The sequence below is a fragment of the Lentzea sp. NPDC054927 genome (assembly GCF_053610285.1).
Genome location: NZ_JBSGXZ010000031.1, coordinates 1 through 57,671, shown reverse-complemented (window position 1 = coordinate 57,671; position 57,671 = coordinate 1). Strand labels below are relative to the sequence as shown.

General features: G+C 65.4%; 38 protein-coding genes (1 of these 38 running past the window's edge). 28 read left to right on the top strand and 10 right to left on the bottom strand.

Features of this window, described 5'->3' with window-relative positions; all coding sequences use genetic code 11:
* The 3 genes in view from ACWGE0_RS31590 to ACWGE0_RS31580 are tightly spaced (at most 23 nt apart) and all read left to right on the top strand, a layout consistent with a single transcriptional unit that may run on beyond the window.
* A protein-coding gene (locus ACWGE0_RS31590) for a type IV secretory system conjugative DNA transfer family protein (RefSeq protein ID WP_452264563.1) crosses the window boundary here: on the top strand, nucleotides 1-651 show its 3' portion. 1,851 nt of this gene lie to the left of the window's left edge; 651 of the gene's 2,502 nt are visible here — the last part of the coding sequence; its start codon lies beyond the left edge, outside the window; its stop codon occupies nucleotides 649-651.
* A gap of 23 nt (nucleotides 652-674) precedes the next feature.
* Nucleotides 675-1,727: a replication-relaxation family protein gene (locus tag ACWGE0_RS31585; RefSeq protein ID WP_452264562.1), complete on the top strand. Its 1,053-nt coding sequence runs from the start codon at nucleotides 675-677 to the stop codon at nucleotides 1,725-1,727.
* Nucleotides 1,728-1,732: 5 nt separating this feature from the next.
* Entirely contained in the window at nucleotides 1,733-2,704 is a 972-nt protein-coding gene (locus ACWGE0_RS31580; RefSeq protein WP_452264561.1) for a C40 family peptidase, read from the top strand.
* Between the two features lie 236 nt (nucleotides 2,705-2,940).
* Here ACWGE0_RS31580 and ACWGE0_RS31575 read toward each other — a convergent pair whose 3' ends face one another.
* The 3 genes from ACWGE0_RS31575 to ACWGE0_RS31565 form a co-directional block, all read right to left on the bottom strand.
* The gene (locus tag ACWGE0_RS31575; protein ID WP_452264560.1) at nucleotides 2,941-3,900 is read right to left on the bottom strand and encodes a hypothetical protein; all 960 of its coding nucleotides are present in this window, start codon (nucleotides 3,898-3,900) and stop codon (nucleotides 2,941-2,943) included.
* A 23-nt stretch (nucleotides 3,901-3,923) separates the two neighbouring features.
* Nucleotides 3,924-4,076 carry a hypothetical protein gene (locus ACWGE0_RS31570; RefSeq protein ID WP_452264559.1) on the bottom strand — a complete coding sequence of 51 codons (153 nt, stop codon included), beginning with the start codon at nucleotides 4,074-4,076 and terminating at the stop codon, nucleotides 3,924-3,926.
* Nucleotides 4,077-4,408: 332 nt separating this feature from the next.
* On the bottom strand, nucleotides 4,409-5,590 hold the full coding sequence (locus ACWGE0_RS31565) for a hypothetical protein (protein ID WP_452264558.1): 1,182 nt from the start codon (nucleotides 5,588-5,590) through the stop codon (nucleotides 4,409-4,411).
* 82 nt (nucleotides 5,591-5,672) lie between these two features.
* On the opposite strand from ACWGE0_RS31565, the gene ACWGE0_RS31560 reads away from it, so the two are divergent.
* On the top strand, nucleotides 5,673-6,440 hold the full coding sequence (locus ACWGE0_RS31560) for a helix-turn-helix domain-containing protein (RefSeq protein ID WP_452264557.1): 768 nt from the start codon (nucleotides 5,673-5,675) through the stop codon (nucleotides 6,438-6,440).
* A 560-nt stretch (nucleotides 6,441-7,000) separates the two neighbouring features.
* The gene (locus ACWGE0_RS31555; protein WP_452264556.1) at nucleotides 7,001-7,351 is read left to right on the top strand and encodes a hypothetical protein; all 351 of its coding nucleotides are present in this window, start codon (nucleotides 7,001-7,003) and stop codon (nucleotides 7,349-7,351) included.
* A 101-nt stretch (nucleotides 7,352-7,452) separates the two neighbouring features.
* Here the strand turns inward: ACWGE0_RS31555 and ACWGE0_RS31550 are convergent, their stop codons facing one another.
* From ACWGE0_RS31550 to ACWGE0_RS31530, 5 genes are all read right to left on the bottom strand, one after another.
* Nucleotides 7,453-8,826 carry a DUF4241 domain-containing protein gene (locus ACWGE0_RS31550; protein WP_452264555.1) on the bottom strand — a complete coding sequence of 458 codons (1,374 nt, stop codon included), beginning with the start codon at nucleotides 8,824-8,826 and terminating at the stop codon, nucleotides 7,453-7,455.
* Nucleotides 8,827-8,841: 15 nt separating this feature from the next.
* The gene (locus ACWGE0_RS31545; protein WP_452264554.1) at nucleotides 8,842-9,048 is read right to left on the bottom strand and encodes a hypothetical protein; all 207 of its coding nucleotides are present in this window, start codon (nucleotides 9,046-9,048) and stop codon (nucleotides 8,842-8,844) included.
* Nucleotides 9,049-9,338: 290 nt separating this feature from the next.
* Nucleotides 9,339-10,115 carry a hypothetical protein gene (locus ACWGE0_RS31540; protein ID WP_452264553.1) on the bottom strand — a complete coding sequence of 259 codons (777 nt, stop codon included), beginning with the start codon at nucleotides 10,113-10,115 and terminating at the stop codon, nucleotides 9,339-9,341.
* Nucleotides 10,082-11,335 carry a glycosyltransferase gene (locus ACWGE0_RS31535; protein ID WP_452264552.1) on the bottom strand — a complete coding sequence of 418 codons (1,254 nt, stop codon included), beginning with the start codon at nucleotides 11,333-11,335 and terminating at the stop codon, nucleotides 10,082-10,084. Before ACWGE0_RS31535 ends, ACWGE0_RS31540 begins: the two co-directional genes overlap by 34 nt.
* Nucleotides 11,332-12,012: a PIG-L deacetylase family protein gene (locus ACWGE0_RS31530; RefSeq protein WP_452264551.1), complete on the bottom strand. Its 681-nt coding sequence runs from the start codon at nucleotides 12,010-12,012 to the stop codon at nucleotides 11,332-11,334. Before ACWGE0_RS31530 ends, ACWGE0_RS31535 begins: the two co-directional genes overlap by 4 nt.
* Before the next feature lie 268 nt (nucleotides 12,013-12,280).
* On the opposite strand from ACWGE0_RS31530, the gene ACWGE0_RS31525 reads away from it, so the two are divergent.
* Nucleotides 12,281-14,731, top strand: a complete 2,451-nt coding sequence (locus ACWGE0_RS31525; protein WP_452264550.1) for a sensor histidine kinase — start codon at nucleotides 12,281-12,283, stop codon at nucleotides 14,729-14,731.
* Nucleotides 14,728-15,375, top strand: coding sequence for a LuxR C-terminal-related transcriptional regulator (locus ACWGE0_RS31520; protein ID WP_452264549.1), 648 nt, complete (start codon nucleotides 14,728-14,730; stop codon nucleotides 15,373-15,375). Before ACWGE0_RS31525 ends, ACWGE0_RS31520 begins: the two co-directional genes overlap by 4 nt.
* 213 nt (nucleotides 15,376-15,588) lie before the next feature.
* Here the strand turns inward: ACWGE0_RS31520 and ACWGE0_RS31515 are convergent, their stop codons facing one another.
* Nucleotides 15,589-16,377 (bottom strand): hypothetical protein, encoded by a 789-nt coding sequence (locus ACWGE0_RS31515; protein WP_452264548.1) that lies wholly within the window; start codon nucleotides 16,375-16,377, stop codon nucleotides 15,589-15,591.
* Nucleotides 16,378-16,864: 487 nt separating this feature from the next.
* Between ACWGE0_RS31515 and ACWGE0_RS31510 the strand changes: the two genes are divergently transcribed.
* From ACWGE0_RS31510 to ACWGE0_RS31425, 18 genes are all read left to right on the top strand, one after another.
* A complete protein-coding gene (locus tag ACWGE0_RS31510; protein ID WP_452264547.1) occupies nucleotides 16,865-17,383 on the top strand; it encodes a WXG100 family type VII secretion target in 519 nt (172 codons plus the stop codon).
* On the top strand, nucleotides 17,380-18,174 hold the full coding sequence (locus ACWGE0_RS31505; RefSeq protein WP_452264546.1) for a hypothetical protein: 795 nt from the start codon (nucleotides 17,380-17,382) through the stop codon (nucleotides 18,172-18,174). The genes ACWGE0_RS31510 and ACWGE0_RS31505 overlap by 4 nt, the downstream gene beginning before the upstream one ends.
* Nucleotides 18,175-18,272: 98 nt before the next feature.
* Nucleotides 18,273-19,589 carry a lipase family protein gene (locus ACWGE0_RS31500; RefSeq protein ID WP_452264545.1) on the top strand — a complete coding sequence of 439 codons (1,317 nt, stop codon included), beginning with the start codon at nucleotides 18,273-18,275 and terminating at the stop codon, nucleotides 19,587-19,589.
* Nucleotides 19,586-20,035, top strand: a complete 450-nt coding sequence (locus ACWGE0_RS31495; RefSeq protein ID WP_452264544.1) for a hypothetical protein — start codon at nucleotides 19,586-19,588, stop codon at nucleotides 20,033-20,035. Before ACWGE0_RS31500 ends, ACWGE0_RS31495 begins: the two co-directional genes overlap by 4 nt.
* On the top strand, nucleotides 20,032-20,487 hold the full coding sequence (locus ACWGE0_RS31490) for a hypothetical protein (RefSeq protein WP_452264543.1): 456 nt from the start codon (nucleotides 20,032-20,034) through the stop codon (nucleotides 20,485-20,487). The genes ACWGE0_RS31495 and ACWGE0_RS31490 overlap by 4 nt, the downstream gene beginning before the upstream one ends.
* 7 nt (nucleotides 20,488-20,494) lie before the next feature.
* Complete coding sequence (locus ACWGE0_RS31485; protein WP_452264542.1) at nucleotides 20,495-20,890, top strand: YbaB/EbfC family nucleoid-associated protein; 396 nt, start codon at nucleotides 20,495-20,497, stop codon at nucleotides 20,888-20,890.
* Nucleotides 20,891-20,999: 109 nt separating this feature from the next.
* Entirely contained in the window at nucleotides 21,000-21,464 is a 465-nt protein-coding gene (locus ACWGE0_RS31480) for a hypothetical protein (protein WP_452264541.1), read from the top strand.
* A gap of 259 nt (nucleotides 21,465-21,723) precedes the next feature.
* Nucleotides 21,724-22,860 carry a serine/threonine-protein kinase gene (locus tag ACWGE0_RS31475; protein ID WP_452264540.1) on the top strand — a complete coding sequence of 379 codons (1,137 nt, stop codon included), beginning with the start codon at nucleotides 21,724-21,726 and terminating at the stop codon, nucleotides 22,858-22,860.
* Nucleotides 22,861-22,905: 45 nt separating this feature from the next.
* Nucleotides 22,906-25,896, top strand: coding sequence for a helicase-related protein (locus ACWGE0_RS31470; RefSeq protein ID WP_452264539.1), 2,991 nt, complete (start codon nucleotides 22,906-22,908; stop codon nucleotides 25,894-25,896).
* Nucleotides 25,893-31,337 (top strand): class I SAM-dependent DNA methyltransferase, encoded by a 5,445-nt coding sequence (locus ACWGE0_RS31465; RefSeq protein WP_452264538.1) that lies wholly within the window; start codon nucleotides 25,893-25,895, stop codon nucleotides 31,335-31,337. Before ACWGE0_RS31470 ends, ACWGE0_RS31465 begins: the two co-directional genes overlap by 4 nt.
* Nucleotides 31,334-38,044 carry a DEAD/DEAH box helicase gene (locus ACWGE0_RS31460; RefSeq protein WP_452264537.1) on the top strand — a complete coding sequence of 2,237 codons (6,711 nt, stop codon included), beginning with the start codon at nucleotides 31,334-31,336 and terminating at the stop codon, nucleotides 38,042-38,044. The genes ACWGE0_RS31465 and ACWGE0_RS31460 overlap by 4 nt, the downstream gene beginning before the upstream one ends.
* Nucleotides 38,041-40,329 (top strand): UvrD-helicase domain-containing protein, encoded by a 2,289-nt coding sequence (locus tag ACWGE0_RS31455; RefSeq protein WP_452264536.1) that lies wholly within the window; start codon nucleotides 38,041-38,043, stop codon nucleotides 40,327-40,329. The genes ACWGE0_RS31460 and ACWGE0_RS31455 overlap by 4 nt, the downstream gene beginning before the upstream one ends.
* 387 nt (nucleotides 40,330-40,716) lie before the next feature.
* Entirely contained in the window at nucleotides 40,717-40,932 is a 216-nt protein-coding gene (locus ACWGE0_RS31450; protein WP_452264535.1) for a transposase, read from the top strand.
* Nucleotides 40,889-41,035 (top strand): hypothetical protein, encoded by a 147-nt coding sequence (locus tag ACWGE0_RS31445; protein WP_452264534.1) that lies wholly within the window; start codon nucleotides 40,889-40,891, stop codon nucleotides 41,033-41,035. Before ACWGE0_RS31450 ends, ACWGE0_RS31445 begins: the two co-directional genes overlap by 44 nt.
* Nucleotides 41,032-41,922 carry an IS3 family transposase gene (locus ACWGE0_RS31440; protein WP_452264533.1) on the top strand — a complete coding sequence of 297 codons (891 nt, stop codon included), beginning with the start codon at nucleotides 41,032-41,034 and terminating at the stop codon, nucleotides 41,920-41,922. Before ACWGE0_RS31445 ends, ACWGE0_RS31440 begins: the two co-directional genes overlap by 4 nt.
* 427 nt (nucleotides 41,923-42,349) lie before the next feature.
* The gene (locus ACWGE0_RS31435; protein ID WP_452264532.1) at nucleotides 42,350-44,095 is read left to right on the top strand and encodes a recombinase family protein; all 1,746 of its coding nucleotides are present in this window, start codon (nucleotides 42,350-42,352) and stop codon (nucleotides 44,093-44,095) included.
* A 165-nt stretch (nucleotides 44,096-44,260) separates the two neighbouring features.
* The gene (locus ACWGE0_RS31430; protein ID WP_452264531.1) at nucleotides 44,261-46,066 is read left to right on the top strand and encodes a GmrSD restriction endonuclease domain-containing protein; all 1,806 of its coding nucleotides are present in this window, start codon (nucleotides 44,261-44,263) and stop codon (nucleotides 46,064-46,066) included.
* Entirely contained in the window at nucleotides 46,063-47,055 is a 993-nt protein-coding gene (locus ACWGE0_RS31425) for a CBS domain-containing protein (RefSeq protein ID WP_452264530.1), read from the top strand. The genes ACWGE0_RS31430 and ACWGE0_RS31425 overlap by 4 nt, the downstream gene beginning before the upstream one ends.
* A 410-nt stretch (nucleotides 47,056-47,465) precedes the next feature.
* Here the strand turns inward: ACWGE0_RS31425 and ACWGE0_RS31420 are convergent, their stop codons facing one another.
* On the bottom strand, nucleotides 47,466-48,071 hold the full coding sequence (locus ACWGE0_RS31420) for a hypothetical protein (RefSeq protein ID WP_452264529.1): 606 nt from the start codon (nucleotides 48,069-48,071) through the stop codon (nucleotides 47,466-47,468).
* 443 nt (nucleotides 48,072-48,514) lie between these two features.
* On the opposite strand from ACWGE0_RS31420, the gene ACWGE0_RS31415 reads away from it, so the two are divergent.
* From ACWGE0_RS31415 to ACWGE0_RS31405, 3 genes are read left to right on the top strand one after another with little or no spacing between them, the layout of a single operon-like run.
* Nucleotides 48,515-52,054, top strand: coding sequence for an AAA domain-containing protein (locus ACWGE0_RS31415; protein ID WP_452264528.1), 3,540 nt, complete (start codon nucleotides 48,515-48,517; stop codon nucleotides 52,052-52,054).
* Nucleotides 52,051-55,290 carry a phospholipase D-like domain-containing protein gene (locus tag ACWGE0_RS31410; protein ID WP_452264527.1) on the top strand — a complete coding sequence of 1,080 codons (3,240 nt, stop codon included), beginning with the start codon at nucleotides 52,051-52,053 and terminating at the stop codon, nucleotides 55,288-55,290. Before ACWGE0_RS31415 ends, ACWGE0_RS31410 begins: the two co-directional genes overlap by 4 nt.
* Nucleotides 55,283-57,616, top strand: coding sequence for an ATP-binding protein (locus ACWGE0_RS31405; protein ID WP_452264526.1), 2,334 nt, complete (start codon nucleotides 55,283-55,285; stop codon nucleotides 57,614-57,616). The genes ACWGE0_RS31410 and ACWGE0_RS31405 overlap by 8 nt, the downstream gene beginning before the upstream one ends.
* The last annotated feature ends 55 nt before the right edge of the window (nucleotides 57,617-57,671 follow it).

The window sequence follows — 57,671 nt, the reverse complement described above, 5'->3', positions numbered from 1 at the left end:
GTGCTGGACGGCGGGATCTGCCTCGTCCGCATCCCCAAGGGCTCGCTCGGTGAGGAGACCACCCGGCTGGTCGGATCCGTGGTCGTCGCGCGCACCTGGCAAGCAGCGACCGCTCGGGCCCGCATTCCTCAGCGGCTACGGCGTGACGCGAGCCTGGTGATCGACGAGTGCCACAACTTCCTCAACCTCCCGTACCCGATCGAAGACATGCTCGCCGAAGCCCGCGGCTTCCACCTCAGGAAGGTTCTAGCGCACCAGCACGGCCACCAGCTGACACGCGAACTGCGCGAGGGCTTGTCGACCAACGCCCGCAGCAAGATCTTCTTCAGTGCATCGCCAGAGGACGCGCGCGACCTGTCCCGACACACCGCGCCGCGGTTGTCAGAGCACGACCTCTCCAACCTGGGCCCGTATCACGCGGCCGTCCGACTCGTGGTCAACGGCGGAGAGACTCCCGCGTTCACGATGCGCACGACTCCGCTTCCGCCCGCTGTCCCCGGCCGTGCGAAGGAAATCCGCGCGATCGCGAGAGACACGGCCGACACCCGGCCTGCAGGTCCGACCGCTTCCCCGACAGGAAGTGCTCGTCCTGCGAATCGACGGCAGCCAACAGATCGCCCTCGAAGCGTGGACCCACGTCGAACCACCTGATCTCCAACTCGGAGGCGTAGATCATGATCACCAATCCGACTCGACAGCGCACGCTGCGCGGACACCAGCCCACGCGGCCGAGGTCGCGTGTCGCGAACAGCGTGCAGCACCAAGCAGTGCTCGCAGGACGGCTGACGCCGCGCGACAAGTGGATCGCCCGGATGCTCTGGGAACACCGGGTTCTCACCTCCCACCAGATCACCGAGATGGCGTTCCCCAGCTTTCGGTCTGGCCGGATGCGGTTGCGCGAGCTCTACACGTGGGGCGTCGTGAACCGCTTCCAGCCCTTCGTGACCGTCGGCACCGCGCCCATGCACTACGTCCTCGCGCCCGCGGGAGCGGCAGTGCTCGCCGCGGAGGACGGGCTGGACGTCAAGGAGATGGGCTACCGGCACGACCGGGTCTTCGGCATCGCCCACAGCCTCCGGCTCGCACACACGGTCGGCGTCAACGAATGGTTCGCCGCGCTGGTCGCCCGAGCCCGCCACCCGCAGCAGAGTGAGGCGCTGATGGCGTGGTGGTCGGAAGCCCGCTGCGCCAGGCACTTCGGCGATCTGGTGAAACCCGACGGCTATGGCCGCTGGCGCGACGGCCACCAGCAGATTGAATGGTTTCTCGAGTTCGACTTCGGCACAGAGGTCCTCTCCAAGCTCGCCGGGAAGCTGGCCGGCTACGCAGCACTCGCACAGGCCAGCGGGATCACCACGCCCCTGCTGATCTGGCTGCCCACCTCGCGCCGCGAAGCCGCCGCACGCCGACTGCTGACACAGGTGTGGGGCGAGCTCGACGATCCACACACCGTGCCGGTCGCCACCGCCGCGGCCACGCTGCTCGATCCGGCCTCGCCACGTCCGAGCCCGGCTGACGCGGTGTGGCTTCCGCTGGACGCCAAGCCCGGCACCAGCCGACGGCGCCTTCTCGTGGAGCTGTCTGAGGTGTGGCATCACCTGCTGCCACCCCGCAGCAGCGACGACGAAGACGAGGTCCGCGCACCGGAGTCTTCACGGCCGACGTCCTCGCCGCCGACGCCGATGCCGCCGTCAGCCGGGAGTCCCGGCCCACCAGCGGGGAGTTGAACCGGATGTACACGAAGATCGCCGCCGGCATCGCGGCGTCGTTGCTCGTGCTCGCGGTACTGGTCGGCTACAGCGCGAAGGCCGTGGTCGAGTCGCTGTTCGGCGGCTTGTCGACCGCGAACTGCGCGGCGCAGATCGCGGACATCCCACCCGACTACTGCGCGCTCTACCTCGCGGCGGCACCGAGCTGCCCCGGCCTGGACTGGTCGGTCTTGGCCGCCATCGGCAAGGTCGAGGCCGATCACGGGCGCTCCACCCTGCCCGGCGTTCACCACGGTGAGAACTTCGCCGGGGCCGGCGGGCCGATGCAGTTCCTCGCCTCGACCTTCAACAACGTCGTGGCGGCTCACCGGATCCCGCCAGGCGGGGCGGACCCGCCGTCGCGCTACAACCCGCACGACGCGATCCACGCCGCAGCCTTCCTGCTGTGTGACGAGGGCGTTCGCCGCGGTGACCTGCGAGCCGCGATCTTCGCCTACAACCACGCCAACTGGTACGTAGACAAAGTCCTCGACCAAGCGGCGAAGTACGCGGAAGCCGCCGCCAGCACAGGAAGCGGCGACTGCAACAACGTCGCCACGCTGAACGCCACGGTCATGAAGGCGATCAGCTACGCGTGCAAGCACCTCGGTTGGCCCTACGTCTGGGGCGGCAACGGCCCGGACTACAAGCACCCAGGCTTCGACTGCTCAGGTCTGACCATGACCTCGTACGAAGCAGCGGGCGTGAAGCTGCTTCGCACCGCACAGCAACAGTTCGACATGGGACCGCGCGTGCCCGCTGGCCAACCGTTGATGCCTGGCGACCTCGTCTTCTACGGCACCCCGCGGAACATCCACCACGTCGGCCTCTACCTGGGCCGCGGCAAGATGATCAACGCCCCCACCTTCGGCATCCCGGTGCAGATCGACAACTACAGGTACGAGGGGGACGACTACGCCGGAGCGACCCGCCCGTGGTCCGGTGCGAGTCTGTAGTTTCCGCGCACATTTGATCAATTCCACGCACACATGACCGCTAAGTGATCGCCTGATCATCTGCTGCGAGCAGCTCTTTGAGCACCGTCGCTCTCACGCCGAGCGCAACCGCACGCACATGCCCATGAGCGGACGAAATGGACTGCGTGCGGACGATTCCGCACGTATGTTCAGCGGGCCCAGTCGACCGGACACAAGGGAACCCTGTGGCTTGGAAGAGCTCCCCGGACTGATGGTCAACGTACCCAGGTGTAGGCGTAGATGCGGTAGGCCACCGGCTTCTTCTCTGCGACGACGCCGATCGCCAGATAGCCGAGATCGCCTTCCGCCGTCTTGACGCACGCGACCGTCACGTCGTCGGCGAAGTCATTGGCGGCGAAACCGTCGCGCCAGTCCTGGGACTCCCGGCATTCCTTCTCGCCGGGCAGATCGGTGGTCTCCAGGTTGTCCCACCAGTTGTCGACGCCATGGTGGGAGATGCGGGACACCTTGGCACCGTTGACTGTCCTGAGGTCGCCGGTGATGTGGTCGTAGGAAAGGTCGTTGCGGGTACCGGAGTGCGAACGTTCGAGGTCGACCTCGGAGTCCTTGCTCGTCTCGTGGAACTTGAACTCCTCGATGGCGATGCGCGCGGGGCCTGGCATGCCTGTCTTGGTCGAGGCACCGTCGTCGGTGACATTGATCGTGGTGCCGGGGGCGACCTCGATGACCTGCCGGTCGGTCTCGATGTGCTGGACCACCTTGCCGTTGATGTCCACGCGCAGCTTGCGACCCGAGCGGATGGTGTAGCCCTGGCAGGGGCTCGGCGGCGGGCCTTCCTGACAGATGATCAGTTCGGTGACGTCGGCCGGCGGGGTCGGCAGCACACGGTCGTCCGCGCCGCGGACCGAGGCCAGCTCCTGCCCGATCCCGATCTTGATCACACCGAACGGGGTGACGAACTGCCCGCCCACGGAGATGGCGAATTTTCCGTCCGTGGTCAGCTTGAAGGTGATCGGGAGCAGTGGCGGCTGGAAGCCGATCAAGCCGACCGGTGGCCGGTCGTTGCCCCGCTGGTCGTCCGGCAGCTCGGGCAGCCCGTTCTCGCCAGCCTCCGGTGCCGAGCCATCGCCGATCTCGTCGTCCGAATAGACGGAGCAGGACGCGATCATGAGAACGCTGCACAGGACAGCCAGTGCGGTGCGAAGCCGCCTCATCTTGTCTCCTTGTCGAAGTGGGTTCATGCCGCATCCAGGCCGCCGAGCCTGGTGCGGAACTCATTGATCGCGGACTTCGTCCGCTCGGGGATTGGCGTGCCCGGCGGCCACGGGTCGTCCAGGACGAGATCGACCATCTCGTCGGCCAGCCGGTGGAGATCGGCCAGCGCTGGCAACAGATGTGAACCTGGTGTTCCGCGCCTTCAGTGCCGATGTCTGGAACGCCGCCTTGACCGCACCTACCTCGGACGAGCACGCGCCAATGAGCTCTCGTCCGAGCATCGTGGTGGTGCGTACGAGGTGCCGTCTGCCGAGCAGCTCGCGCCAGGCGTTCGCCGCGGACTCGACCGCCGCAGTCCCGAATCCGGCGGCCGCCACCCCATCGAAGTCCGCTGCTCGCTCCTTGCCGTGCTCGAACGCTTTCCTGCCAAGCTCCTTGCCGAGGTCGCCGGCTCTGCGCCGCCACCTGCCGCGCTGTTCGTCGGTCGCCGTCACGCACCTCGCGTGGTCAGTAGGGATTGACATCGGGAAGCGCGTGCGTGGGCAGGGTGCCGACGCGTGGGGCATCCTTCAGTCGGTCGGTGAAGTACTGGTCCAGGTTCACGGCCACGACGAACGTCTTCAGCCGGCCCAGCGAGTCGATGATCTTCAGCACCACTTCCGCGACCCTGGTCGCGGTATAAGCGGTCGAGCCGGCCGATAGCAGGCCCTTCGTGCCGAACGCGAAGTCGGCTCCCGCGGCCACGATGGCGCCAAGCGCGAAGTTGCCGATCTCGTCGAGCAGGTCCGAGATCGTCGAGCCCGCGGACTTGAAGTTGCCCGCGATCTCCTCGTAGGCGTACGAGAGGGCTACGAACCTGTCCCGCTGGATCGCGATGTCCACCGCGAGCTGGTGAAAGTAGAGGAACGCGGCGTCGGCGGCCTTGCCGGACCAGTAGTCGTTGAGGTCGGTGTTGTTGGTCTGGATGTTCAGGACAAGCGCGTTGCAGAACTTGGCAAGATCCATCCACACAATCGCGTAGCGCGCCCAGAGCTTGAAATCGCCGGCGAGGGTGTCCATGAAGTCGTCGTAGGGGTCCTTGCCGTGCCACGCCTTCTTGATCGCCTTGCGGATCAATGCGGACGGGCTGAAGAAGTCGGTGAACTTCCCGAGCACGTCGTTGGCGTTGCCGAACCTGTCCTCGATCCGCCCGCCGCTGACCCTCTTCAGATAGCCGGTCGGGTCCTCGACCTCGCGCATCTCGGTAGCGGCGTCCGGCCGCAGCCCCGGTCCCATCCGCCGGTCGGGGACCGGCTTGTGGTTCTCCAGCCGGTACTGCGGCGGCACTCCCTGCACCGAGGAGATCGGCGGGGGTGGTTTGGCCTCCGAGTACGGGAACAGCGTCGTGGGCGCCGGGTACAGCCGATCGTGTGCCTCGGCCTGGGTGTGGTCGGTGGCCACGTAGTCCTCGGCGATCTCGAACAGCGCGCGCGACGAGTCGCCGAGCAGGCTGCCCAGCTTGCTGAGCCAGTCGTGGGCATCAATCACGATCCGCCGGTGTTGCTTGACCAGTCCGAGATAGACCACACCTTGCGCTCTGCCGTCGCTGTAGGGCAGGTGCTCGATCGCCTTGACGATCCGCTTGCCCTGGATGCCGATGAGATACCCGTACGCGTCGAGGTAGCCGGGTTGCACGTGAAAGCCGTCCACACAGGCCTTCCTACCTGCGAGAGTGGTTTTTCAATCACGCAACGTGTTGCTGAAAGAAAATTCGTACACAAACATATGGAGGGTGGGACGCCCTGAACGACCGCTGAACCCCGACGACGGACCGGTGCAGAGGTTCGCGCACGACCTGCGGGAACTGAGGAAATCGGCCGGCCTGACCCTGGAGGAGATGGCGCCGCTCGCCCACTACTCCGTCGCCACCCTCTCGCAGGTCACCCGAGGGCACACGCTGCCGTCGGTCGCGCGTGTCCAGGCGTACGTCCGCGCGTGCGGAGGCGACGTTGAGGCGTGGACGGCTCGTCTCAAGGAGTTGATGGCGGAGCCCAAGGCAACGTCCCCAGAACAGGAAGCGTCCGAAGAGGAACCCGTGTCTCCGCCAGAGGCGGAGGAACACGCCCGGCGGAACTGGTGGACATACGGCGTGGTCGCGTTGGCCGGTGTGGTGGCCGGCGTGCTGGTGGCGACCGGGGTGGCCTGGGTGTGGCCCTGGACGATCTTTCAACCCACGCCGGACCTCCAGGCCGAGGTGGGGACGCCCAAGGCTGTCGAAGGCGGAGGCGGAGGCGGCTGCGCGTGGCGGTCCACCGACGTGCGAGATCGGCGGGACGACACGGCGGGCACCATCTGGTATCGCGACTGTGGCGACTACATCGAGACGTGGCTCACCGATCACATGAAAGACGGGCGATGCGTGTGGGCGACGTTCTATTGGGGCAACGGCGCCACGGACACCACATCGCGCGCCTGCCCCGCGGGCGACATGCAGTACAACAAGATCGTCAAGCTCACCGCTGGTTATCGGGTGACGCTCGAAGCCAGGAACACCGGATAGCGCGCATCAGCCTCACGCGGTTGTCGCCGCAAGTTGTTCCACAGGCTCGAGACGTCAACGTACGCAGTGCGGCGACGGGACACTGGTTTGGTGCCTCACGATGCCGACGTGCCACCTGCGGTCGTGGCCAACACTGTGAGCGGTGGCCTCCGACACTGTGGTGCAGGCGGGCACGATCATGGACGGGGCGCACATCCATCAACGTCAAGCGACGAGCCTGCCGCTGTATTGCTGCGGCGGGTCGGGTTGTGCCTCCCACAGGCAGCGTCGTACCAGCAGCGCGCCACGAGTGATCTGGTGACTCGGGCGCACGGTTGTGAGGCCCGGACCTAGGTGTTGTCGGGGTAGAACGAGGTCGGCAAGACACAGATCGTGACCGAACTATGCCGAGCGGATGTGGTCCATCCACCCCTAGAACGCACAACTGCGGACAACCCGATGCGAAACCCGAAGAACGTCCGCTCATGCCGCAAGCCGCGTGCTGCACCACGCCCCGCCTCTGTCGCGGAGCGATCGAAAATGCATTGCGCAGGTCCGGCCCGCCGTCGAAGCTTCGGCGCGTGGGGATGTTGGACGCCGTTGTGGCTCGGGTCGCGCGTGGCGAGAAGGTGCAGTTCCGCCCGACCGGCTCGTCAATGGTGCCGTTGATCCGTAGCCGCCAGTTGGTGACCGTCGCTCCGGTTGACACGGCAAAGCTTGAGGTGGACGACATCGTGCTGGTGCGGGTCGCCGGAACGCTGTACCTGCACCGGGTGACCGCGATCGCTGGGCAGCGGGTGCAGATCGGGAACAACCGAGGTCGAATCAACGGCTGGACCACCAGGGACCGCGTCTTCGGACTCTGCGTGGACGTGGACGGTGTCCCGCGCAAGAACATCGAAGGCAAGATCGGCCCGGCCGAGGACGCCTGACTCATTTCCCCTCTTCGCCGCAGGTCATGTGTCGGCTGATGTGCGGCTCATGCCGAAGGGCGGACGCTCGAAGCGAACATCCGCCCTTCGGTATGGCTGGATCAGGCGGGCTCAGCGTTGGCCAGTTCCGGCACGCGGAAGTCGAGGATGAAACAGCCGATGGCGCCGTCCTCAGTGCGTCCGATCCACACGGGGTACGCGCCGTCGCTCCATCCCGGCACGATGACCAGGTCGGTGCCGGTCTTCGGGTCGGAAAGCCGGTGAAAGACGGCCTCTCCGGCCGTGGCGGCGTCGATGTCGGCCTGTTGGTACGCCTTGACGCCGGCCTGATCGACCAGGGCGAGCGTGGCGGTGTCCACCGGGTTGCCGAAGAACTCGCCGTCGCCCAGGCTCAGTTCGTGCTCGCCGTCGAGCAACGCGAGGTCCCACGACGTGACAGGCGCGTCCTTCACGGTCACTCGGCAGGCGACCGTCCAGGCCGACTTCCCGTCCTCCGCCAGCTCGAACACGTCCACCGGGTATTCACCGGGTGGGGCAGTCGCGGTCAGCGGTTTGGGGTCGGTGTGGAGCCAGCCGGGGTCCGCGACGAGCAACTTGCCGCTGGGCAGCCTGATCGTGCCCGCTGGGATCCGCTTGATGATCTGGACACGACCGTTCTGCGTGCGGAAGCGCGCGCCATCGGTGACGACTTTCTCGATGTGGCGGGGGCGCAGCGGGTGCGGCGGGTGCCACGGGAACGCGGCGGGGACCGCGTCGGGGCCGGGGCGGACGGTCACCGGGCCGATCATCCCCGCGAGCGCGGGCCAGCCGTCTGCTGCGGGAACTGCGACGTCGCCCGGTGGACGCGTCGGCTCCGGCCAGTTCTGCCAGTCGCGCGAGGTGTCGAGCTTGCCGCCGTTGGACAGCTCCGCCGAGACCGCGACCCTCTCGACCGTCGCGGTCGCGGTGCGGTGGACGCGAGCCCGGAACGTCGGGTTCTCGCCGGCGAACTCAGGCGTGTCCTGCTCGCCGTAGCGCCAGCCGCGGACCTCGAACAGCCGCAACCACCCGTCCGGCCAACGGCGGTAGGCGACGCCCCGGTAGCGGCGGCCAGACGCGTCGATGTGCCACACCTCGGCGTGGTGGGCCAACCAGCACACCTCGACGACTGCCCGCGCCACCCCGCCGACGAACAGGACCGCGGCGTACTGGTCGCCTGCCGCGTCCCGCGCGCGTGCGACCGACTCGGACATCGGCGAGACCGGAGAGCGCGTGGCGGGGTCCCATCCCGCGCAGTACACGACCTCGACCGGCTCGGTCGTCTGGGCAGGTGCGGGCACCGGCTCCCAGTTGAGCGGATCATGCGGCTGCGGACTGCGGGAGGTCCGCACCGCCTGCACCCCCAGGGCCACCACCGTCGCGGCAACGGTGCCGGCGAGGAGCAGCGATCTTCGCGAAAGATGCGTCGATGTCCTGCCCTTGTCCGCCGCGGTCACGGGTCGCAATGCTACTTACGTTCGAGGGTCAGGCAGTACCGCCCAGACCACGCTGCCGATCTTGTTCGCCGAGTCGAGATCCACCCATACCGTCGCGCCGCTGACCGCGGCCACCGCGCAATCCACCACGATCCACACAACCCCAGCCACGACGCGACACACCAGCACCATCGCCCCAAACCGCCCGCCCATAATCACGCCACACCGCACGCCATCGGCCATACGCAATTCCATTCAACAAGGGCCTGGTCTGCAGCGCACTCTTATGCCGCAGCGGGTGTGATCGAGCAGAGGAGGCAGAACCGATGAGCGTCTGGGAGCACGGGGTGTGAGCAGGCTGGGAGCAAGTCGGCGCGTTGAACATGTCGGAACGGTCCTCAATGGACCTGAACGGACCTGTGACACCGACATCATCGTTCACCCGATACTGATCATCGATTCGGCTACCGGGTGACGTCCGGATCGACGAACAACGGTCTAAGCCGGCGAGCATGCTCGCCCGAACGTGCCAATCACTTGCCCAGCAACGGATTCCCACTCGATGCAACAGGCCCGGCAGCGATTCCCGACGCACGCAGTTGTTCCTGAACGAACACACCGGCGCGATCAGTTGTCGTGAGTTCAGGCTGGTGCGCCAAAGAGTTGACCTGCGTGAAGATGCCAGGAGCCGGATGGCACGTCCAAGCGCTGATCAGCCCTTCCTTGGTCCACTCTGACACGCGGAGATAGGACACCGGCCTGCTCCGGCCATCGTGCCGAACGACCTCTTCGAAGAACCAATCCGACACCATGAGTGCGACGAGACAGGAGGAGGCCGCCAACTCGTTCCTCAGAGCCGAGGTGTCTAGCAAACGGAAGGCGAGCACCACCGCGGCTCCGACCACGCCCTCGTCGTCGTGCACGACTTCACCCGCGTGCAGCGCTACGCGCAGCCGGATACGCGCCTCCGGCCGATTCGCCGAATTGTGGCTGACGAGCCCGGCGGCGAGTTTGATCGGAAACACCGCGCTCAGGCGGCTTTTTGGCACATCTGGCGGGATCAGCACGAGAACTCCGTCACCGCGATCCTCGACATGGCAGCGAACCCACGGCACCCCGGACCGTTCGAGCGCCTCTTGGAGGACAGAGTAGAGTCCGCGGCGGATGATGAGCTGATCCTCGCGAGTCCTGAAGGCACGGCCGAATCCTTCGATATCGACCACAAGGATCGTGCGATGGACAGCCGCAGGATATTCCCACACTTCTATACCTCGTTTCAACGCGGCCGCTTTGTGACCTCGTCCGCCCATCGTCCTAATTGGATGGTTCGGTAGATGGCGAGAACACTTCGCCCGTATGTATTCGGTGTCATCGTCGAAGCGACTTCGCAGGCAGCAGAGGCGACGCTGGACGCCAGCTGCGGGTCGGACAGCACCGTCGAGATCGCCTCTCCCAGGTCTTCCGCAGTCGGCCGGGCGAGAAGTGTCGCCATGTGCTGCGGATCTGCCGCGTGCAGGTGGGCGTCGACCATGATCGTGGGGACACCAGCGAGCGCGGCTTCCCGCAACACCAGCCCCTGAGTGTCGGTGAGGGAGGGAAACACGAACGCGGTCGCCGCCGCGTACGCAGCAGCCACCACCTCCTCCGGCTGCTGGCCGGTGACGACGGTGTTGTGCAGGACACCGGCGTCCATGAGTAGCCTGCGCAACCAGGACGGGTTGAAGACGGCGCCCACCAGGACCAGCCGTGCGCCGCGGTGGTCACGCAACACATGGCGGAATGCGTGGACGAGGAGTTCGATCCCCTTCTCCGCGTTCACCCTGCCGACGAACAGGATCAGCGGTGCGTCCGGCGGCACAGCCCACCGGGCGCGGAAGCGACATCCGCCATCAGACGCTGACGGGACGTGAGCAACCCCAGTCGGAATCACCACGACACGGTTGTGTGGCAGCTCGAGCGGCGCGCGGTGCAGGATCGCCGCCGTCGGCGCGATGACCATCGCGGCCGGCCTGAGCAGCAGTGCGTTGATGGCGTCGATCACCGCACCGCGCGTCGGCGGCCGTGGGGTTCTGGCGCCGAGCCGGGCGCCGTACAGGCACAACATCAAGCGCAGCACGGTGGTCGGGATCCGGTAGGCGTCGGCATATGCGTGCAGGTCAGTGTGGTAGGTGACCACCAGGGGCACCCGGAGGCTTCGGGCGGCGAGGACGCCCAGCAGGCCGACCGCACCCGCGGTGTGCACGTGGATCACGTTCGGACGCCATCGCCCCACCGCGCGGACGTGGTGCAGACAGGGCAGGCAGGTTCGCATTCCGGCGACGCCTGTCGGCAGGGACCGGAGCGCGAGTCCGATCTCGCCGGCCGGCGACTCCCGGTGGTGCGGAACCACCAGCAGCGATCGCTGCCCTGCGGCTTCGAGTTCGGCAACAAGCACCCGGACTGACTTGATCACGCCGTCACGCCGGGGCAGGAACGTGTCGCTGAAGTGAGCCACGCGGATCTGCGCACTTTCCGCTTCATCGGGGATCATCGCGCTCGCCTCGACGACACGCGGAGATCCGCTTCCTCACGTGGCCGCAGAGTGGCCGGGACGGCGATGCGGTGGCGAACAACGTCGAAAGGTTCCGCTGCGTCGTGGCCGCTGAGCCAGCCGTGCCACGCGTCCTTGAGCGTCAAGTGCTCCTCATCTAGATACGTGCGATGCGACTGGCTGCGGTGCATGGCGACCGCAGCGCTCCTCGTGAGAGCGTGCCCCGATGAGATGGGGTGGAAGGCGTTCGGCGTGAACTCAGGGCCGCTGCTCGGTGTGCGGTACCAGGCGAGGCTGACCGAGCTTCGTCGCACCGCTGACCGCGTGATCGCCGCGGCCGCGCGGTGATCCTGGTGGGTGTCGTCGGGATGGGGCGCCAGCACAACGCGGGCGTCCGAGACGCACGTCTCGAGCCACCGCACCCGCGCGGACGTCACCTCCAGCGAGCCGTCGCGGCCCGTGACGTCCGCCACGACGCGCGCGCCGAGCACCGCTGCCGCCGCCTCGGCCTCTGTGAACCGATCCGGGTTAGCGCCGGTCATCAGTGCGATGACGACGTCGCAGCCCGCTTCGGCATAGGCGGCCAGCAGGCCACCAGCGCCGTACTCGGCGTCGTCGGCATGCGGCGACACCGCGACGACAAGCCCTCCGCCCAGATCTCCGAACCCGCTGTACATCGCGCCCCTCCGTCGGTCGTCTGCCCTTGTCCACCACAGGTGAACGATCAGTGAGATCCGATGTCGAGCATCGAGGAGAGACCGCGCGCGCATCAGCCCGCGATTCATGGCATGACGACTCCCGAATTGGGGGGTGTCGCACCCGAGCCGTGCACGAGAGGCTGGGGCGACGGATCTGCGCTGCGCACGTCAGGGCCGTGGTCCCTGGGCAGGAGGATCGATGCACGCTCCATCGGTTTGGCCGCATCGCCATTCGACGCCGGTCGTCATGGCCACCCCGGCAACGGCCACGCCAATGGGGTCCGTGCTGTCCGAGGTGATCACCAGGGTTGCCGGGGTCTTCCGCACGCTGTGGGCGCTGGCCGCGATCATCGTCGTGTTCGTGTCGGGCGCGCTTGACGACCCGCCGGTATCCGGTCCAGTCATTGCCGTGGCAGCCGTTGGGTGGTCCGCCTTCGTCGCACGGATGACTTTGCGCGACCTGCGGTTGCCGCGTTGGGTCGCCTTCGTTGACGCCGCGTTGTTCGCGGTGCTGCTGGTCGCCGCGGCGCTGCTGGTGCCCACGCCGATGATTGGCGACGGCACAAGCTGGATCTTCACCGGTGCGACGGTGTCGCTGCTGTTGGCAGGCTGGTTGCTGTCCCCCGCCGGCGCGATGGTGGCGACCGCGGCCATGGTGATCGCCTACCTCGTCGGCGTCGGCCTCGCTGGCCGAATGCCCACTGATCAAGCTTACCTTCAGACCGCGCTCTTGTTGCTGCTCCAGGGAATCCTCGCGCAGCGGACGCTGTCAACCATGCGGGCCAGCGGACGTCAGGCCGATCAGGCGCTGGATCGTGCGGTTGCGACGGAGAGCGCGGTTCGGTTGGAGGCGAAGCACGAGCGCGAACAGGAACAACAGGAGCGACTGCTGCACGATCGGGTGGCGGCAACACTTTGGCAGGTAGGAGGCGGGCATCTGCGCGGCAAGGAGCATGTTGCGCGCACGATGTGCGCTGACTCGTTGTCGGCGCTGCGCGCACTCGCGGCGGGCAGGCTTCAAAGATCCAATCTGGTCACCATGGCGGAGGCGACAGACGAAGCCGTCAACTGGGCCACCACGGCCGGTGGCTTGACCGTCGTCCTTTCGCTCAACAACCAGCGAGTCCACCCGCACGCTCAGCTGCAGGTGCTGCTGACCGCCGACGATCTCCCGACCTACGTCGTGCGGGCGGTCGGCGCAGCTTTGCTCCAGGCGCTCCAGAACGTCACCCGCCATGCCCGGACAGCCAGGAACGTGACTGTCGACTTGCACGTCGCTCCGCAACGCGTCTCTGTCGTCATCGCCGACGACGGAATCGGTTTCACCGCGGACGACGTCGACCCTGCCGGACGTGGAATGTCCAGCAGCATCATCGCGCGCATGGAGGAGATCGGTGGAAGCGCCCGCGTCGAATCCAAACCAGGTAAAGGCACGCGGGTGACCTTGTCCTGGATCGGTGGGCGCATCGCGGAGGCTCAGCCCGACGTGGGCGGCGCCGCGCTGCGAGCATACGGCGGGGGCTTCCTCCGCATGATCGCGATTCTCGGTCTGGTCTTCCACTTCCTGTCACTCGCCGCCCTGATCGGTTTGCGCGACGACTACGAGCATCCCGGCCTCGTCCTGATGTGCTGGCTGGTCATGCTGGTCGGCGGCGGCCTGCTCGGCTTCGGAGTTGGACGGCCGTGGATGACCGTCGGACGAGCGCGCATCGTCGGCGCGATGATCCTCGCTGCCTCGACGGTCGAGGTGATCAGCTGCGAACCGCAGGCCGTGCTCGGATTCGCCAACTGGGCGTTCGGCGACACCGTGTGGGCGGCCGCCTTTGTGGCCGCGCACCTGCGGATGCGAGAGGTGCTCAGCGGACTCGCGCTGATAGACCTCATACACGTCACTGTGATCCTCACGGACATCGGGGCAGATCCGGGCGGGCTGTCGAAGATGACCGGAATCCTGCTCGGCAATGTCATCGTCCAGCTCGGCATCGCTGCGGCGTTCGCGTTCCTCCGCAAGTCAACCGACATCACGTCGCAGAAGGTCTGGGCTGCCAGCGTTGTGGTCACGGATCGCCGGGCGCGCGCCGCTGCTCGGCGCGAGCGCGCGAGAAAGGCAGAACAGTTCGACGAGACAGTCATCCGACTTCTCGAGTCGGTCGCTCGTGGCACGATCGATCCGAACGACCGGTCGGTGCGGGCCGAGTTCCAGGCAGCGAGTTTCGCGTTGCGGCGCATCGACACCCTGGGCGGCGCGAAGGGAGGAGCTGTGGACCTCGCCGAGCTGGCGACCAACGCCGCGAGACGCGGCACGGACGTGGAGATCAAGTGGGCGGAGAACATGGACAGGGTCGCTCCAGGGCCTCGCCGCGCCATGATGGATCTCGTCTCCCGCGCATTGAACCACGCCGAACCGGGACGAGCGCTGCTGACCGTTCAGGCCGGGGTCGACCTCACCACGCGTGACTGGCAGGTCAGCCGACCCCGGACGGCAGACGACGCAGTCACCATCACCATCCAGTTCCCGACCCAGGCCGGTCACGCCGCGGTTCTGCGCGACGAGCTCGGCATTGCGGTGCACGCACACGGGCTACACCTGAGCATCGACGTCGACGTGGACGAACCGGAGGACGAGGACGTGGACAGCACGAGTCACGACGTGAGAACCGCTGTGCCCGCCTGGCTCGCGGTCGCCTACCAACCATGATCACCGTCGCGGTGGTCGACGACGACTCGTTTGCCGTCTCCACCCTCCAAGCCATGATCACGCGTCACCCGGCTGACCTGACGTTCGTCACCGCAGTCAAAACGGTGCCCGCGCTGCTTGAACACGACGGACCACGCGCTCAGGTCGTGCTGCTGGACGTCATCCTGGCAGACGGCAGCACGCTGACGAGCAACGTCACGACCCTTATGAACGAGGGCTTCGCTGTGCTGGTGATCAGCTCTCAGCCTCAGCGAAAGGAAGTCCCGCCGGTCATCCGGCGGCTGCGCGTCAACTTCATGTCCAAAGACGACCTCGCTGACCGCCTGCTCGAGAGCATCGAGGCCACCGCGTCCGGAAAGACAGTCATCTCGGCCGACGTGATCTCCGCAGTGCTGCACGGCTCAGGGGACGAGCCCAAGCTGACATCGCGAGAGCAGGAGATCATGGCGCTGATCGCGAGCGGGAGGACAGCGAAGCAGGTCGCCCGCAGGCTGGGTATCCGGGAGGACACTGTCCGCGACCACGTGGAGAGGGTGAGGAAGAAGTACCAGGCGACTGGGCAGAATCTGGACAACCCAATCAAGATTCACTACGCCGCACTCGACGCTGGTTATCTGCGTGACGGCCGCGAACAGATCGAGTAATCCGTTCTGTTGGCGTCGCTTTCCTCTGGTCGTCGATCCCGCTTCGCTGCGGTGGTTGCTGATCGTCCTGGCGAACGTCCGCTCATGCCGCTGAGCGCCTGCACCACCTGCAACAAGTGATCAACTACCGCGGACATCAACTTCACACCGAGCAGTCACATCGCGTGGAAACACCACTTCACGCCGCCAAGATTGCTCATGTTCGCGCGGAACCTACAGAGTCCTGCCATCTGAAGCTGTTGTGGCGTGAGACAAGGAGTGGGGTGGCCCCCAAAGCCGGATAGGGGCCCCCCCCACCATGTAAAAGGGGGGGGTGTTGTAATTTACGGCCCCCGCACCCCCCGCGGGGGCGAACAGGAAAAACGTAGGCGTGGGGGGCGGCACTAACGCGAGGCCGGAGGTGACCGATCGGTCCAGCGCGTTGCTTACGGCGCCGGAGGACCTGCCGAGGCTCTTGGCGATCGCACCAGGTCCGAACTCCTCGTTGGGGTGGGCGCGCAGGAAGTCCTCGACCATGCCGTGCAGCCCGCCGGGCGGAAGTCGCCGCGATACCGGCTCGGTCGTCGCTTCGTCGGGCTCCACGACGGGTTCCGGTGCGTCTGGGGGCGCTGGGGTGTCGGTCTCGTCGAGCGTGGACGCGGTCGCGTCGAAGGGCTCGGTGCCGGACGTGGTCACCTCGGCCGTGGTGTCGGCCGCCGGAACGTCTACGGGAACCGTCCAGGTGTCGGCAGCGCGCGGCCCCGTACCCAGAGTCCGGATGGCGCTGCCATCGGTGGCCCACTTGGCGAGGAACCGTGCTGCGGTGGACTTGCCGATCTCGGCTTTGCTGGCCAGTTCGGTCGTCGTGTTGCCGGGATTGTCACGCAGTACCGACCACAGCTTGTCCTCCGCCTTCGGCGCGGGGTCCAGTGCGGTGTTTTTCGCGCTCGCATCGTGGTTGGTGGATGTCTTGCTGCGCTTGGTATTAGTGCTGTTGCTCGTGCGGACAGTCTTGCTAGGCATGGCAATCCTCGATTCGAACTGTGATGAGTGGGTCTATGTCTCTATGGACGCTTCGTCACCCGGAGGAAGTCAAGCCGTTGCCCAACAAAGATGACTGTCTTGTTTGGACTGTCGGCGAACGTGGGACCGGGGCTAGGTGGGTGGCATCCAGAGCTGTTGTTCGGCATCCCTCACGTCGAGCCTCAGCGCCACTCCCAGCACGTCGAGTTCGACGAACGAGCAGACGATCTCCCCTGACACGTGGATCTTCCCTCCCCGAACACCGCTCCCACGGTGTGTGACCGGCAGCCATACTGCCAGTCGACCTGTGGTCTACGGAGCGTTACGGCACTGTTTGACCCCAATTAGCAGGTTGATCACTACAGTCCGTGAGTAGATCGCGTTCGACGTCGGCACCGTGGATAGGTAGAAGCACGCAATTTCAGGCGAAGAGCATGCGCATCCACTACCTGTCATGATTCGCTCGCTGTGAGTGAGGGGTGGGTGCATGTACGGGAACCCGGACGAGCTGGACCGGATCGCGGGCGAGATCGAGAAACGCGCTGATGGTGTGCGGGATCGCGCCAAGAAGCTTGACGACGACGCCCGGAAGATGGAGTGGCAGTCGGTCGCGGCCGGGCGGTGCCGGGAGACGGTCGGTGGGGACAAGCGGCAGCTGGAGAAGGCCGCGGACGGCCTGACTGAGGCCGCCGCGCTGCTGCGACGGCACGCCCAGGAAGTCCGCGAGATGATCGCGATGATCAAGAAGATCTCCGAGGCTGTGGTCGGCTGGTTCACCAGCGCGATCGACCGGTTCGAGCGTGCGGTCGACGCGTTCAACCAGGCGGCCAGGGACTTTGCGAACGGTGTGGCCGACGTGCTGGGTTTTGGTGGTGGTCAGCCGCCGTCGCCTCCGCAGCCGCCGTGGACCGGGTGGAAATGGGGACCGGACAACCTGCCTCCCGCGGGGGACAAGGCGTGGCTGGAGGCCGGCGAGTACCTGCGCGGGCAGGGAGTGCCCGCGTGACCCCGGCACCGCACCGGCTGGTGCTGACCGCCGGTGAACTCGCGTACCTCGTCGAACGCACCGGTGTCGAACTGCCGCCCTCATGGATGCCGTCCGCCGACATCGGTCCTGCCGAGGCAGGTCTGATCAAGAAGCGGGTGGTCGACGGCGTGGGCGGCGAAGTGCATCGGTCGGTGGTGAAGAACCTGGAGATCCTGGCGTTGCCGATGGTCATGCTGGACACGGTCGCGGCGATCGGCGACAAGGGACTGCACAGCATGCACACGATCGCCGGCCCGCTGGGCGCGTCGTTGTTCGAGCTGGGCACCGGTGCGGTGGAGATGTCGATGTTCGCCTCGGCGGACCTGGGCAAGGAGCTGATCCGAGCGGTTCCGCCTGAGGATGCCGATGTTGAATCCAGTGTGGAGTCACGTCTGGGCGGGGGAGGCCCCGAACCGACCCCGTTGCGTGGCCGGTTGCCGCTGGCGGCGTTGCAGGAGATGGGCGCGGCCCGGTTGTTCCGCGACGCTGACCCAGGTGGTCCGGCCGCTGCTGTCGCCGCACTTAGCCTGTCCGGCAGCGAGGCCGCGCTCGCGCAGCAGGTGGCGACCGAAACGGACGGGGCATTGCGATGTCTTGTCGTGGGCCGTAACGGGGTGACGTCTCAGGTCAGCTGGGTGCACACCGACGGTGGCTGGAGCGGCCTCGATCCGGAGCCGGATGGCTCAGGCCGTCGGATGGTGCGGTTGGAACCGGCTGCTCGTGAGGATCTGGGCACCTGGGTCGCCCCGGCTGTGGCGGGAGCGCTGTAATGCCTGAGGACATGACGATCGGAATCGCTCCGGTCTCTGGCATCGAAGTCAGCGGTGGCGCCGGTGGGTTCCGGGCCAAAGGCGAGGACCTCGTGGCGATGAGCGCCCTCACCGGCGAGGTCGCCGATGACATGCTCAAGACCGCGATGGCTGGGCACAAGTTCCTCGCCGAGCCGGATGTGCTTGCCTCAGCTCTGCTGAACCCGTCCGGGGTGGTGAAGTTCGAGGCGGCCATGGCCATGGCGCTCGACGGGCCGACCGGTCTCACCGCCACGTCTGCGGCCATCGGCCTGCGCGGTGACGCCTTGCGCGCCACGAAACTGGCTTACGAGGCGGCGGACGAGCTCGCCGCCAGGGGACTCGATGCCTCGCGTTGGATGGCAGGTCTGGCGGTCGCTGCGGCACCAGGCGGTGTTGTCGCCGCTGGACTCGCAGCAGGCACCGCGATCGCCGCGGATGTGTACGCCAACTACGACGGTGACTGGAACAAGTGGCTGGCCGACCACCCAGGCATGGTCGACACGCTGATCGGCATGTCACCCGGCATGCTGTCGTCGCTCGGCGTGCCCGTCGACCTGGCCACCACATTGGACCTGCTGGCCGCGACGTATGCGGACGGCACGGCGGTCGTTACCGGTTTGGATCCTCTGCCGGACACGGGTCCCCACAACTTGCACGACATCATGCTGGGCCTCGATGAACGCAACAGGCCCCGTGACGACGGCGACCAGAGCAACGTCGACGTGCGGGTCATCAAGGACGCCAACGGAAACGTGACGGGTTACGTGGTCGACATCCCCGGCACCAAGCACTGGAACGCACCATGGGAGCCCAAGAGCGCGAACGACACAGGCGTCAATGTCGATGCGATGGCAGGAAACAACACCGTCCTGCAGAAGGGCATTGAGGAAGCGCTGCGGCAGGCTGGAGCGCAGGAGACCGGTGCGCCGGTGATGCTGGTCGGTCACAGCCAGGGCGGCATCGTCGCTGCTCAGTCGACCAACGACCTCGTCTCTGCTGGCTACAACGTGACGCACGTGGTCACCGCTGGTTCGCCGGTGGGCCGGATCGACATTCCCGACAACGTGCAGATGCTGTCATTGGAGAACAAGGGCGACATCGTTCCTCACCTCGATGCCACCGACAACCCGAACACCGCCAACCGCACGACGGTCACCTTCGAGAACCAGACCGGAAACGTCGGCAACAACCACAGCATCGGCGGTTACCGGTACGACGAGAACGACCGGGACAAGCCTCGAGTCGACCAGAACTACGTTGCGGTGGCCAAGCAATTGGACGAGGGATCGGATCCATCGGTCCGGCGATTCATGGACAGCACTGGTGCATTCACTGGAGGAAGCCATGAGTCGGAATTGCGGCGCTACCGCGTGGAGAGGGAAGGTGTGAAGTGAGGGCGGTCGTGAGGTCGGTGGCTCTGGTCGCGCTCTTGGTCGGGCTGCTGGCCGGATGTAACAGCGTCGTGCAGTACTACGAGGATGTCGACGACCTCGGCAAGAAGATCGTGGCGGACTGGAAGGAGCTGCCCGAGGTCACCGATGCCAGGTACGACTATCAGCATGGCATCGACTCGGGGCAGCAGATGAACTTCGAGGTCGTCATCCGCACGGAGGCGGTCTCGGACGAGATCATCGACAAGCTGAAGGACATCGGGAGCCGCGACTACTGGCAGAGCACGGCCTACGACCGTGGCAGCATGCCGTTGCGGTTCGCCGCTTATTCCTCGGACAACCCTCCGCCTACTAAGTCAGGGCCTGATACCGCGATCCACCGTGCCGGTCTCGGCGTTTCCAAGGAAGTCGGGCTGGAGAAGTACGGACCGAGGCCGACGACGAGGTGAGTAGAGCACTGCGTTCGGTCGTGCTGGGCGGTTTGCTCGCTGTGGTGGTGGGCTTGTTGGCTGGGTGCAATGTCACCGAGCAGTACTACGAGGGCGTGGACAGTTTCGGCAAGCAGACGGTCGCCGACTGGAAGACGATGCCTGAGGTCGTCGATGCGACGTACGAGTACCGCCATGGGCTGGATCAGGGGCAGGTCATGTACCTCGACGTCACGATCCGCGCGGACATCGACAAGGACACTGTGATCGGCCAGTTGCAGGAGGTCGGCCGGCGCAACTTCTGGCAGAAGACGTCGTCGAGCGACGTCAAGGTGAACTTCGCGGTCCACTCCGAGGTCAGTGGGCTTGGCGGCGGGTCGGCGACGCCTGGTCCGGTGATCTACCAGGGTGGTCTCGGCCAGGGTTCCGGATCTCCCGAAGAGAAGTACGGGCCGAGAGCGACGACGAGGTGAGTGGACGATGACTCCGGACGAATGGCTGGCCGACTTCGAGGCCAAGACCGCGGAACTGCAGCGCAACGCGGTCGCGTTCCGCCGCAACCTGGAGGCGGCGGGGCAGACCGTCACCTCCGACGACAAGGCGTTGACGGTGACGGTGGCTCCGAACGGTGCCCTGCTTGATCTCGAGATCGCGCAGAACCCGGAGCTCGCCGCGAAACTGATGGAGTTGGTGCGGCAGGCGAGGGAAGGTGCCGCGGCCACCGTGCTCGGCGAATTCCGGAACGCGGTCGGCGGACAGACAGGACAGCTCGACACCGATGTGTCGGTGCCCGCGTTCAGTACTCCTGAACCGCGGAAGCCGAAGCCGGTCGAGGACGAGGACTTCAGTGACAACTCGATCTACCGGCGACCGTAGCGGTTGCGTAGCGAGCGGCGCGGTACCACCGCGAACCGCACAACGGTCGCCTTCGGAACCAGAATCGACCGGGTTGACGCAGGCCTGTCACGGAAAGCGGAGGGGCGGAGTGAGCGCGGCAAGGCGTGTGGCGGGTGTGGTGGGCCTGGTTGTGATGCTGGCTGGGCTGCTGTCGGGCTGCAATCTCTTCGTGCAGTACTACGAGGACGTGGACGAGCTCTGCAAGAAGATCGTGGCGGACTGGAAGGCGCAGGCTGAGGTAGTCGACGCGAGTTATGTCTACGTGCATGGCATCGACTCGGGACAGCAGATCGATCTCGATGTGATCGTCCGTGCGGGGTCGTTCACGGCCGAGGTCTGGGAGAGGCTGGAGGACATCGCGAACCGCGACTACTGGCTGAGCCCGGCGTACGACCGGGAAGACCACATGTCGTTCCAGTACGTCGTCTACTCCTCGGACAACCTGCCGGCAAAGGATGAAGTGGGAGCGTCCAAGTCGATTGGCCACGGCGATATTGGCGTGTCGCCAAAAGACGGTCTGGAGAAGTACGGGCCGAGGCCGACGACGAAGTAAGCGGACGAATGGCTTGTTGACTGCAAGAGACGAGTGTGGAACTGCAGTCATCTGCCGAGACGTTGAGGTATCACCACGCGAGGTCAGTGCAACCGAGCGCTGCGACAATTAATGTATTGCCGCGGTCCCAGTGTCACACTTTTGACCAGCTTTTCTCCTACTTCCGTGCTGCTTCAATGCGATTCACCGAGTAGGGTGTACCTCTCGCGGCGAGAGTGCGTGCGGTAACACGTGGATACGAGGAGGCGACAGGTAGGCCATGAGTGAGATGCCCGCGCTGATTGGCCGCTACGTGGTGGAGCGCGAGCTTGGTTCCGGAGGCATGGGCGAGGTGTTCCTCGCCTACTCGCCCGCTGGCGATCCCGTCGCGGTGAAGCTGATCCGCAGCGATCGGCTGGATCCGGTCACCCGCGCACGGTTCGAAAAGGAAGCCCTGATCGCCCGGACCGTCGTCGGGACGAACCGGGTTGCAAGGTTCCTCGACGCGGATCCCTACGCTGATCGCCCCTGGCTGGCGATGGAGTACGTGCCGGGAAGCACCTTGTTCGCCCACGTCGAAGCGCATTGCCCGTTGCCTGGGCCGCTCGTCGCAAGTCTTGGTGCGCTACTGGCCGAAGGCCTGACAGCCGTACATGCCACCGGGCTCCTGCACCGAGACCTCAAGCCCCAGAACGTGATCATGGGCGACTACGGCCCGATCCTGATCGACTTCGGTCTCGGCGCCTTCCTGGACGCGGCGAAGGACACGCTCTCACACAGCGGAATGATCATCGGCACAGTGCGCTGCATGCCACCGGAGCAGGCGATGGGGCGCCCGCAGGTCACGCCAGCCGCGGACGTATATGGACTGGGGACCGTTCTGCTGTACGCGGCGACCGGGCATTACCCCTACGAAGGCGGCCGATGGGAAGCCATCGTCGGACAGGTCGCCGACCCCCGCCAGCATCCTGACCTGGGCGGCCTCCCGGGCGCTCTGCTTCCGCTGATCTCATCGATGCTCGCGCACGATCCGGCCGATCGTCCTTCGCTCGAGACGGTGACAGCCGAGTGCACGAAGCTGATGTCCGACAACAGTTTGTCACCAGTGAGCGCCCGGCACGCGTTGATCGACCGCACGGTTGGGAGTTCGTCAGCGACAGCGGTATCACCTCCACCGCCTTCGCTACTGGACCACCTTGAAGCACAGGCTGTCCCCCTCAGCGGCGAAATGGCGCTGGACAGCCCTCTCGACGGTCCGCCCGATGCGTCCGCGGAAGCCTCGGAGAACGAGGCGTCCAGTGAAGTTGACCAGGCCGCTGCACCCCCTCAGGCTGGCATGCGCCGCGGGCGGGTGCCTGCTTCGCAGCGAGTGGCCGAGGAGCTGCGGAAGCAGTACGCAACGCAACCTGGGCTGTAGTCAGTTCTGCCGGGTTGGACGAACGAGTTCATGAATGGAGTGCGCTTGACCGCGAACGTCGGGCGGGAAGACGGCCAGGACGTCGTCGCCCTTGAGGTCGAAATGGCGCAGGAGATGCCTGAGCACGCGGCGAGGTACGCGCCTGGCGCTCAGGTGCGGATTCGTGACGAGCAGTGGTTGGTGAGGAAGGTCAGCAGTACTCGCCACGACGGCTGGATGCTCGAAGTCACCGGCGTCTCCCCGTTCGTCCGCGGAACTGACGCGGTCTTCTACGAGAAGCTCGACGATGTCGAAGTGCTCGACCCTCGGAAGACCCGGCTGGTGGCTGACGACTCTCCGAACCATCGCCGGGCGCGTCTCTACCTGGAGGCGGCGATCCGCAAGACCGCCTTGCCTCAGACAGAGCACGGTCTCGCCCTCGCCGACAGCTTCCTCATGGACAAGCAGACCCATCAGCTGCGTCCCGCCGAACTCGCGCTGTCGATGCAGAACCCGCAGCCGCGCATCCTCATCGCGGACGTGGTGGGCCTTGGCAAGACCCTGGAGATCGGACTTCTGCTCGCCGAGCTCATCCGTCGTGGCCGTGGTGAGCGGATCCTCGTGGTGACGCCGGCACACGTCCTTGAGCAGTTCCAGCGCGAGCTGTGGACCCGTTTCTCCATTCCGCTGGTGCGGCTCGACTCGACCGGCATCCAGCGGATCCAGCAGGACATTCCGGCGGGCCGCAACCCGTTCGCCTACTTCAAACGCGCCATCATCTCGGTCGACACGCTCAAGAGCGATGTCTACGCGCACCACCTCGGCAACACCGACTGGGACGCTGTCGTCATCGATGAGTCGCACAACCTGGTCAACCGCGGTACCCGCAACAACGCGCTCGCCCAACTGCTCGCCCGCCGTACCGATGCCCTGATCCTCGCATCCGCAACACCGCACAACGGCAACGCCGAGTCTTTCGCCGAGCTGATCAAGCTGCTCGACGAGGCCGCGATCGCAGACCCGTCGAACTACGACGTGAAGAACCTCGAGCACCTCTACATCAGGAGGACGAAGACTTCACGGGAAGTGCGTGACTCCCTCAAGGGGGCGTGGGCTGACAGGGGACCGTCCTTGCCAGTAGAGGCCAAGGCGACGGGCAAGGAAGAAGCGATCTTCGAGGAACTCGCTTCCCGGTGGATCCCGCGCGACCGTACAGCGGGCTCGGCCAGCGATCACCAGCTGTTCCCGTACACGCTGTTCAAGGCGTTCCTCTCTTCCCACAAGGCATTGCGGGAAACCATTGGGACGCGACTGCGCACATTGGACAACGCCAAGGCTCCGAGCGAGATCGAGCGGTCGGCGCTGCTGGACCTCGACCGGCTCGTCTCTCGAATCGAGGACTCCGACTCCGCGAAGCTGACGAAGCTCGTAGAGGTGCTCAACGAGCTCGGGGTCGGTCCCAAGTCAACGACCCGCGTCGTGATCTTCTCCGAGCGCATCGCGACGTTGAAATGGCTCGCTGAGGTCGTACCCGTACGGTTGGGATTCCCCGCGGGCAAAAGCGATGACAAGAACAAGCCGTGGCTGTCCTACGGCGGCGCGGTGCAGGTGATCCACAGCGAGGCCACTGGCGAAGACGAGCAGAAGAAGATCATCGAGAAGTTCGGCCTGCGGGACGACCCGGTGCGGATCCTGGTCACCAATGACGTCGCCTCCGAAGGCGTCAACCTGCACCAGCAATGCAACCAGCTCATTCACTACGACCTGCCGTGGTCGTTGATCCGGATCGAGCAGCGCAACGGTCGCATCGACCGCTACGGGCAGGAACGTTCCCCCGAGTTTCGTGCTCTTGTCCTCACCAGCGACGTGCAGTGGCGTGTGGATGAGGAGACTGGTGAGGTCCTCTCGCTCGATGACCGGCTGGTCGGTGCCAAGCTCCTTCGGCGAGAGGAGGAGGCCCACAAGATCGAGGGATCGGCCGAGGCCGTCACAGGCTTGTATCGGGCTAAGGAGGAGGACGACCGCCTCACGAAGGACCTGATCGCGGGCCGCACCGTCGAGACCTCTATCAAGAAGTCGCGGCAGGGCAGCGCAGGTTTCCTCGCGACCATGCTGGGGAACGTGGGCGCGGACCCCGACCACGCAGAGGTCGCGATCGCAACGGTCCCCTCAGTGTTCGAGTCCACGTCCGCGTACTTCGATGAAGCGTTGCGCCAGATCTGTCCGACCCGTCCGGAAGACGACCTCTCGTTGCGTCGTGACGAGGACGGCACCATCGCCTTCGAACCACCGGCCGATCTGCAGTACCGGTTCAAGGCGTTGCCCAAGTCCTATTTGGATGAACAGGGCATCCTGCCGACCTCGACAAGGCCTGGTCGGCTGCTGATGACGTTCTCCAAGCAGCTGGCCGAAAAGCGGCTCAAAGCAGCACGCGACTCATCGAAAACGTTGTGGCCCAACGTCAGTTACGTGTCAGACGTCCACCCGGTGCTGGATTGGGTGACGGACAATGCTCTCTCGTCGATCCGCTATGACGAGGCGTTCGTCCTGGCTTACCTGCCCCACGAGCGCCTGACCGGCCCGGTGTTCCTCGTCCAGGGGATCTACTCCAACGCCCTCGGCAGGCCGGCCGTTGTGGAGTGGATGGCGGTTCTCGGCTTGCCGGACTCGCCGAAGGTGGTGCCGATCGATGCCGACTTCCTGGAGCTCTGTGGAGTGGGGCCGCGGATGCCCGGTCGTGCGACACCGCAGGACAAGGATGGACTGCAACACCTTGTCCCGCAAGCGATCGATGAGGCCGAGCGGTACCTCGTGCAGCGGGAGAACGAGTACGCGCAGCGCATCGACCGGGTTCTCGAGCCCTACAGCAGGCGCGTGCAGGAGTGGCGGGATCAGGCGGTGCTTTTTGCCGCGGGTAAGGCCGGAGCACAAGGTGTGAATCTCGCCGCCAGTCGCCGCGAGGGTCTTATCGCTTCGTTGAAGACCTCCGGAGCACCGATGCTGCGCTTGCTCGCCGTCCTCGAGCCGCTGTCTGCCGTGGGAGGCACCGCCCGATGAGCACCGACTTCGACTCCTTCACCAACCGGGGCGAATACTTCGCGGCGCACTACTTCGCCGATCAGCTCGGCGTGGATCTCAAGAAAGGGCTCCTCGCCACCTGGTCGCTGCGTGAGACCGACGAGTACGACAAGCGCAGGACGCCGCGGCAGAAGCTGCGTGATCTCCGCACCGACTACCTGTCCGAGCGAGTCCGCACCTTCTTCGCCGAAAGTGCGGAGCAAGACGCAGCGGACGACGACGAGGTCTCCGCTCGGCTGCGCACCCACAACAATCCGGAGTGGGGCAAGCGGCTGGGAGCCTGGCACCAGAAGATTCTTGATGCCCTCGGCTTCGCGGAAGGCCCTACGCAGCTCACGGTCCACCGGGCCGGACGCGAACACGTCGTCGAAGCCGCATGGCACGGCGATGGGATCGTTGCGATCGAATGCGGCTGGGCAGCGGTCAACGACTCCGCTCTCGACGCCGATGGCCCTGGACGGCTACTGCATCCGCTGCGGGTGGGCGCCAGCGAGGCGTACGAGACGGGGCCGGCTCTTGCGACATGGTTGTTCCAGAGTGAACTGAACGAGGCCGGCGGCGCGCCGCCTCGCTTCGTGATCCTGCTGTGCGGTGGAGTCATCGTGCTCGCCGACCGACAGGCATGGGCCGAGGGACGTTTCCTCGCCGTGAACCTGGATGCGGCGCTGGAACGCAACGATCGCAAGCAACTCGGCGAACTGGCCACCATCGCCGCACTCTTCAGCCACGAGATGCTGGTTCCTGGGGAGGACGGCAAGGGACCACAGATCGACGCGCTCCTCAAAGCGTCGACGGACAACGCGGTCGGAGTTTCCGGGGAACTCCGTGAAGGTCTCCAGCGTTCGGTCGAGATCATTGCCAACGAGGTGCTGGCGCGGTTGGACGCGGCCGGTGTCGAGCCTCGGCAAGTCGAGGACATCAGGATCCCGTTCGCCAAGGAACTCACCCGCGAGTCGCTGCGCTATCTCTATCGGATCCTCTTCTTGCTGTACGCCGAAGCTCGGCCTGAGCTGGGCATCCTTCCTGCGGATGACGGCTCCTATGAGGCCGGCTACTCGGTTGCACGGCTGCGTGAGCTCGTCGAGCGCGACGAGCAGCTCATCGAGGAGGAAGCCAGGAACGGCTTCCATCTCTTCGAGTCGCTGCACGTTCTCTTCGACAAGGTCAACAACGGGCACCGCCCGTATGGCACCGAGTCCGACGACGACCTCCCCAGCGACGACGAGGCGACCCGGAAGTCGAAGGCCGCACGTCGAAGCGAAGACCGCGGCCTTCGGTTCGAGCCGCTGCGCAGTGAACTGTTCGAGCCGAAGGCGATCCGGCTGATCGGCCGCAGCGTCAACGATCCTCGTGCTGCTGAGGACAGCGGCCTCGTCCTGGATCTGCGGCTGCGCAACTCCGCGCTGCACGAGGTGCTGCGGCTGCTGACGATGAAGAAAGCCACCCGGCGCGGTGAGCGCGGTGGGTTCATCTCGTACCGCAACCTGGGCATCAACCAGCTCGGCGCTGTCTACGAGGGCTTGATGTCCTACACCGGGATCATCGCCGAGGAGGAGCTGTGCGAGGTCGCCAAGGGAGGTGACCCGGACAAGGGGTCGTGGCTGATCCCCGCGCACCGGCAGACGGACTACCCGGCGAGCACACTCGTCGAGTACAACGAGCACGACAACCGCAAGGGGCTGCGCGGGCCGAAGCGTTACCCGGCAGGCAGCTTCGTCTATCGGCTTGCCGGGCGAGACCGCGAGACGTCCGCCTCGTACTACACGCCGGAGTCGCTCACCAAGGTCACGGTCGAGCTCGCGCTGAAGCACCGGCTCGACCAGGAGCGAGACGCCGACGGGAACACGATCAAGACGCGGGCCGCGGAGCTGTTGACGTACAAGATCTGCGAGCCCGCACTCGGGTCCGGGGCCTTTCTCAACGAGGCGATCAACCAGGTCGCCGACGAATACCTGCGGCGGCGTCAGGACGAGCGCGGAGTCTCGATTCCGACGGCGGATGCCTTGACGGAGAAGCAGAAGGCCAAGGCGTACATCGCGTTGCACAACGCGTACGGCGTGGACCTGAACGCGACCGGCGTCGAGCTGGCCGAAGTGTCGTTGTGGCTCAACACGATGCATCCCGGCATGCGAGCACCGTGGTTCGGTTTGCACCTTCGTCGTGGCAACTCGCTCATCGGTGGGCGACGGGCTGTCTACGCGGGGGAGGACGTTGCTTCGGCGGAGAAAGCGTGGCTCAAGGCCAAGGGTGGGCTGGGGCCGACTCAGTTGCCGTTTCTGAAGGACGGTGTGGAGCAGCCACTGCCAGAGGACGCGGTGCACCAGTTCCTCCTGCCGAGTCCTGGCTGGGCGGCGGTCGCGGGGGCAACCGAGGCCAAGGAACTCGCCGGCAATGAGGCGTCGCAACTCACCGCGTGGAAGAAGGGGATACTCCAGCGGCCGAAGCGCAGCACGGCACACTTGAACACGAAGACCGGTGCACCCAAGATCAAGGACGGCAAGCCCCAGCCCGAGGCGCGATCCCAGTTCACCAGACTTCGCGACGCCGCGAGACGGGTAGAGTTCCTGTGGGCGCTTGTTGTCAAGCGGATGGAGATCTCGGAGGAAGCGATCGCCCGCCGGATTGACGTGTGGGGCGCCGATCCGGAGCTCTATCCTGAGTACGGCTTCCTTCGGCGGCCGGAGCACGCTGTGCCGAAGGAACAGGTCTTCAAAGACCTCTTCAACGACGTCGACACGCCCTACTGGCGGCTGAAGACCGTCATGGACGCTTGGTGTGCGCTCTGGTTCTGGCCGGTTGACAAGGCCGCGTTGCTTGACGGGACGGATGGGGCGTACGAGCAGACGGCCGCAGTGGACACCGTGGCAGTCAGTGCGCTGCTTGGTGAATCGCCAGCGGCGGCGGCGACGTGGCCTCGGGTCGAGGAGCGCTTCGCCTTGTTCGCCCTGGGGCCTGAGCAGACCTCGCTCGCTGACCTGGAACCGAAGCCTGATGACGAACTGATCATCGAGACCACGACGATCAGGCAGAGGTCGGTGGCGAAGGCCAAGCCGAAGGCCGTGCCTCTGCGGGATGCCATTCCGTTGAAGGATCTCGACGACTGGCTGGACTTCCTGGAAGCGATGCTCGGCACTGAGGACGTGCCCGAGGACTCGATCATTGCGCAGTTCGACAACCTGGACGAGTTGAAGGAGTTCGAGGGATTCCTGCCCAGCTTCATGGGCATGGATCCGGCGAATCCCGAGCAGCGGTTTCCGTGGCTTCACATAGTGCGGGACATTGGGAAGCAGCAGGACTTCCTGCACTGGGAACTGGAGTTCGCACTCGTCTTCGCCCAGGGCGGAGGCTTCGATCTTCAGGTGGGTAACCCGCCCTGGGTGCGGCCACGGTGGAACGAGTCCGGGGTCCTTGCCGAGCATGAGCCCTGGTTCGAGCTGCAAGAAAAGGCGTCGAGTGCAGAGAAGGAGACCAGGCGAGGAAAGCTCCTGCAGACGCCAAAGACAGTTGAGTACTTCCTCGGCGAGTTGACCAATACGACTGGTCAGGTTGCGCTGTTCGGCTCTTCGCAGGTCTACCCGCTCCTGGTTGGGACTCAGCCTGACCTGTACCGGGCGTTCATGTCCCAGGTGTGGGCTCATGCCTCAGTGGCTGGGACAACAGGGCTTGTCCATCCGGACACCCACTTCACCGGTGACAAAGAAGGGAATCTCAGGGCGGCTGCTTACCGCCGACTTCGTATTCATGGGGACTTCGTGAACTCGGGGCAGCGATTTTTCCCTGAGCCTGTTGGTCACACTGCTCACTTCGGTGTACATGTCTACGGACGGCCTGGAGAGATCAGGTTCGATCACCTGTCGTGGTTGGTTTCGGCGGATGCTCTGCGGCACTCTGCCCAGCACGATGGGTCAGGTGAGGTGCCGGGAATCCGGTATCGCAACGGTGAGTTCGACGCGCGTGTGCACTCAAGTCGAGTGGTGCCGGTTGACCTGGAGCAACTCTCGGTCTGGCGGCGCCTCCTGGATGAGGAGGATCAGCCCGTCGAGCAGGCACGCCTGCTGTTTCCGGTCAGCAAGGCGGAAGCGTCGGCCATCGAAGCCCTTGCGGGGTACCCGCTACGGCTGGGAGCCCTGTCGCCACAGATCACTCGTGGATACGACGAGAGTGGCGCGAAGAAGAACAATCTGATCGAGTACAACCGTCGAGATGTTGCCACCGGGCAGGAGTACCAGCCTGACCGATGGCGCAAGGTAATTCTCAAGGGAACGCAGTTCAGCGTTGCCACTCCTGTGTTCAAGCGGTACGACGCCAACAGCAACGATCCGTATGGTGCTGACCTCGTCAGCCTCTCGCCGGACTTCGTGCCTGACACTGAGTACGTGCGTGCGCAGGGTAGAACGCAGGCTTTCCTTTCGGCGCAGGATCGCTGGGTCGACTATCGAGCGCTCGCGCGCCTTCGTGCAGACGAGAAGGCAATCACTCGCGCGCGAAGCCGGGTTGCCTTGGCTGAAGGCGTCAGCGAGGACGAGGTCGATCCGGACAAGATCGATGCGTTGCTCGTGGCCAGAGCTCGGCGAAGGTCCGCCGTTTTTCACCGGCTGGCCTGGCGTCGCCAGATCGCCCCCAACACTGAGCGCGCACTGTATCCGGCGTTGATCCCGCCTGGTGCAACCCACGTGGATGCGGTACACAGTCTTGTTTTGCCCGCGACGAATCTCTTGGTGTTGGTTGCGGGCTTTTGGGCTGCGCTCCCGTTGGACTACTTCTTGCGAGCTACTGGTCGAGGTGATCTCCGCGTTGCTGGGGCGAAGGCGATGCCAGCCCCTGCACAGGACCACCCGCTTGCCTCCGGTCTCTTGCTTCGTACTTTGCGTCTCAACTGCCTAACGGATGCGTACAGGAAGCTGTGGGCAGAGTTGTACGACTCTGCTTGGCAGGGAAGCGAGCGCTGGGCGTACGACTGGTCCGGACTTCAGCCGTTGCACGACGTCACGCCGGAGTGGAGGCCTCAGACGCCGTTGCGGTCTGAGCGGGCACGGCGATCCGCGTTGGTCGAGATCGATGCCCTGGTGGCTGTGTGGCTGGGGATGAGCGCGGACGCCTTGATCGCCGCGTACCGAGGGCGATTCCCGGTGCTGCAGAAGTACGAGGCCGTGACATGGTTCGACGCTGATGGCTGGAAGCTGGCCGGCAACGCCCGCACGATCGGTCAGCGCCAGACGAAGGAGACCTGGGTCCAGTTCGAGGCCTACCAGGCTGCTCCGGACACCGCTCGGGTGCCGGAGGGCTACACCGCTCCATTCTACAAGGCTGATCGCGAAACCGAGATGCGGAAAGCGCATGCCGTGTTCCAGGCTCGTCTCGACGCCGCCGTTGCGCGCGGCGAGTGGGACCCGGTGAAGCAGGAGGTGCCGCAGTCGTGAGGCCGACGCTGGAAGCACGTGGGCTCAAGGAAAGCCTGCTGCAGTACCTGTCGACCACCTACGCCCTCACCGATGAAGGCGCACGCGAGTCCCTGCACCGGTTCCTCGGGGACGAGACCTCCGGAATGTTCCGGGGTCCGTTCCTGCGCATCCGCACACCCTTCACCACTGCGGATCCCAGCTGGCGCGAGCTGCTGGAGTGGAAGCGCGAGGATGGCTGGACGCCGTACGCCCACCAGGCCGAGGCCTTCGCCCGGCTCAGTTCAGCGGGTGGCCGAACCCCGCAGCCAACTGTCATCACCACGGGTACGGGCTCCGGTAAGACGGAGGCGTTCCTGTACCCGATTCTCGATCACTGCGCGCGGGAGAAGGCCGCCGGGAACTTTGGAATCAAAGCGGTTTTCCTGTACCCGATGAACGCCCTCGCGACAGACCAGGCGCAACGTCTCAACGGACTGCTCGTCGAGCACAAGGCGTTGAGCAGGCTGCACGCAGGCCTGTACATCGGTGACCGGGCAGCAACCAAGTACGAGAAGGTCCACACCCGGCGCTCGGACATGTGGCTCTCACCGCCCGACATTCTCATCACCAACTACAAGATGCTCGACCTGTTGCTGCAACGGTCCCCAGACGCTCCACTGTGGACCGACGCGGACATCCGCTACGTCGTAGTGGACGAGTTCCACACCTACGACGGTGCGCAGGGAACTGACGTGGCGATGCTGCTGCGTCGTTTGGCTGCCGCGGTAGGGGTGCCTGAGCCTGCCCGGCCACTCGGCCGCATCTGCCCGGTGGCCACGTCCGCGACTTTGGGCTCCGGTGCCAATGCTGACGCGAGCGCGCTGCTCGACGTCGCCACGCAGGTCTTCGGTACCGAGTTCACCGCGGACGCGGTAGTCGGCGAGAACCGGCAGTCGGTGGACGAGTTCATTCCTGTCCACGACTTCGATCCGGTGCTCCCGTTCCCGTTGCCCGAGCAGCTTGCCGCGTTGCCCGATCCGGCCACGGGCGAGGAAGCGTTGGCGGATCTGGTCGAGGCGGTCACCGGCACCCGTGACCTGGATCCGTTCGTGCTTGGCGCGAACCTGAAGAAACACATGCTCACCTCAGCCGTCATGCGCTCGCTGGACGGCGCGGTGCGGACGGGCGCCGAGATTCTGGACATGATGTGGCGTACTGGCGCGCAATCGTGGGTGCAGGCGATCACACGGCAGCCAGAGATGGCGGCCGGCGCTCTCGCCCGGTTCGTGGCGCTGCTCTCCATCGCGCGTGACCCCGAGTCCAGTCCGGAACGGCCGCGTCCGTTCGCGCATGTTGAGGTGCACCAGTGGGCTCGTTCGGTGTCCCGGCTCGTGCGTGGTGTGGTGCCGTGGCCGAAGGCGGAGTTCCGGTGGGACACAGCCGGAACCAACGATGCGCACGGCGCGAACCACGGCCGTACGGCTCCGGTGACGGTGGCGACGTCCGGGCAGTCAGCGAACCTGTTCCTGCCTGCGGTCTACTGCCGCGACTGCGGGCGCTCTGGCTGGGCGGTGTTCTCCCCGGAGAGCGACGACCAGGACGTGGAGTTCGACACTCACAAGATCCGGCGGGCCTCCACCAGCCAGGACAAGATCAGGGTTCGCAACCTGATCGCGGCGACTGATCGTGAGGCGCGTGAAGGTTCCGGCGCCGCACCGATGGCGGTGTCGGCTCGTTCCCGCAGGGACAAGGGCGCTCTTGCCCATGGCACGGGTGGGATTCTGCTGGTGCTGGATGGGCTTGAGCGCCGGCTTAGGGTGCCCGATCCGCAGAAGGACTACGACCAGTCGACTGGTGAACCGCGCCTGACGGCGCGCGATTCGGCCTTTGTTCTGGTCAATATCGGCGATACCGCGAACACCGCGGCCGGTGAGGACTGGTGCCCGGCGTGCGGCGAGCGCAATGCGATCCGGTACCTGGGTACTGGTGCCGCCGCACTCGCGGCGGCATCGGTGACCCAGCTCTTCACCGGCGGAGAGCTCGATGAGGAGCTGGCCGAGGACAAGACGCTGATGTTCAACGACTCGGTGCAGGATGCCGCGCACCGGGCCGGATTCGTTGCCAGCCGTTCGTACACGTTCTCACTGCGTGCGCTGCTGAAGAAGCATCTGTCCGAGGATCGGCCGACTGCACTGAACAACCTGATCGCCGACGTTGTCGCAGCGACCACCGATCCGAAGACCTTGAGCGCGGTCGTGCCGACCGACCTGCACGACCACAAGGGAGTGAACCGGCTGCTCTCCGGTCAGGGCCGCGGTGGGGATCTGAAGACCTGGCGGCTGATCGGCGAGCGGCTTGCCTTCGAAGCGTTGATGGAGTTCGGTTTCCGGTCGCGCAATGGCCGCACCCTGGAGCTGACGCGCACCGCGGCCGCACAGGTTCACGTCCCCGACACGGCTGTGGCTGTGGAGCTCGTCAAGAATGTCCACCTCGGGCTCGAACGAGGTGGTGTGTTGCCCGAGGCGCAGGATGATGCGAGATATCTGGCGTTTCTGCGGATTTTTCTGGAGCGGCTGCGGACTCGTGGCGCGATCAAGCACCAATGGTTGAAGGGATATCTGCAGGAGGCAGGTACCAGTCGGTATCACGTCTGGGGTGGTCGTCCTGCTGGCATGCGAGCGTTCCCGAAGGGGATCGGCGCCCCGGTCTTCCTACTAGGCCAGCCCAAGGCTGCCAGCGAGTTCGACTTCGCCACAGGCCGGTTGTCCTGGTATGAGCGTTGGGTACAGCGGTGCCTGGAACTGCCGCGTGAACAGGCGCCGGAGTTCTGGAGTCGGCTGCTGCCCGAGCTCGCTGCCGCTGGTCTGCTTTCGGTCGGCACGCCCAAGGACAGCTCCGTCCGGATTTACGGACTTCAGCCGGGCAATATCGACATCCGGTTGTTGACCGATGATGAGGTGAACACCGCGTTTGTTCGTTGCCCGGTGTGCTTCTGGGAGCAGACGGTGCACCCGGCACTGCTGGAGCAGTGGCACAGCCAGCCCTGCCCTTCCTACCGTTGCCGCACAGGTCGGCTCGTCGCCGGAGACCGTCCGGATGAACTGGGAGTCCACCAGCGGGATCGTGACTACCGCAACGACTACTACCGGCGTCTGTACCGGCGTGCGGGCACGTACCAGGTGATCACCGCCGAGCACACCGGCATGCTCAGCCGCCCTGAGCGCGAACGGGTCGAAGCGGCGTTCAAGCACGGCACCGGGTTCAAGGATCCCAACGTGCTCTCGTGCACGCCCACGCTGGAGATGGGTATCGACATCGGCGACCTGTCCGCCGTCGTGCTGGCAGCGTTGCCGCGCCGCCCTGCCAACTACGCACAGCAGGTCGGCCGCGCTGGACGCCGCACCGGCAACGCTTTCCTGCTTACTATTCCCGATCGCAGTCGCCGGGATCTCTACTTCCTCGACCAGCCCAGGGAGATGATCGCCGGCCAGATCGTGCCACCTGGGTGTCACCTTTCCGCGGTCGAAATCCTGCGCCGTCAGTACCTCGCGCACCTCCTGGATCTCGCGGCGCGAGGCCGTCTGCTCCGGAACGACGGCGTCCCGTTGCGTGCTATGCCACCTCAGGCGCCTGCGTTGTTCGGTCCGTCCGGGTATCTCGTTGACCTGGTCGAGGTAGCCATCGCTCAGGGCGATCAACTTGTCGAGGGATTCCTGGCCCTGTTCCCTTCCGGGGTCAACGACGAGGCCAAGGCCGACCTGCGGGCCTATGCAACACGCGGGTTGCGCAGCGCGGCCGAGGAGGCTGAACGTGACTGGCGGCGAAGCGAGGACGTTCTGCGCTCCCGTCTGAAGATGATCGACGAAGCGCATGCGGAGCTGCACGAGTCGGATCCGGACCAGGCCAGTCAGAGGGCCGAGCTCGACGCCGAACGGCGGGCGGTCGGCAAGCGCCTGCTTCAGCACGGCATGACGCCTGCGCAGAACGCGATGTGTGACCTCGGGCTGCTGCCGAACTATGCCCTGATCGACACCGCGACCACGCTAAACGCGACGCTCTACTGGTCTGAGGGTACGGATCCGGTCACGGGGAAGGACCGGTTCACTTCCAAGCTCTCTTCTTACGACCGGCCCAGGCGGTACGCGTTGTCGGAACTCGCGCCCGGCAACACTTTCTACGTCAACGGGTACAAACACGAGATCACCGGCATGGAGATCGGCACCACGGCTCACCGCCAGTGGCAGCAGTGGAGGTTCTGCCAGGACTGCGGCTTCGTGCGCACCGAAAACGCAGTCGAGGACCGCTCGCCGTGCCCGCGTTGCCGCAGCCCCCGCATCGCCGATGATGGATCGTGTCTGCATCAGGTGGTGGAGCCTGCTGTCGTCACCTCCCGTGGCAAACGTGAGGATGCGCGGATCGGTGACGACAAGGACGACCGCGATCGGCGGTTCTACACCGTCATCGACGCGGTGGACATCCCGACCGAAGCGATCGAGCCGGACACTTCGTGGCGCCATGCAACACAGACCTTCGGTGTCGACTTCTGCCGGAACGCGATGGTCCGGCGCGTCAACGTCGGCCTCGCGCGCTTCGACCGGAGCCTGGAGGACGATCTCGCCGGGCAGTCCATCCGGTTGAGCCCGTTCCACGTCTGCACTGGTTGCGGCGCGGCGACGGCCGACGGTAAGCCGGTTTTCGACCACGACACGGATGCGTTGAACTCGTCCGCGGCCCGCAACCCGAAGGTCAAGCACCATCAGCCTTGGTGTCCGTTGCGGCGGGGAAAGCGCGCGGACACGGTGCCTCAGGTGCCGGTGTTGCTCGCGCACCAGCTGAGGACTGAGGCGCTGCGGGTACTGCTGCCCGCAGCGACAGTGCTCATCGAGGAGAAGGTCCACTCGTTCCGCGCGGCGCTGCGGCTGGGCGTGGACAAGCACTTCGGTGGTGATCCACAACATCTGGACACCACCGTGGCGTCCATGCCGGACCCAGCGACTGGGGAACGGCGCCACTTCCTCGTTCTCTTCGATCGGCTCCCCGGCGGTACGGGTTATCTGCACAGGCTCACCGATCCGGTCGCGTTCAGGGCCACGCTGGCCGATGCGCGGCGGACGCTGCTCGACTGCCCGTGCAAGGACGAAGGCCGCCTTGCCTGTCACCGTTGCTTGCACCGGTACACCGACGAGCGCTATCAGGACATCGTCTCCCGCCGCGAGGCCCTGGAGATTCTCAGCGACTTGCTGGGCACCGTGGACGACCACGGCGAGACACTCGTCGATGCGTGGGCAGTCGAGAAGCTCCCGCACACCGGGCAGATCGGCCTGGACAGGCAGGTGGAGTCCGACCTCGAGGCTCGTTTCCTGGCCGCGTTGCGCGGGTGGGTCACCACCGACGAGAAGGCCACGCTGGACGAGGACGGCCGGGCCAGCGGCTACCTCCGGTTCGCTGACACGAACGGGGTCATCAACTGGCGATTGACCACCCAGCAGGACCTGGACTACACGCGTACCGACTTTACTTTCGAACGGGTCGACGGTCCGAAGCAGAGTGTGACCGTCTACCTCGACGGCTACCGCTACCACGCGACTCGCAGGTACAACCGGCTCGCGGACGACTGCGACAAACGCAACCAGCTCCGCGCAGATGGGCGAGTGGTCTTCCAGATCACCTGGGACGACCTCGACCTGTTCGAAAGCCGGAACAATCGTGCCGAGCCGGTGTGGCCGCCGTACCAGGGGCTCGCCCAGGAAAGGGCCAAGGACGTCTACGAAGGACTGGGCGAACACCGCGCCCACCTGACCGACGCCGTATTCGTCGACCCGATCCGTTCCCTGCTCGCGTATCTGCGACGCCCCGACGCCACGTTGTGGGCACGACGTGCCAAGGCTTTGGTAGCGGGACTGACGACCTCATCGGTTCCGATCGCCCAAGGCGTCGATCGGAAAGGTGCAATGGCTGCGTTGCGAGCAGAGCTCGCCTCGCGCGAGGTGGAGACGCCAGGGAAGGACGGGCCACTTCACGTACTGCGTGGCACTGACCTGAGCGGGCTGCCCATTGTCCTGGCCGTCGACTTCACCGACGAGGCTTCTGCCGACTCGGTGCGCTGGAGCGCCATGGCGGTCCTCGACGACAGCGACGAGGTGCTGGAGACCGACGAGCACAAGCTGCGCTGGCGTTCCTGGCTCTACTGGTCGAACCTGCTGCAGTTCCTCTCCCGTACCGGTGGAGACGGCGTGCAGCTGGCGTCCAGCAGGGCTGCCGCCTTTCCCGTCGAGGTCCTCACCGTGTGTGGTGGCGTGGGAGAGCTGGATTCCCTCCTCGAGCGCACGCGGCCGCGGAAGGCCGCGGAGCCGGACGACTCGTTGTCAGCTGCTGAGCAGGACATCGCGCAGCTGCTGCGAGATACCTCCTGGGACGACGAGATCCTGCCGATCCTCGACGAGGACGAACCGGATTCGGCGCTCACCAGGCTTGCCAGACTGCTTGCCGCACATGGCAAGCGAGCGCCCATCTTCGGCCACGAGCTCGGCGAGGCGCGCTGGCAGGCGGACTTCGCCTGGGCGGAGTCCCGTGTCCGCGTCGCCGTCGTCGCCAATTCCGACGACGATCACGACGAGGAGGCGAGGAATCGCGATCACGCGTACACGGAGGCCGGCTGGACGGCTCGCACCGCGGACGACTGGCTCGACCACCTTGACTCGCTTCTCGAACTGCTCCCCGACGCGGAAGGTACCGCCGCCCGATGACCGCACGGCTCAGCCTGTACCAGAAGGCCGAACAGGAGCTGTACAAGCTCGACCGCTCGGTGAAGGCGAAGTTCTACGACTTCTGCCATCTCTTCCGCGACAACCCTGACCATCCAGGACTCGACCTCAAACCGCTCAAGGGCGATCGCCGGGTGTTCCGAGCCAAGATCGACCAGTCCTACCGAGCGCTGCTCGCCAAGACAGGCATCGACGACAGAGGCCAGGAGAACTGGCTCGTCATCGCTGTGCGGCACCGCAAGCACGTCTACGAGGAGCTCTCCGTCGCGGTCAACCGGATCACCGGCGAGATCGAGTTCGTGGATCTCTCCGTGGTCGGTGAAAGCGTGCTGCAGCGGGCCGGCGTAACGCTCACGCCTGCCGAACCGGAACCCGAGACTCCTCGGATCACGCCGAGCAAGCCGAGCAAGTCGGTCGCTCCGCTCCTCGCCGACATCACGGCTGAGGACCTCCGCGGCCTCGGCGTCACCGAGCAACTGATCGATCTTGCCCTCGCGGTCACCGACAGCGGTGAACTCGACCAGCTGGTTTCCGGCGCGCCACTGCTTTCCAAGGACATCCTCTACGGGCTTGCCGCCGGCATGAGCATGGACGAGGTCCGCCGGGAGATCACCGCCCAGGTCGAGGTCGAACTGGGCAACGACTACGCCGAGAACTTGAACGCGGCGCTTGCGCGCACCACGGTCACCACTTTCGACGAGGACCTCAAGGCCGCGATCGAGGAGGGTGACTTCCGCACCTGGAAGGTCTTCCTGCACCCGAGCCAGGCCAAGCTCGTCGGTCGCCACTACAACGGACCGGCCCGAGTCTCCGGCGGGCCAGGCACCGGCAAGACCATCGTCGCCCTGCATCGAGTGAAGCATCTTGCTGAACAGCTGCCGCCAGGCCCAGGCAAGCCGATCCTGCTGACCACGTTCACGAAGAATCTCACCACGGACCTACGCGCCCGCCTCGCCTCGCTGCTGGAACCCGAGTTGCTGGCCCGCGTGGAGATCACCCACATCGACCAGCTCGCCGCGCGAGTTCTCAGCGAGAACGCCGGCGTCGGCGTCGGCAAGCAACGCGTCTACGACACCGTGGCGCTCGGCGTCCTCCGCCAGGTGCTCGCTGAGGTCGACGACCAACGCTGGGACGCCGAGTTCCTCCTGGAGGAGTGGGACCAGGTTGTTCTCGGTCAGTCGCTGAACTCCCGTAAGGCGTACTTCGACGCCCGCCGCGCAGGCCGCGGCCGATCACTCACTCGCCCGGAACGCAACCAGATCTGGAAGCTGCTAGAGCAGTTCACCGCACGCCTGGACAAGGAAGGCATCGAAACCTGGGGCCAGGCCGCGGAGCGGGCGGCTCGCTTCGAGATGGAGCGGGCCGCGAAAATCGAGGCACGGCAAGACAACGAGTCTGCCGACAGCCACGACCAGACCCAAGCTGACGACAGCTCCGGCATGCGCTATCTCAGCCACCGCTACCGGCATGTGGTCGTCGACGAGGCCCAGGATCTCCGCGCCGCCCACTGGACGATGTTGCGTGCCATGGTTCCGAAGAGCCCCAACGACCTGTTCATCGCAGGCGATACCCATCAGCGCATCTACGACCATCAGGTCACGCTCGGCACGGTAGGCATCAATATTCGCGGCCGTTCGTCACGACTGACCCTCAGCTACCGCACTACACGGGAGATCCTCGCCCGCGCCGTTGGAGTCGTCGACCCCCGGAAGGTCTCCTACGACAACCTTGACGATGGTGTCGACACCCTTGATGGCTATCGCTCTGTGCTACACGGTCCGGCACCTGAACTCGTGGCCTGCGAATCCTGGGAGGACGAACTACGCCAGCTCGCCGCGACCTTGACGAGCTGGCACACAGAGATCTCCACTGGAGACAACGGAGTTCGACGTGACCCTCGCGGCAATGTGGCCGTCTGCGTCGCAGACAGGGACATGGTCAGCCAAGTCATGCACTACCTCGCGACACAAGCTGAGATCAGCTGCGCCGAACTCACCAAGGACGGGCCCAAGGGCGACGGCGAAGTCCACGTCGGCACGATGCACCGGTTCAAGGGACTCGAGTACCAGAAGCTGGCGATTGTCGGCGTCCGCGACGGCGTCATCCCTCGTACCGGCATGATCGAGCGCTACCGGAAGGAAGATCAACAGCGCTTCGCCCGAGAAGAACGCAAAGCACGTTCGCTGCTCTTTGTCGCTGCGACCCGAGCCCGCGACACTCTGCGGATCAGCTGGCACGGCAAGCCCAGTCCGTACCTTCCGGTGTAGATCGCCGTACAGGAGAGTGGATCATCAGATAGCTCGACCGGTCAGTGATGCTCCGTCCGCACTCATCGACAATGCTTCCCTCGATCGAGTGGTGAAGTGTTGCGCACGTCGGCGGGCGGAGATTCCTGCGGTAGCTTCTCGCCCGGCTGTCACGCCCAGCCTTGGCTCGGGTGGCGGTCATCTGCGAGCAGGCGGCAGGCGGTGCTCTTCAACGACCGGCCGATGCTCGCGAGAAGATCGTTGAGAATGCGCTTTGTCAGTTTCGCTGCGCGTCAGGGATCCATTAGATCTGTTGACATCCGGTGAAGTTGCGAGCAGGGACCGTGGGCCTGACCCGTTTTGACGGACATCTGAGATCAGGGGTTCTGCCCCTGGAAGGATGTCCTTATGAAGACCACGGGCTCGAACAAGCCCCGGCGTCCTCGTCGTGCGTTCACCCCGGAGTTCAAGGCGGAGATCGTCGAGCAGTGCCAGCGTGGTGACCGCTCGATCGCCCAGGTCGCGAAGGATTTCGACCTGACCGAGACCGCCGTGCGTGAGTGGGTCAGGCAGGCCGAGCGTGACGCCCGGGACCCGCGACGACGGCGGGCTGAGCAGCGATGAGAAGGCCGAGCTGGCAGCGCTGCGGCGGGAGAACCGGCGGCTGCGTGAGGACGTGGAGATCCTCAAGCGGGCCACGGCTTTCTTCGCGAAGGAGACCCGGTGAACGTGTATCCGTTCATCGAGGCGGAGAACGCCAGCAGCGGCAACGTCAAGCGTGCCTGCGAGTTGCTCCAGGTCTCCCGTGCCGCCTACTACACCCACCGCGCCACCGGCCCGTCCGCCCGCGCCCGCGTCGACGCCGCGCTGACCGAGAAGATCATCGAGGTGCACGACGAGTCGAACGGTACCTACGGGGCACCGCGCATCCACGCCGAACTCGCGGACCAGGGACACCGGCACTCACGCAAACGTGTCGCCCGGCTCCTGCGCCAGGCCGGCCGAGCCGGACGGGCGCCGAAACGCTGGCGCACCACCACGATCCCGGACCCGGACGCGACCACCCCGGCCGACCTGATCAGGCGGGATTTCTCTTGCGACGCAAGGGATATCAACAGCAGATGGTGCGGCGACATCACCTACATCAACACCTGGGAAGGCTGGCTCTACCTCGCGACCGTGATCGACCTCGGCTCACGGCGAGTCGTCGGCTGGGCCACCGCCGATCACCTGCGCACCGACCTGGTCGAGCAGGCTCTGCGCAACGTCGTCACCCAGCGCCGCCCCGAGCCAGGAGTGATCTTCCACTCCGACAGAGGCTGTCAATACACCTCTGGTCAGTACGCCCGCGCTGCCGCGGACGCCGGGGTGCGGCTTTCCGTTGGCCGCAAGGGCCAATGCTGGGACAACGCGGTCGCCGAGTCGTTCTTCGCCACCATCAAGACCGAGTTGCTCGACCGGCAGGCCTGGCCCACGAAAGCCAAGGCGCACAAGGCAATCTTCGAATATGTCGAAGGTTGGTACGACACCCGCCGACGGCACTCCAGCCTCGGCTACCTCAGCCCCGCCACCTACGAAGCCACCCGATACCGCCCGGTCGATCAGGTAGCGTGATCACACCTCATCGACCCTGTCCGTCAAAACGGGGCAACCCCACCGACCGGATGCATATGGATGAGTATTTAGACCCACAGCTGGAGTTGATCTACGCCGACGGCGCGACTGGCTGTGGCCACGAAGACCGCGTTGGTGCCGAGAACTGTGGGAAGAGCTGGTCTTACGAGTGGGAGGGCGCCCGCAACGGTGGCCGGTACCACTTTGCCAGCCAGGTCAGTCGGATCGGCGGTGTCGACGGTGAGCGCCGGCGTCTGGAACTGACCGCAGTCATACGCGAGCTGCTCCATTGGGCAGGACAAGGACAAGAGCCACCCATCGACAAGGCCACGGATCGGCGGACATGACAACGCCGCTCGGCTCAGCCGACACACCGAACGGCTCTGCCGTGCTGATGCCAGGAGTCCTGTCGAGTCAAGGAGGTTCGGTGTCAGCCGGTGCTGAGTCGATTGGTTTGTCGGACCTTGCGGTGTCGCCGTTCGGGATGCCGACTTCCTTGTTACTCGGTGAAGTTCGAGTCGCGTGGTTGGGTAGGACGTCCACGCATGAACGGCAAGATCCGCGGCAGTCGCTGATCCGGCAGCTTGAACGCTGCCGTGGGGCTGTACCGGCCGCGTGGGTGATCGTCTGCCACTTCTACGACGTCGAGTCCGGCCGCATGGAACTCGACCAGCGAGGACACGGCACCGGCTACGACAGGTTCGATATCCCAATCGCGCGCGACGGCGGCATAGCCGATCTCCTTGACGAGGCACAGCAGTCCGGCAGGCGCTTCGATGTAGTGATCTGCGAGTCCACCTCGCGTGTGGCGCGGCGCATGTACGAGGGCCTGTCTGTCGAACGTGTGCTGGACAAGGGCGGCGTGCCGCTGTTCGCGTGGAACGAGCCGATCAAGCTCGACGGCAGCAGGGCCCAACAGATTCTGCAGCGTCGGATCAACCAGGCGGTGGCCGAGTACGAGGTGCTCAACACCTTGGAGCTGTCCTGGGGCGGGTTGTGTACGCATGTCCGTGAGGGCTGGAACATCGGCAAGCCGCCGTACGGCTACACGGGCAAGACGTATCGCCATCCCAACCCGGCGAAGGCGGACAAAGGTCTCACCAAGACCAGGCTCGAGCCGGACGGCGTGCGGGCGGCGACAGTCACCCAGATCGCGTCGTGGCGGTACTACGAGGGGCTTGGCTACGGGGCCATCGCCGAACGGCTCAACGCGGACCTGACCACATATCCACCTCCGGAGCCTCCAGGCAAGGTTCGTGCTCGCGGTATGTGGAGCAAGTCCAGCATCTTCGAGGTGCTGCGCAACCCAAAGTACACCGGGTTCCAGGTGTTCAACCGGCGCGCTTCGCGTTCCAAGCGCGGAAAGGTCAACCCTCCGACCCACTGGGTGTGGTCACACGAACCCGCGCACGAGCCGCTCATTCCAAAGTGGATGTTTGACGAGATCACTTCATCCAGCAAGTCTCTCCGCGGCTCACGGTCAGGCAGCTCCCCCAGCTCTCATCCGCAGACCAAGCGCTCCTATGCGTTGCGAGGCATGGTGTTCTGCAGCTGCGGACGGCGGATGTTCGGCAACCAGCGACGCAGTCTCGTCTACTACATGTGCTGGCCTCGCAACAACAATCGAGGGCGGACGGGCCTGCACCCGCCGGGAGTCGAAGCGGTGTACATCCGGGAGGAGGCGATCTTGCGAGCGGCCGCGTCGTTGCTTGCCGAGCAGGTATTCGTCCCTGAACTCGTCACGATCCTGCAGGCCACCAGCGGGGATAGTGATCAGAACACCTCGGGCGGCGTCGTGACGCAGCAGAAGTGGTGGCGTCGTCGGCTCGCCACACTCGAACGGCAGCAGCAGAACCTCCTTCATCAAGCTCGCAGCTGCGCGTCCGATGATCCTTTCACGACGGCACTGCGCACCAGCTACAACGATCTGGAGTCCCAGAAGGCCGTCGCAGCAGCCGAGATCGCGAGTTTTGAGTCCACTGGCAGCCAGGAATTCTTGCAGGGGCAGGATGCTGCGGTGCTCGTGGAGCGTCTGGCGGGGCTTCGTGACTGCCTCGTGCGCGCACCGGTGCCGTTGCTTCGTCGTCTGTTCGAGTCCATCCAGCTCACCGTTCGTTTGCACGACTACAGCGGCCAGGCGACGATCAGCATCCGGATTCCGACACTCACATGACCCGTTGATCTGGTCAACCACAGCCACATGATTCGGTCCGTCACATTCTCGTCCGATCTGTCAAACACCACGCCCAGAGCGACGTTGTCGGGTAACCTTCTCGACTTCGGCAACGACATGCACACCGCACGTGACATGTCGCCGGAGTAAGAGGAAGAGCCGCTCGTGGCACTCGACAGTCCCAAGCTGCGTGAACTGCTCAAGAACATCGCCGCAGCCAAGATCCAGTTACCGGATTTCCAACGCGAATGGAAATGGGACGACGAGCGCATCAGGGCGCTCATCGCGACGGTGACATTGGACTACCCGCTCGGTGTCGTCATGACCCTGGAGACAGGGGGCGCCGCCCAGTTCCGTGCCCGCACGCTCGCCGGTGTCGAGTCCGATCCCGGCGTCGTCCCCGACCTCCTGCTGCTGGACGGCCAACAACGGCTGACGTCGCTGGTCCAAGCCCTGTACCTGGAACGACCCGTGGCCACGGTGGACGCGCGCGACCGCAAAGTTGAGCGTTGGTACTACCTCGACATCGACAAGGCCATCGATCCGGAGGCGGATCGGGACGACGCGGTTGTCTCGATGCCGGCTGATCGGGTGCTGCGGCAGGACTTCGCGCGTCAGGTGCGGCTCGACCTGAGTACGAGGGAGAACGAGTGCCAGGCGGGCTACTTCCCGCTCCACCTCGTCTTCGACAACGACGCGGTCAGTGCGTGGCAGAAGTCGTTCGTGCGCCTGGCGGACGAGAACTGGGAGCGATGGGCGGCATTCGACACCCGTGTCCTCAACAACATCCACGGGTGCCTGATCCCGATGATCCGTCTCGACTCCACCACACCGAACGAAGCGGTCTGTTCTGTGTTCGAGCGCGTCAACACCGGTGGCGTCGCGCTCAATGTCTTCGAACTGCTCACCGCCACATACGCGGGTGATCGCAAGCACGCTGAGGAGTACGGCACGGAATACGGCCTTCCCGAGGTCTGGCGTGGTACCAAGGAGAAACTCGTCAGCCAGTACCCGGTGCTCGGTCAGGTGGAGAGCGGTCGTGACGAAGGGCTGACCAACGTCGACTTCCTCCAAGCTGTGAGCCTCGTGCTCTCCTTCGAGCGCAAGCGGGCGGGGAAGGCGAACTCGATCGCCTGCAAGCGACGCGACCTGCTCGCACTCCCGCTCGCGGAATTCCGTCGGCTTGAGCCTGCCGTGGCGGAGGCCTTCGCCTGGGTGGGCGGGTTCCTCGATTCCCAGGCGATCTTCACGATCAGGGACTTGCCCTACCGGACGCAGCTGGTGCCACTGGCAGCGGTCAGGACACTTCTCGGAGACGGGGCCGACGAGCCCGACGCCGTGGAACGGATCACCCGGTGGTTCTGGTGCGGAGTGCTCGGCGAGATGTACGGCGGATCGGTCGAAAGCCGCTTCACCAGGGATGTCGAGCAACTCGTGGCATGGGTGAACGGCGATCCCTCCGAACCGGACACCGTCGTGGAAGCAGCATTCCTCGCCGAGCGGCTCAACACCGTCACCACCCGCAACAGCGCCGCCTACAAGGGACTGCAAGCGCTGATCATCAAGCAGGGCGCGGTGGACTGGGGGCACCCCGAGGACCAGCAGATGACTGGCTCGTTCGTCATCGACAAGAGCGTGGCAATCCGTCAGGTATTCCCAGCGACCTGGGTAACGAGAAACGGTCACCCCAAGGCGCGCGCCGATTCGATCGTGAACAAGACGCCTATGTCGCATCTCGCAAGTCGTCGAATGACAGGGACACCGTCGACCTATGTGGGTGTGCTGGCGCGGGAGACCGGGACGCCCGACGAGTGGTTCGACGATATCCTCACCACCCACTTGGTCGATCCCATCGCCCTCAGGAGCGATGACTTCGCCGCGTTCTACGCGGATCGCTTCGAGCGCCTCCTGGCCTTGGTGGAGGCCACGATGGGTAAGCCGGTCATTCGCCGATCGGGCGAGACGGCATGAGCGACGGGTTCAGGGCCGTCGAGCCGGCGGTGTTGGTGAAGATGGTGGGAAACACGATCTCGGCAGCCGAGTTCCTGGTCCTGTTCGGCGTCCGGGTGCGCAATCACGACAACGTGGCGCGGATTAGCGCGTGCCTTGCAGAGGCGGAGGTGAGCACCATCCCGTCCTTCACCACATGCGCCGGCACCTCTGCACTCCACCTCGTCAAAGCCAAACCGACTGCGGTGGCGACGGAAGACGAGGAGGACGAGGAGGAGTTGTCCACGTCGGCGATGCCGCACCGCGCACTTCAGATAGGCGATCTGCCGAGCGCCCGCAACGGAGTGGAGTCAGTGTCATCGGACACCGATCTGGCAGCGGCCACCATGTTGATGCGGGTTCGGAACTACTCGCAGCTGCCGGTCATCAACGGCACTGCAGACCTGCGTGGAGTGCTTACCTGGAGCAGCATCGCCGTCAACCTGGAGACGGGAAAGCAGCCGACGCTGACCAGTGCGATGGCGCCCGACCCGGTGTCGGCCGAAGTCAACCACCAGTTGCTCGCTCACCTGCCCACCATCACCAAGCACGGGTACGTGCTGGTGCGGGCCAGCGACGGGAAGTTCTGCGGCATAGTCACCTCCGCGGACGTCAGTGACCACTTCGAGACCATGGCCAGGCCGTTCTTCCTCGTGGGCGACATCGAAGCGCGGCTGCGCAAATGCCTGGCCATCCTGGACGAGGAGGTCGTCAAAGCCGTCCAGAAGAGGAAGAAGACTGGGAAGATCGTCGACCTGACCTTCGGCGAGTACAAGTACCTCGTCGACAACGAGGCCAACTGGAAGCGGATCGGTTGGACCGGGGTGCCCCGCGACCAGTTCGTGCACCGCCTGGACCGAGTGCGCATGATCCGCAACGAGATCGCCCACTTCCGGCCACAGCCACTCAGCACCGCCAACCTGGCGACCTTGGAGGAGTTCGCCGGACTGCTCAAGCAATACGTTCCCTAACACATTGTGCGTGGCTTGACCGACATCGCAGCGTTTCTGCGGTGCGATCGGGCCACACGTCAACGCGGGGCACCGGGTGACTGCGTCGTTCAACACCGCGGCACAGACCACGACCTCGCGGCGGACAGTCGGATGAGCTGGCAGAAGGCGCGACGGACAGGCTTCGTTGGCAGATCGTTTCGGCGGCTGCGGTCGGCACCTCCGAGGTCCCGAGGCCCTCAGTCGGGAACTGGCCTGAGGGTGGTGATCGAGAGGACGCCGAACGCCTTGGGCTCAAGGGTGTGTCGGCATGGCAGCGCTGGCCGATGCTCGCATAGACCAAGCCTTACTCGTGCTGGGACCGCACTGGGCGTGAGGGAACATCTCAGAGCCGTAGTGAGGTGAGGGAGGTGGCGTCGCTGCTGCGCGCCCTAGTCTGCTACTGCCGCCCTTTTCGCAGGCTGCTCTGCGGGCACGAACGGGAGAAGTGACTTGATGTCGCGCTGCGCAGCCTTCCGAAGCTCTTGGAAGGTCGCACTGCTCTCGATGAACAGCCGTTCTGACTCTTCGGTGAGTTGCCCTCGCTCAGCACATTCTTCAAGTACACCGAGATAGTCGGTGAGCGCCATGATCGCTTTTGTGGACGCCGACTCCACATGGGCGTCGCCCACCAACTCCACTACTGCGGCTGCGTCGTAAACCGACATCATCAACCGGTCGATCTTCTTCGAGTCCCTCTGGGCAACTTCGTTCGTCGCTATTAGGTGCCGGAGGTACGACAGGTAGTACATGCACGAGGACGAAGCCGTGATGACGTGGGCGTAGGCGGTCTTGCGCTCCTCGAAGAGCTTCAACGCCTGCTCGCGCTGCTGTTCCCGATGCCAGCGTTCGTCTTGTAGCTTCCGCTCTCGTTCCCAGCGGGTGTCCTCGCGGTTCGACACCACCAGACCCTGGACCCACGCTGCGGCGGAAGGTGCACCGAGAGCGAGCATGGCAAGTACCACCGCCAGCCAGGCGGGCAACTGGACGTTCGACATCTGCGGCACGGTACTTGGTGAATACGCACGGTTGTGACGTGATCCAAGCTGTCGCCGCCTTCGGGTGACATGGCGACGGTCAGAAGCTCAGCCCGTGGCCGCCGACAATCTGGCCGGCCGTCGGTTGACCATGTTCGGCTCGCCGCGAGAGGTGAGGAACCTGTTGTTCCGTCACGGCGACGCGAACAACGCAGAACATGTGGATCTCTGCCGATTGTGGACACCCGAGCGGCAGCCTCATTGCGACGAACAGGTGAACGCGACCCCGTGGTGCCGGAATCAGGAAACGAAGTCAGCGGTATCAGCGATGGTCGCGACAACGGAACGTCACGAGTGTAGGGATCGGATGATGCAATGCCGCTGATGGCACATCCGCGCAGTCGTTCTATGTGCGATTTTCCGGTGATTCGGCGTGCCCATTTCTGCTGAGCGAGGAGACACCCGTGAGCATTGTTCAGGCAGATCGGGTGGCGCGGACAGTGCTCACCACCGAGACGTACGGTGGTGATCAGTTCGTCCCGCTGAGCGGAGAACTCGAACGGTTGGACGGCAAGGAAGTCGTCGAAGGAAAGATCTACCGGTACTCCCTTCTAGACCGCAACCACCACGATGTTGCCCTCACCGTGTACCTCGGGCTCGGCGAGGTCGGCGGGCACCTGTGGGAGCAGGAACTCCGTGTCCTGCAACGCATCGGTGGTCTCGGCCACCCCAGTCTGCCGGTGCTTGAGGGCGGCGGGTACGTCCCTCCGGAGGACCTAGAGGGATGTGGCGGTTCGGACACTGCAGGCGCCGGTTTCATCAGGACCAGGGTCCTCATGAACGACGAGGACTCGAAGGCGATGGCCACCTACTTCCACGAACGTCCCGCGCAAGCGGTGCGCACGTTGTGGAAGCTCGCCGATGGCCTCGCGGTTCTGCACGACTCCAGAATCGCTCACCGAAACCTCTGGCCTGGCACCCTGGAGTACGAGGAGAGCGGCGACGAGGTCCGGGTGCTGCTGGCTCGGTTCGAGATGAGCTCGATGGTCTCGAACCTGCTGCGCGGCAGCCAACTCGACCGCGAGGGCGCCGGTCGGGTCCGCCCGCTCTACCTGCGTCAGGATCCCCGCTTTCTGGCGTACGCGCCGCCGGAGCGGGTCGACTTCCTGCTGGCCGCTCCAGGCAACACCGGTGCGGGTGATTTCGCGGGTGACGTCTTCAGCCTCGGTGTTGTCGCCGCAGAGTGGCTGCTCGGACCGGATCTGGTGGGGGAAGTGCCCGAGCTCGGGCAGGAGTTGCGTGAGTTCCAGAAGGAGCTGCGGCATCGGGTGACCACCTCGGGCGAGCTGCCTGCGGCGTTGTCAGAGTTGCTGGGGGAGATGTTGCAGCCCGATCCCCGGTCCAGGCCGTCGATGTCGGAGGTCATGACAGCGCTAAGCCGGAACTATGACACGATCGCTGGCCGGTACGCGCCGGAGACGAGTAGCAGTCAGCCCTACCTCGTGGCGTACATGCGGGAGGACAGCGACCGCACGTTGTTCAAATGGGGGCGGCTGTCCGAGTCTGCGATGACCGACGAGGGTCACAAGCAACTGGTCGATCTGATCGAGAACGACCTCCGTGGCGCGACGGTCTGCCACTCCGCAGAAGGTGCGGTGCCGTACATCAGGATCGGCAGGACAGAGGACCGGCAGCGAGCGCAGACCGTCCTGTTCGGACACAACTTCGTGTGGTTCGCCGAGACACTCTACCGCATCAGATTCGGTCGCAAGCAGTACTTCGACAACATCAAGGTCATCAAGTACGTGATCGAGAACGCACGTGTGCCGAAGGATCTGCGCTCGTTGCGGCTGAACGGTCTCGGCAGGAACGTGCATCGGGTCGAGGCGGTGGACCACCTGGCGAGCCCTGTCGAGCTGGAACGGCGTTCATCGGACCGGCCGAGTTGGCCCGCGCTGCTGACGTCGACCGAGCAGGGGCAGAGCAAGACGCGGGAGCAGCGGGAGTACCTGGACGCGTTGCGCTGGTTCATCGACTACCAAGGTGCTCAGTTGTTCGCCAGGGAGTACGCGTACGTGCGGGAGGGACTACCTGCTGGCCGGACGGTGGCGGTGCGCTGGGACCGCTCGCGCGACGCGGACCGGGCGTCACGGCAGTCCTCGATGCACAAGAAGATCGTCGGTGATGAGCGGCTGCGCTTCGGAATGGCCGACTTCCTCGCGGAAGAAGTCGCGAAGGACTCGGCCTCCCCGGAGATCGAAGTGCTGGCGGACAAGGGTGGGGTGCCCGGAGATGTCGTGGGCCGGTATCGGTTGGTGGAGGTCCACGGCAGGGAGACCGCCACACTGGAGGCGGCCCGGTTCGCGGACCTTCCCGAGCGAGGCTGGTTGCGCATGGCCAACGATCGGGCGGGGCGGGGAAACCTGCTGGCTCAGTCGAGCGCCGTGGACGAACTCGAGAACAATGTGGTGCTGCTCCAGGCACTGGTCCGGCCGACCGGTGTGCGCGGGGCGCTGAAGTGGCAAGACACTGCGGGAGGGAAGCTGGAGGGCGAGGGGCTCGAAGCCATGCGCGCCATGCTCGAGCACCAGTCGATGTTCGCAGTCCAGGGTCCCCCCGGAACCGGCAAGACTGAGGTCACCTCCCAGGCAGTCGCCGAATACCTCTCGAAGGACGACCAGGCCCGCGTGCTTGTTTCGGCGCAGTCGCACGACGCGTTGGACAACCTGGCCGCCCGCATCCTGACCAAGATCGGTGCGGTGGACGAGGCCGGCAATCCGACCAGGGCGAACTGGCTCGCGGTTCGCCTCGCCAGCGATTTCACCGCAGGCAACGTCAAGGCTCCCGTGACCGAGTTCATGCCCGGCCGAGTGGTGCCGCGGCTCGAACGCGAGATCAAGAGCAAATTGGACGGACGAGGTGCACGGCGCTACGACAACCCCGCCATCACGAAGATCCAGGAGATGTGGCTGCGCGCCGTCGCCACCTCCGGACCGGAGCTGCAGACGCGGGTGCGTCGCGGCGCGAACCTAATCTTCGCCACCACGGGCGCGTCCACTAGGACACGGTTGGTGGATCACGGCTCGAACGAGCCGTTTGACTGGGTTGTGATCGAGGAGGCGGCGAAGGCATGGCCCACCGAGCTCGCGTTGCCGTTGGTGCGCGGGACCAGGTGGACGCTGGTCGGCGACCAGGCGCAGATCGGTGCGTTCGCACTGAGCGACGTGATGGCGTTCCTTGACAACTGCCGCGACGACCCGGACGAGGAAGTGGCGGGATGGTGGGAGATGCGCGATCGGTACAGGCAGATCTTCGCCACTTTCGGGCAGATGTTCGCCGAGGTGAGAGACGGAGCGCCGCGGTTAGAGCTGACCGAGCAGCGCCGCATGCGCAAGCCGATCGCGGATGTCGTTAGCCGCGGTTTCTACTCGTCGCTGAAGCTCGGCGGTCTGAAGACAGTGCGCTCGGATCGCGATCACGGCCTGGTGCGGCCAAGCTGGGCACGCGGACGGTCGCTGGTCTGGATCGACACCGGCGTCACGCAGAAGGCGACGGGCTTCTGGTTCAACGATGTTGAGGCTGAGCTCGTGTCCGCCGCAGTGCGCTCCTTCGAGCCCTCGCTTGAGCACCTCGCCGCGGACACGAAGGGCAAGGTGCTCGCGGTGATCACGCCGTACCGCAAGCAGGTCGAGCGCATCCAGATGCGTCTGGCCGAGCACGCCGATGAGGTGTGGACGGTGGACTCCTTCCAGGGACGTGAGGCGCGCATCGTAATTGCCTCCCTGGTCCGCGATCGCGATTCGGGAGATGCCAACGGAGGCCTCGGCCACGTCGCCGATCCGGCGCGGGCGAACGTGATGCTCAGCCGGGCTCAGGACCTGCTGGTGGTGGTGGGCCGGATCTCGAAGTACGAGCGCTGCGGCATTCCGGAGTGGGAGGCAGCGGTGGCGGCGGTGCGGGAGTTCGGTCAGGTTGTCGCGATGAGTGAGGTGTTGCCGTCGTGAAGGTGATCGACGTGTACGTGGAGTGCGAGGTGCTCACCGTGCGGCTCCAGCTCGGCCCGAGGTCGCGCACTTCGGTGCTCGAAACCTTGGTGCTTAAGGCGGTCGATGCCGGCGTCACCACGATGCAGGGGCTCGCGGATCTCTTCGGGCTCACCCCACGGTTGATGGTGGATCTGCTCGGAGACCTGTGGCGCACGCAGCGGGTCTTCTTCGAGTTCGACGATTTCGGAGCGGAGACGATCCGGCTGTCGCCGCTGGCGGCGGAAGAGCTCGCGAAGTTGCCAGAGGGACAGGCCGTCGACGCGGCACTGTCGATACCCGACACCGAGGACGTCCTGCTCGACACCCTGACTGGGCGGGTGCTGCCGATGACCGCGGGGCGGTTCGCACCGGGAAGGGCGAACCTCGTCGTCACCCGTTCGCACCAGGACTGGACCGCAGCGAGCGTCGAGCCGGACGCACTCGCGGCCGCATTGAACCGCAGTCTCGAACGCCGCAAGGACACCGGGCTCGACGGGGACATGCAGGTGCTGCAGGCGTACCTCGCCCCCAAGGATCTGACGAAGGCGTCGTTCACCAAGTTCGCTCCGCTGAGCGTGCAGGCGGGTGTGGACGGCGGCAGGCTCGTAGTGCGAGTGGTGGACAAGTCGCTGCCCGCACACCTGCAGCTCCAAGCGGAGAGCCGTCTGCAGTTGCTTGTGGAGACCGAGTCGGAGAGCGGCTTCGTACGGGCGCTGCGTGGCGTGGCCGACCAGGTCGCCGATCGGCGGGACGACATCCACCAGGACATGGCAGGCTTTGTCGCCGCGGCCAGCCCGCTCGTACTCGCCGCACCTGCGAACCGCAGACGCGATCACGACCGAACCGCCTCACGAGCCGACAACCTAGTGGCGCGCGTTCACGACATGGCTGATCGGCAGATGTCGGTCACTGTCGTTCGCACATCCGAGGAACACCGCCGGGCGATCGTTGACCTGATCGACGCTGCGGCCAAGCAGGTCGTAATATCCGTGCCGTGGCTGAAGTATCGCGGTGGTGTCGAGAACTACGTTGATGCTCTGAAACGCGCGGTGCGACGCGGCGTCGAGGTGACCGTTCTCTGGGGAATTGACCGCGACGAGGGGCCCCTTGAGACCCGTGTGGTCGACGCCCTTCACGATGTCGAGAGGGTTCGCCTCGCATCGGGCGGCACTGGTGCAGTGCGCTACGACCGCGCTCAGCCTGCCCATGTGCACGCAAAGGTCGTCCTCGTCGATGACAGACAGGCGTTGGTGACAAGTAAGAACTTCGCCAGCCAGGGGGAGCACGCGGAGGTGGGCCTGGTCGTGCGCGCTGCGGATGACACCCCGGCGCCGGTGCTCGACGAACTGCTTGAATGGGCGCACCAGACCTCGCCCAACTACGACCATGCGTCCGCGATCATTCGGGATCGCTACGTCTTTGGTAACAGATCACGGGTATTGCCGCACGTGGTGCCGCTGCGTCCGGAGTTCGCAGATGAGCTGGAGACCGCACCCGAGGGTTCGACGTCGGTGGTGCTGTGGTCGCGCTCGTGGGCTACGTTCGGCGCCTCTCTCGCTGACTCGGTCTCCGAATTGGGAGCTGTGGTCGGCGTGGTGCGGGATCACTTGCACAGCTACTTGCTCTGGGATGGGCTGGGAGCGGCGCGCAGCAGAGTGTTGATCTCTTCTGACCAGTTCTCTGCGGCTGTGGTCAACGATGGTTTCGTAGAGCGGATCCGGCAATGCTTGCAGCGCGGTGTAAACGTCGCGCTCGTGTACCGGAGAACCCACCGGCAAAGTGACGACGACGAGTGCCTGCAGAAGTTACGCGCTCTCGCGGGTGCGCCGGTCCGTGACGGTGTGGGCAGCCTGCTAGTCGTGCACGACGAGCAGAGTCACGCGAAGGTTCTCGTCATCGATGACGAAGTGGTGGTCGGCAGTTACAACTTCCTCTCCTTCGAGGGTAGGTCCGGCGCCGGCCGCAGGAAGCAGCGCAGCGAGATCAGCCTGCGTGTCCTCTCTTCGGTGCTGGTCGAAGACGTCTCCCAGCCGATGCTGGGAGACCAATGGGCGGGCTGGTCCGGAAGTGTGCGAAGAACCGTTGCCGCGCAAAGGGATGTCGCGCGTGGCCAGGTGGACATCGCGGCCGCGCGGGTGCTCGTAGCGCTGCGTAGGACCGGATCTTCCTTCGATCCCAAGGAGATCGTCGCGGCCTGCCGTCCGCTGCCCAGTCCTTTCGACGTCGCCGACGTGCTCGCTGAATGCGGAGCCACCGACGACGAGCTCATTCGCTTGAACGCCACGATGTACTCGTTCACCGAACAGGACGGCGCTGATCATCTGCACTGGGGCCGGCTGCTGTTCGGTTCGTTGTGGGCCGGACACGACTGGCGAAGTGCTTACGCCGTGCGGCTTGCACTTCCAGACGACGGTGCGCCGGTCTCCGTGCTGCTCAGCGCCGCGGCAACGGCGTTCGGTGCGCCGTCCCTGCCCAAACTCATCGCGTCGGCGTCGGAAGAGGACTACCACGCGCTGTGCGCGTATGCGAGCGCGGATCTTCTGCTGAACGGCAGCGGCGACCTGATCGAGCCTATTGAACTGCTCGCCGAGTTCGTCACTGACGACTGCGTGCAGGCGTTCGCTGGGGCTGCCGTCGCACATGTCACCACGCGCGGCCAGTTGCCGGTCCAGGCGTTGCGTTCCCGTGCGGCCATCGCACGTACAGCGACGGTCTCCGACGAGATCTGGGATCGCGTGCGGACGCCGTTGGCCGCGTTCGAACGGTACGACCCGAATTGCGTCAATGGCTGCGCAACGAAGGAGTATCTCGTCGGTGATGCCGGATCTCTCGCGGTGCTGCGCGATGTCGTGGAGCAGAAGGACGCGGCGCGTCTCGAAACTTGGATGGTCGACAACGGAACAAATGAGGGGCACTGGCTCGACGACGCCACCCACGCCGCCAAGCAGCCGTTGCTCACAGACAACCGCCGCAAGTCGATGCTGATCAAGAGCTCTGCGGTGTTGAGAGCAGTCAGGCGCGCCACGAACGAACTGCGTGCGCTGGGCCCGATCACCGACCGCGTCATCACCGGGAACGAGCTTGCCGAGATCGACGCCATCGCGGAGCACGCGAGGCAGTTGAGGGAATCCCTGCCCGCCGAGCCGCGCTACGAGCCTGGCGTGTGGGCGCTCGAGAAGCTGACGAACGCAATTCGAGGTGAAGCCGATGTCTGACTATCTGCCCCATGCGACCGTTGGCCTGCCGTCGTGGCGGTTTCCCGAATTGGTCACCACGCTGCTCGATGCCGACGAGTTGCCGGCGCGCACGGTGGCACGCGTCGCGGCCGAGGACCTGGCTCGCGCGTGGTCACCGGAAGCTGCCGTGCGCAGGCTCACCGACATGGGTGAGTACGCCGTGGCAGAGAAGGCCGTGGATGAGCTGGAAGATCTCGCAGTCGTGTCCGCGGAGCAGGCGGAGCGGTGCCGGGAGTACGTCGCGGATGCTCGTAGCGAGGCCGATGAAGAACTTTCGGCGAAGCGACATCTGCTGATGGCGCACGCGGACCGCGCGGGACTCGAGCTGCCTTCCGAGGTATTCGGCCGCGTGCAGGTGGGCTCCCGCCGCGTGAGCGTGGAGGCACCGCTCAACGAGGCGACGTCCGCCCTGGCAGCCGCAGAGCGCGACAAGGAACAGAGTCTGCTCGACCGGATTGAGAGGCACCGGCGGGAACTCCCCGACGAGCTCGCCGGTTACCTCCTGGACCTCGTCGCAGCAGGCGAGTACCGGTTGGCGGAGGAGACGCTGAAGGAGCCTGACGGCCACGTTCAGCTCCCCGTGTCCGTGTCGGAGCAGCCCTGGCCGTTTCGCACGGTTGAATTGGTGCGCATCTGCCAGTGGCTGAGCGCGTCCGGGGCCGGTCAACCGCTGGTTCGGCGCTACCTGCCCGATGACGCGGCAGGACAGGCGATGATCGCGGCGATCATCGACCTGCCCACCGGTTCGCATGCGGCGATCGCTGCGTACGTGGTGGCGTTGCAGCGGCTTGTCGCCGACGTGGACGTCGAGCCTCCGCTGGAAGAAGAGGACGGCGTGCTCTACACCCGGTTGGTGTTGCCCGACGACCCGAAGCTGCCGCGGCTGGCGTTCACCGGGCGGGAACCGGTCCGGTTCGCGGTGGGGCCTGAGCTGGGTGACGCCGCGTTCCGCCTATCTCTTGACGTCGTGGACAACGGGAACAGGGCGCAGACGGTCGTGGACGTCGCCGCAGTGCTCGGGCTGCTTGTCGTGGACGACGAAGGGAAGCCGCGAGGCCGTGAGGCACGGTTGATCTCGTTGCTGCGCACCATCTGTACGCAACGAGGTGTCGGAGCAGTGCTCGCGGACAGCCTCAGCACCGACCATCCGCAACTCCTGCGCGCACACTCGTGGTGGCTGTTGTACCTGTTGGGACACTCGTTGAAGTCGGCACAGCTCGACGCGCTGCTTGAGGTGACCGGCCGGCACGTACCCGCCTTGCTCGCCATCATCAGGCGAATGGTGCCATCGAGGGAGTTCGACCTCGCGGCGGAGCGCGGGGCGGCCGATTTCGACCAGGTGTTGGCGGATGCCGTGCGCGCCGATCTCAGCGACGAGCAGTTCGCGATGCTCGCCGCCATCGCTGTGTACGAACCAGCGGACGAGCAGAGTCTTCGGGAGTTCCTCCTCACGTTGCTCGGCGAGGCGGGCTGTGAGGCCGCGGTCGACAGCATCGTCAACGTGGAGGAGACGTTGGCACGCTTGAAGGAGCTGCGCTACCTGCCGCACTGGTCACCGGACGGCATGGATCTCACGTCGTGCGGGTGCGGTGTCGTCCGCGCGCTACGACGCCTCCCGGAAGTTGTTGTGCAGGCTCCTGTGTCCCGGCTGGTCGAGCAGTACGACCGCAGCGTCGAGAAGCGCAGCCACGACGCGTTGTACCTCAGGGTTCTGGAGGACACCGTGCACGTGTGGGCGGGTCAGCACGATCCAGGGCCAGCCGACGATCGCGCCAACGTGTCCGCCAACCGGAAGGTGCGCCGATCGATGGCGCAGTGGATGGACCCGAATCAGCGCATCGATCTCAGAGTCGAGTGTGAGTTTGTGTGGCGGAAGATGGAGGCGTACGACCGGGCAGTCGATGTGCTTTTCCACTTCGATGCTGAGGCGACCTGTGTGGGCCGGGTGATGGGGCTGCGGCTGGCGTTGGAGAACATCATCGGCAACGGTGTCCGTGCAGCGCGGGCCGCTATGAGTGCCGGCGGCTCGGGGACGGTGACCATTACGCTGTCGGTTGACTCGGCCACGCGAACGGCATTGATCGAGATCGCGGACAGTGGGGCCGGCGTGCCGAAGCACGTGTACGAGGCGTTGGAGAGCAACGGCATTCCCGATTCGACCGAACACACGGGCAGTGGCGGCGGGCTGGAGTGCGCGCGGTTCTGGATCGAGTCGCTCGGCGGGACCGTCCGGTTGATGCCGGAGAAGTCGACGCTCGGCGGCGCCCGTTTCCTCATCTCACTGCCGGTGGTTATCGGGGCGTAGCCCGAGCTCGATCTCGAACTGGTCTACGGCGTGGCGCAGCGAGGCGAGATCGCCC

What these genes read in the sequence shown, in the direction of transcription:
- ACWGE0_RS31585 (WP_452264562.1), top strand. Translation starts at nt 675, where the DNA reads ATGATCACCAATCCGACTCGACAGCGCACGCTGCGCGGACACCAGCCC.
- ACWGE0_RS31580 (WP_452264561.1), top strand. Translation starts at nt 1,733, where the DNA reads ATGTACACGAAGATCGCCGCCGGCATCGCGGCGTCGTTGCTCGTGCTC.
- ACWGE0_RS31575 (WP_452264560.1), bottom strand. Translation starts at nt 3,900, where the DNA reads ATGAGGCGGCTTCGCACCGCACTGGCTGTCCTGTGCAGCGTTCTCATG.
- ACWGE0_RS31545 (WP_452264554.1), bottom strand. Translation starts at nt 9,048, where the DNA reads ATGGCCGATGGCGTGCGGTGTGGCGTGATTATGGGCGGGCGGTTTGGG.
- ACWGE0_RS31540 (WP_452264553.1), bottom strand. Translation starts at nt 10,115, where the DNA reads ATGGGCGGACGAGGTCACAAAGCGGCCGCGTTGAAACGAGGTATAGAA.
- ACWGE0_RS31535 (WP_452264552.1), bottom strand. Translation starts at nt 11,335, where the DNA reads ATGATCCCCGATGAAGCGGAAAGTGCGCAGATCCGCGTGGCTCACTTC.
- ACWGE0_RS31530 (WP_452264551.1), bottom strand. Translation starts at nt 12,012, where the DNA reads ATGTACAGCGGGTTCGGAGATCTGGGCGGAGGGCTTGTCGTCGCGGTG.
- ACWGE0_RS31525 (WP_452264550.1), top strand. Translation starts at nt 12,281, where the DNA reads ATGGCCACCCCGGCAACGGCCACGCCAATGGGGTCCGTGCTGTCCGAG.
- ACWGE0_RS31520 (WP_452264549.1), top strand. Translation starts at nt 14,728, where the DNA reads ATGATCACCGTCGCGGTGGTCGACGACGACTCGTTTGCCGTCTCCACC.
- ACWGE0_RS31515 (WP_452264548.1), bottom strand. Translation starts at nt 16,377, where the DNA reads ATGCCTAGCAAGACTGTCCGCACGAGCAACAGCACTAATACCAAGCGC.
- ACWGE0_RS31510 (WP_452264547.1), top strand. Translation starts at nt 16,865, where the DNA reads ATGTACGGGAACCCGGACGAGCTGGACCGGATCGCGGGCGAGATCGAG.
- ACWGE0_RS31500 (WP_452264545.1), top strand. Translation starts at nt 18,273, where the DNA reads ATGAGCGCCCTCACCGGCGAGGTCGCCGATGACATGCTCAAGACCGCG.
- ACWGE0_RS31485 (WP_452264542.1), top strand. Translation starts at nt 20,495, where the DNA reads ATGACTCCGGACGAATGGCTGGCCGACTTCGAGGCCAAGACCGCGGAA.
- ACWGE0_RS31475 (WP_452264540.1), top strand. Translation starts at nt 21,724, where the DNA reads ATGAGTGAGATGCCCGCGCTGATTGGCCGCTACGTGGTGGAGCGCGAG.
- ACWGE0_RS31465 (WP_452264538.1), top strand. Translation starts at nt 25,893, where the DNA reads ATGAGCACCGACTTCGACTCCTTCACCAACCGGGGCGAATACTTCGCG.
- ACWGE0_RS31455 (WP_452264536.1), top strand. Translation starts at nt 38,041, where the DNA reads ATGACCGCACGGCTCAGCCTGTACCAGAAGGCCGAACAGGAGCTGTAC.
- ACWGE0_RS31450 (WP_452264535.1), top strand. Translation starts at nt 40,717, where the DNA reads ATGAAGACCACGGGCTCGAACAAGCCCCGGCGTCCTCGTCGTGCGTTC.
- ACWGE0_RS31425 (WP_452264530.1), top strand. Translation starts at nt 46,063, where the DNA reads ATGAGCGACGGGTTCAGGGCCGTCGAGCCGGCGGTGTTGGTGAAGATG.
- ACWGE0_RS31420 (WP_452264529.1), bottom strand. Translation starts at nt 48,071, where the DNA reads ATGTCGAACGTCCAGTTGCCCGCCTGGCTGGCGGTGGTACTTGCCATG.
- ACWGE0_RS31405 (WP_452264526.1), top strand. Translation starts at nt 55,283, where the DNA reads ATGTCTGACTATCTGCCCCATGCGACCGTTGGCCTGCCGTCGTGGCGG.